The sequence below is a fragment of the Pseudomonas sp. GP01-A4 genome, assembly GCF_058780865.1.
Genome location: NZ_JBYSWF010000015.1, coordinates 54,827 through 105,089 on the forward strand (window position 1 = coordinate 54,827; position 50,263 = coordinate 105,089).

45 protein-coding genes and 4 pseudogenes (1 of these 49 only partly in view) are annotated in these 50,263 nt (G+C 53.6%); 22 read left to right on the forward strand and 27 right to left on the reverse strand.

The features are described 5' to 3' along the window. The 5 genes from copD to AC3WKX_RS11695 form a co-directional block, all read left to right on the forward strand. Positions 1–496 carry the 3' portion of a copper homeostasis membrane protein CopD gene (copD, locus tag AC3WKX_RS11675; RefSeq protein ID WP_008437423.1) on the forward strand. It extends 443 nt beyond the left edge of the window, so the window shows 496 of its 939 coding nt (coding positions 444–939); the start codon falls outside the window, past its left edge; its stop codon occupies positions 494–496. 74 nt (positions 497–570) lie between these two features. Then, positions 571–912 carry a hypothetical protein gene (locus AC3WKX_RS11680; RefSeq protein ID WP_073844967.1) on the forward strand — a complete coding sequence of 114 codons (342 nt, stop codon included), beginning with the start codon at positions 571–573 and terminating at the stop codon, positions 910–912. A 99-nt stretch (positions 913–1,011) separates the two neighbouring features. Then, on the forward strand, positions 1,012–2,268 hold the full coding sequence (locus AC3WKX_RS11685; protein ID WP_008437421.1) for a TolC family protein: 1,257 nt from the start codon (positions 1,012–1,014) through the stop codon (positions 2,266–2,268). Continuing rightward, on the forward strand, positions 2,265–3,749 hold the full coding sequence (locus AC3WKX_RS11690) for an efflux RND transporter periplasmic adaptor subunit (RefSeq protein WP_008437420.1): 1,485 nt from the start codon (positions 2,265–2,267) through the stop codon (positions 3,747–3,749). The genes AC3WKX_RS11685 and AC3WKX_RS11690 overlap by 4 nt, the downstream gene beginning before the upstream one ends. After that, the gene (locus AC3WKX_RS11695; protein ID WP_008437418.1) at positions 3,746–6,904 is read left to right on the forward strand and encodes an efflux RND transporter permease subunit; all 3,159 of its coding nucleotides are present in this window, start codon (positions 3,746–3,748) and stop codon (positions 6,902–6,904) included. Before AC3WKX_RS11690 ends, AC3WKX_RS11695 begins: the two co-directional genes overlap by 4 nt. A 105-nt stretch (positions 6,905–7,009) precedes the next feature. Here the strand turns inward: AC3WKX_RS11695 and AC3WKX_RS11700 are convergent, their stop codons facing one another. From AC3WKX_RS11700 to AC3WKX_RS11805, 22 genes and pseudogenes are all read right to left on the reverse strand, one after another. Next, complete coding sequence (locus tag AC3WKX_RS11700; RefSeq protein WP_008437415.1) at positions 7,010–7,693, reverse strand: DsbA family protein; 684 nt, start codon at positions 7,691–7,693, stop codon at positions 7,010–7,012. Then, positions 7,690–7,986, reverse strand: coding sequence for a hypothetical protein (locus tag AC3WKX_RS11705; RefSeq protein ID WP_008437414.1), 297 nt, complete (start codon positions 7,984–7,986; stop codon positions 7,690–7,692). The genes AC3WKX_RS11700 and AC3WKX_RS11705 overlap by 4 nt, the downstream gene beginning before the upstream one ends. After that, complete coding sequence (locus AC3WKX_RS11710; RefSeq protein ID WP_024073351.1) at positions 7,983–10,946, reverse strand: conjugative transfer ATPase; 2,964 nt, start codon at positions 10,944–10,946, stop codon at positions 7,983–7,985. The genes AC3WKX_RS11705 and AC3WKX_RS11710 overlap by 4 nt, the downstream gene beginning before the upstream one ends. Next, complete coding sequence (locus AC3WKX_RS11715; RefSeq protein ID WP_008437412.1) at positions 10,946–11,374, reverse strand: TIGR03751 family conjugal transfer lipoprotein; 429 nt, start codon at positions 11,372–11,374, stop codon at positions 10,946–10,948. The genes AC3WKX_RS11710 and AC3WKX_RS11715 overlap by 1 nt, the downstream gene beginning before the upstream one ends. Then, a complete protein-coding gene (locus AC3WKX_RS11720) occupies positions 11,352–12,842 on the reverse strand; it encodes a TIGR03752 family integrating conjugative element protein (RefSeq protein ID WP_024073352.1) in 1,491 nt (496 codons plus the stop codon). The genes AC3WKX_RS11715 and AC3WKX_RS11720 overlap by 23 nt, the downstream gene beginning before the upstream one ends. Further along, a complete protein-coding gene (locus tag AC3WKX_RS11725) occupies positions 12,832–13,734 on the reverse strand; it encodes a TIGR03749 family integrating conjugative element protein (RefSeq protein WP_008437410.1) in 903 nt (300 codons plus the stop codon). The genes AC3WKX_RS11720 and AC3WKX_RS11725 overlap by 11 nt, the downstream gene beginning before the upstream one ends. Then, positions 13,734–14,387 (reverse strand): PFL_4703 family integrating conjugative element protein, encoded by a 654-nt coding sequence (locus AC3WKX_RS11730; RefSeq protein ID WP_020302977.1) that lies wholly within the window; start codon positions 14,385–14,387, stop codon positions 13,734–13,736. The genes AC3WKX_RS11725 and AC3WKX_RS11730 overlap by 1 nt, the downstream gene beginning before the upstream one ends. Continuing rightward, positions 14,384–14,764, reverse strand: coding sequence for a TIGR03750 family conjugal transfer protein (locus AC3WKX_RS11735; protein WP_008437403.1), 381 nt, complete (start codon positions 14,762–14,764; stop codon positions 14,384–14,386). Before AC3WKX_RS11735 ends, AC3WKX_RS11730 begins: the two co-directional genes overlap by 4 nt. Positions 14,765–14,777: 13 nt before the next feature. Next, a complete protein-coding gene (locus tag AC3WKX_RS11740; protein ID WP_008437401.1) occupies positions 14,778–15,116 on the reverse strand; it encodes a TIGR03745 family integrating conjugative element membrane protein in 339 nt (112 codons plus the stop codon). An 18-nt stretch (positions 15,117–15,134) separates the two neighbouring features. After that, positions 15,135–15,374: a TIGR03758 family integrating conjugative element protein gene (locus AC3WKX_RS11745; RefSeq protein ID WP_008437400.1), complete on the reverse strand. Its 240-nt coding sequence runs from the start codon at positions 15,372–15,374 to the stop codon at positions 15,135–15,137. Then, positions 15,371–15,679 carry an integrative conjugative element protein, RAQPRD family gene (locus AC3WKX_RS11750; RefSeq protein WP_178110642.1) on the reverse strand — a complete coding sequence of 103 codons (309 nt, stop codon included), beginning with the start codon at positions 15,677–15,679 and terminating at the stop codon, positions 15,371–15,373. Before AC3WKX_RS11750 ends, AC3WKX_RS11745 begins: the two co-directional genes overlap by 4 nt. 157 nt (positions 15,680–15,836) lie before the next feature. Then, positions 15,837–16,148, reverse strand: a complete 312-nt coding sequence (locus tag AC3WKX_RS11755; protein WP_008437393.1) for a hypothetical protein — start codon at positions 16,146–16,148, stop codon at positions 15,837–15,839. 75 nt (positions 16,149–16,223) lie between these two features. Further along, positions 16,224–17,702, reverse strand: a complete 1,479-nt coding sequence (locus AC3WKX_RS11760) for a UvrD-helicase domain-containing protein (protein WP_008437391.1) — start codon at positions 17,700–17,702, stop codon at positions 16,224–16,226. A gap of 9 nt (positions 17,703–17,711) precedes the next feature. After that, positions 17,712–18,467, reverse strand: coding sequence for a TIGR03747 family integrating conjugative element membrane protein (locus AC3WKX_RS11765; RefSeq protein ID WP_008437388.1), 756 nt, complete (start codon positions 18,465–18,467; stop codon positions 17,712–17,714). Positions 18,468–18,485: 18 nt separating this feature from the next. Continuing rightward, entirely contained in the window at positions 18,486–20,702 is a 2,217-nt protein-coding gene (gene traD, locus AC3WKX_RS11770; RefSeq protein WP_102604873.1) for a type IV conjugative transfer system coupling protein TraD, read from the reverse strand. Between the two features lie 3 nt (positions 20,703–20,705). Beyond that, positions 20,706–21,116 carry a hypothetical protein gene (locus AC3WKX_RS11775; protein WP_008437384.1) on the reverse strand — a complete coding sequence of 137 codons (411 nt, stop codon included), beginning with the start codon at positions 21,114–21,116 and terminating at the stop codon, positions 20,706–20,708. Next, positions 21,076–21,360, reverse strand: a complete 285-nt coding sequence (locus AC3WKX_RS11780; RefSeq protein ID WP_024073354.1) for a hypothetical protein — start codon at positions 21,358–21,360, stop codon at positions 21,076–21,078. Before AC3WKX_RS11780 ends, AC3WKX_RS11775 begins: the two co-directional genes overlap by 41 nt. A 7-nt stretch (positions 21,361–21,367) precedes the next feature. Further along, positions 21,368–21,871 carry an integrating conjugative element protein gene (locus AC3WKX_RS11785; protein WP_008437383.1) on the reverse strand — a complete coding sequence of 168 codons (504 nt, stop codon included), beginning with the start codon at positions 21,869–21,871 and terminating at the stop codon, positions 21,368–21,370. After that, complete coding sequence (locus AC3WKX_RS11790; protein WP_008437382.1) at positions 21,868–22,425, reverse strand: lysozyme family protein; 558 nt, start codon at positions 22,423–22,425, stop codon at positions 21,868–21,870. The genes AC3WKX_RS11785 and AC3WKX_RS11790 overlap by 4 nt, the downstream gene beginning before the upstream one ends. Then, positions 22,410–23,162 carry a TIGR03759 family integrating conjugative element protein gene (locus AC3WKX_RS11795; RefSeq protein ID WP_024073355.1) on the reverse strand — a complete coding sequence of 251 codons (753 nt, stop codon included), beginning with the start codon at positions 23,160–23,162 and terminating at the stop codon, positions 22,410–22,412. The genes AC3WKX_RS11790 and AC3WKX_RS11795 overlap by 16 nt, the downstream gene beginning before the upstream one ends. Before the next feature lie 40 nt (positions 23,163–23,202). Further along, positions 23,203–23,919 carry a hypothetical protein gene (locus tag AC3WKX_RS11800; RefSeq protein WP_024073356.1) on the reverse strand — a complete coding sequence of 239 codons (717 nt, stop codon included), beginning with the start codon at positions 23,917–23,919 and terminating at the stop codon, positions 23,203–23,205. A 159-nt stretch (positions 23,920–24,078) separates the two neighbouring features. Beyond that, positions 24,079–24,310, reverse strand: a pseudogene (locus AC3WKX_RS11805) (DEAD/DEAH box helicase); the annotation flags it as partial. A gap of 191 nt (positions 24,311–24,501) precedes the next feature. Here AC3WKX_RS11805 and tnpA point away from each other — a divergent pair. The 5 genes and pseudogenes from tnpA to AC3WKX_RS11830 all read left to right on the forward strand — a co-directional run. Further along, complete coding sequence (tnpA, locus tag AC3WKX_RS11810; protein WP_073844970.1) at positions 24,502–24,834, forward strand: IS66-like element accessory protein TnpA; 333 nt, start codon at positions 24,502–24,504, stop codon at positions 24,832–24,834. Next, on the forward strand, positions 24,831–25,166 hold the full coding sequence (tnpB, locus tag AC3WKX_RS11815) for an IS66 family insertion sequence element accessory protein TnpB (protein WP_024073357.1): 336 nt from the start codon (positions 24,831–24,833) through the stop codon (positions 25,164–25,166). The genes tnpA and tnpB overlap by 4 nt, the downstream gene beginning before the upstream one ends. Positions 25,167–25,227: 61 nt before the next feature. Next, positions 25,228–26,535 (forward strand): annotated as a pseudogene (tnpC, locus tag AC3WKX_RS11820) (IS66 family transposase); the annotation flags it as partial. 578 nt (positions 26,536–27,113) lie between these two features. Then, positions 27,114–28,775, forward strand: a complete 1,662-nt coding sequence (ltrA, locus tag AC3WKX_RS11825) for a group II intron reverse transcriptase/maturase (RefSeq protein WP_024073359.1) — start codon at positions 27,114–27,116, stop codon at positions 28,773–28,775. Positions 28,776–28,879: 104 nt separating this feature from the next. Next, a pseudogene (locus AC3WKX_RS11830) lies at positions 28,880–29,101 on the forward strand (transposase domain-containing protein); the annotation flags it as partial. Positions 29,102–29,139: 38 nt separating this feature from the next. On the opposite strand, the gene AC3WKX_RS11835 reads toward AC3WKX_RS11830, so the two are convergent. Next, positions 29,140–30,102 (reverse strand): arsenic resistance protein, encoded by a 963-nt coding sequence (locus AC3WKX_RS11835; RefSeq protein ID WP_024073360.1) that lies wholly within the window; start codon positions 30,100–30,102, stop codon positions 29,140–29,142. 93 nt (positions 30,103–30,195) lie between these two features. Between AC3WKX_RS11835 and AC3WKX_RS11840 the strand changes: the two genes are divergently transcribed. The 4 genes from AC3WKX_RS11840 to AC3WKX_RS11855 all read left to right on the forward strand — a co-directional run bounded on the left by AC3WKX_RS11840 (position 30,196) and on the right by AC3WKX_RS11855 (position 34,446). Next, positions 30,196–30,630 carry a MerR family transcriptional regulator gene (locus AC3WKX_RS11840; protein WP_024073361.1) on the forward strand — a complete coding sequence of 145 codons (435 nt, stop codon included), beginning with the start codon at positions 30,196–30,198 and terminating at the stop codon, positions 30,628–30,630. A 265-nt stretch (positions 30,631–30,895) separates the two neighbouring features. Then, on the forward strand, positions 30,896–31,027 hold the full coding sequence (locus AC3WKX_RS11845) for a hypothetical protein (RefSeq protein WP_024073362.1): 132 nt from the start codon (positions 30,896–30,898) through the stop codon (positions 31,025–31,027). Positions 31,028–31,541: 514 nt separating this feature from the next. Next, positions 31,542–34,001 (forward strand): heavy metal translocating P-type ATPase, encoded by a 2,460-nt coding sequence (locus AC3WKX_RS11850; protein ID WP_024073364.1) that lies wholly within the window; start codon positions 31,542–31,544, stop codon positions 33,999–34,001. 46 nt (positions 34,002–34,047) lie between these two features. Continuing rightward, a complete protein-coding gene (locus AC3WKX_RS11855; protein ID WP_073844972.1) occupies positions 34,048–34,446 on the forward strand; it encodes a TFIIB-type zinc ribbon-containing protein in 399 nt (132 codons plus the stop codon). Positions 34,447–34,570: 124 nt separating this feature from the next. Here the strand turns inward: AC3WKX_RS11855 and AC3WKX_RS11860 are convergent, their stop codons facing one another. Beyond that, positions 34,571–34,852 carry a DUF411 domain-containing protein gene (locus AC3WKX_RS11860; RefSeq protein ID WP_181125140.1) on the reverse strand — a complete coding sequence of 94 codons (282 nt, stop codon included), beginning with the start codon at positions 34,850–34,852 and terminating at the stop codon, positions 34,571–34,573. Positions 34,853–35,085: 233 nt separating this feature from the next. On the opposite strand from AC3WKX_RS11860, the pseudogene tnpC (AC3WKX_RS11865) reads away from it, so the two are divergent. After that, positions 35,086–35,930: pseudogene (gene tnpC / locus AC3WKX_RS11865) on the forward strand (IS66 family transposase); the annotation flags it as partial. 761 nt (positions 35,931–36,691) lie between these two features. On the opposite strand, the gene AC3WKX_RS11870 reads toward tnpC (AC3WKX_RS11865), so the two are convergent. Both AC3WKX_RS11870 and AC3WKX_RS11875 read right to left on the reverse strand, forming a co-directional pair. Beyond that, entirely contained in the window at positions 36,692–37,366 is a 675-nt protein-coding gene (locus AC3WKX_RS11870; protein WP_019818115.1) for a heavy metal response regulator transcription factor, read from the reverse strand. A 495-nt stretch (positions 37,367–37,861) separates the two neighbouring features. Next, positions 37,862–39,205, reverse strand: coding sequence for an OprD family porin (locus AC3WKX_RS11875; RefSeq protein WP_024073368.1), 1,344 nt, complete (start codon positions 39,203–39,205; stop codon positions 37,862–37,864). 392 nt (positions 39,206–39,597) lie between these two features. On the opposite strand from AC3WKX_RS11875, the gene AC3WKX_RS11880 reads away from it, so the two are divergent. The 7 genes from AC3WKX_RS11880 to AC3WKX_RS11910 all read left to right on the forward strand — a co-directional run bounded on the left by AC3WKX_RS11880 (position 39,598) and on the right by AC3WKX_RS11910 (position 49,425). Continuing rightward, a complete protein-coding gene (locus tag AC3WKX_RS11880) occupies positions 39,598–40,869 on the forward strand; it encodes a TolC family protein (RefSeq protein ID WP_131672237.1) in 1,272 nt (423 codons plus the stop codon). Between the two features lie 67 nt (positions 40,870–40,936). After that, positions 40,937–42,181 carry an efflux RND transporter periplasmic adaptor subunit gene (locus AC3WKX_RS11885; RefSeq protein ID WP_024073370.1) on the forward strand — a complete coding sequence of 415 codons (1,245 nt, stop codon included), beginning with the start codon at positions 40,937–40,939 and terminating at the stop codon, positions 42,179–42,181. A gap of 24 nt (positions 42,182–42,205) precedes the next feature. Next, entirely contained in the window at positions 42,206–45,358 is a 3,153-nt protein-coding gene (locus tag AC3WKX_RS11890) for a CusA/CzcA family heavy metal efflux RND transporter (RefSeq protein ID WP_024073371.1), read from the forward strand. Positions 45,359–45,507: 149 nt separating this feature from the next. Further along, on the forward strand, positions 45,508–45,834 hold the full coding sequence (locus tag AC3WKX_RS11895) for a DUF2790 domain-containing protein (RefSeq protein ID WP_019818112.1): 327 nt from the start codon (positions 45,508–45,510) through the stop codon (positions 45,832–45,834). Positions 45,835–46,623: 789 nt separating this feature from the next. Then, complete coding sequence (locus AC3WKX_RS11900; protein ID WP_024073372.1) at positions 46,624–47,043, forward strand: GtrA family protein; 420 nt, start codon at positions 46,624–46,626, stop codon at positions 47,041–47,043. Then, on the forward strand, positions 47,009–47,992 hold the full coding sequence (locus AC3WKX_RS11905) for a glycosyltransferase family 2 protein (protein ID WP_024073373.1): 984 nt from the start codon (positions 47,009–47,011) through the stop codon (positions 47,990–47,992). Before AC3WKX_RS11900 ends, AC3WKX_RS11905 begins: the two co-directional genes overlap by 35 nt. Beyond that, entirely contained in the window at positions 47,986–49,425 is a 1,440-nt protein-coding gene (locus tag AC3WKX_RS11910; protein ID WP_019818109.1) for an ArnT family glycosyltransferase, read from the forward strand. The genes AC3WKX_RS11905 and AC3WKX_RS11910 overlap by 7 nt, the downstream gene beginning before the upstream one ends. A 187-nt stretch (positions 49,426–49,612) precedes the next feature. Here AC3WKX_RS11910 and AC3WKX_RS11915 read toward each other — a convergent pair whose 3' ends face one another. Further along, positions 49,613–49,843 carry a hypothetical protein gene (locus AC3WKX_RS11915; RefSeq protein WP_019818108.1) on the reverse strand — a complete coding sequence of 77 codons (231 nt, stop codon included), beginning with the start codon at positions 49,841–49,843 and terminating at the stop codon, positions 49,613–49,615. Between the last annotated feature and the right edge of the window lie 420 nt (positions 49,844–50,263).

The following is a 50,263-nucleotide window of genomic DNA, read 5'->3' on the forward strand; positions in this document are numbered from 1 at the left end:
CCGTCGCTACTGGCACTTTATTAGCGATATCTTCCATCTTTTGGCCGCAGGCGGTTGGTTGGGTGCGCTAGCGGCATTTGCCCTGCTGCTGCGTTTGAAATCACTGAAAGGTGAGCGAGAAGCACGAATTCTTGCTCGGGTACTGACAGGGTTTGAATCGGCCGGCGCGGTGATTGTAGTGATCATCAGCATTACGGGAGTGGCGAACTACCTATTTATCGTTGGGCCAAATCTCGATGAGGTGATGCTCAGCACTTATGGCGAGTTGCTATTTTTGAAGGTCCTGCTCTTTGCCGGGATGATCGTATTAGCGACGCTCAACCGTTTTCACCTAAGCCCGCTCTTGGAACGTTCTGTTCGAAATGGAGACTATGCTGTCGCGGTCAATGCCTTGCGCCGTAGCATGAAGCTCGAATTTTCAATGGCAGTCATCATTATTTGTCTAGTCGCATGGTTAGGTACTTTAAGCCCGGTCATGGAAATGAGCGCGGCATAGCGGTTGGTGATGGCCGACTAAGGAGTCTCAAGGGTGAATTGTAAGGGCCATTTGCACCGTCTACACTCCAGCTCATGAAACGCTACCTGCGGTTTTGCCTAATTTTCCTGATTAGCTTGGCGCTTCCCCTCAGCGGGATGGCGGGTGTTCAGACATCGATTGAACCATGCCCGATGAAAACCATGGGCATGGCGATGATGGATGGTATGGGGCAAGACTGCTGCCACGACATGAAAAGTCCCACCGAGCATGGCAAACCTTGTAAGCCCGGTCAGGAATGCAAAACTGGCGGCATGTTGCAAGTATCGATCATCAAGCCTCCTATCACCCTGTCCAGTCCTCTCATTCTATCATTCTCCAGCCATTTCCCGCTCGTACAAACCTCTTCAGGGGTATGGCGACCCCCACGTACTTGATTCCTGTACCACACTGAGCCTCATTCCGCGTTAGCGGGATGGCATATCTGCGCGCATGTCTTATGAAGCGCGCGGTGGATCATCACAGGAATCGTGAACATGAACTCCAAGTGCTGTTGCACAGGTTGGTCCTTCCTGGCCGGCCTGGCGGCAAGCGTACTTGCATTGCCGAGCTTCGCTAGCGCATTGACATTCGATGAAGCGCTGCGTCTGGCCGAAAACAATGCACCATCGTTGACCGCACAAGACGCCAAAATTCAAGCAGCCACTAGCGCGGCCATTCCCGCCGGCGAACTACCCGATCCCAAGCTACTGCTGGGCGTGCAGAACTACCCCATTGGTGGACCCGACAGATGGAGCATCGACCAGGACTTCATGACCATGCAAGTGGTCGGGATTAGGCAGGAGATGCCCAACAGCGACAAGCGCAAAGCACGTATCGAGGTCGCGGATGCGGCTGTTGATCGAGCGTCAGCCGAGCGTCGAGTGGCGCGTCTGAACGTCCGACAGTCCACGGCATTAGCCTGGATCAGAAGCTACTCGGTTGAGCGTAAAGATGCGTTGTTCCAGGACTTCTACAAAGAAAACCGTCTTCTGACCGATACCGTCAGAGCTCAGATTGCGGGTGGCCGAGCCCAACCCGCCGATGCGGTGACACCTAAACAGGAAGCTGCTCAACTGGCTGAGCAGCAGGATGATTTAGTTCGTCAACGTGCACAGGCCCGGGCCGCCCTCAAGCGCTGGATTGGCCCTGCCGCCGATGACAAACCGGTAGGCGGTTTGCCTGATTGGCCTATTGAGACCTCAGGTTACTCCCATAAGCTGCAACATCACCCCGAATTAGCGGCTTTTGTGCCGATGACCCGTGAAGCACAAGCCAAGATCCGTGAAGCTGAGGCGGAAAAGCAGTCTGACTGGAGCTGGGAATTCGATTATCAGCACCGAGGCCAACAATTCGGTGACATGGTCAGCGTGCAGTTTTCATGGGATCTCCCGCTGTTCCCTAACTCTCGGCAAAACCCCAAGATTGCGGCCAAGCACGCCGAACTAAACCAGCTTGAGGCTGAGCGCGAAGCCCTGTCACGCGAGCATACCCAGCAACTGGAGGATGAGTTGGCTGACTACGAGCGCCTCAATCGTGCAGTCAGCCGTAATCAGGAAAGCTTGTTGCCGTTGGCTAAAGAAAAGGTCGAACTCACGATGGCCAGCTACCGCTCCGGCAAGGGTGATTTGAACTCGGTTGTTGCCGCCCGACGCGAACTCATCGAAGCCCGTCTCAAGCAGGTTGACGTTGAAGAGCAACGTGCCCTGACCAGCGCTCGCCTGTATTTCTCTTACGGGGAGTCCGCTCAATGATTTTTAAATTATGGAAAGGGACTTTAATCATCGGCATCTCGATTGCCTTGGGTGTTGCCGGGGGTTACTGGTTAGCCCAACCGCGAATGAGCGGAGTAGCTGGTGTCGTACCGGATCATGAACCCAAAGCCTCTGCCGATCGAAAAGTTCTGTATTGGTATGATCCCATGTACCCACAACAGAAATTCGATAAACCGGGTAAGTCACCCTTCATGGACATGCAGATGATCCCTCAATACGCAGATACCAAGGGGGACAGCGCTGCCATTCGAATTGATCCAAGCCTGACTCAGAACCTTGGTGTGCGACTGGCTAGTGTCAGTCGAGGCGTATTTGCCTCGACACTGAACGTGGTAGGTGTGCTGGCCTTCAACGAACGGGACGTTGCAGTCATTCAGGCCCGTACAGCGGGTTTTGTCGAGCGTGTGTATGCCCACGCACCTGGTGATGTGCTGAAAGCGAATGCCGCCTTGGCAGATATCTTGGTGCCGGAGTGGGCAGCTGCTCAGGAGGAATTTCTCGCCCTCAAGCGTAGTGGCGATGCTGGCTTGCTGACAGCGGCCCGGCAGCGACTGCGGCTAACCGGAATGCCACTTACGTTAATTGCTCAAGTTGAGCGCACTGGCAAAGTTCAATCGAACCTGACGCTGACCAGCCCTATTGGTGGTGTGCTTCAAGAGCTGAGTGTGCGTGAAGGTATGACGGTGGCCGCAGGCGAGACGTTGGCTCGTGTTAATGGTTTGAGCAGTGTCTGGCTGGCCGTGGCTGTACCAGAGGCGGAAGCTGGGTCAATCGTAGTAGGGCAAGCAGCTGAAGCGCGTTTATCCGCATTCCCTGGAGTTGTGCTCAAGGGCGTCGTCAGTGCGATTCTTCCGGAAACCAGTTCGGACAGTCGCACACTTCGCGTTCGAGTTGAGTTACCCAATCCAGATGGCCGACTCAGACCAGGTTTGACCGCACAGGTAAGCCTCAATCGTTCAACGGAGCAAAGTGTTCTGTGGGTGCCGAGCGAGGCCGTCATTCGTACCGGTCGACGTGCGTTGGTCATGCTCTCTGAAGACGCTGGTCGATATCGCCCGGTGGAGGTGCAGCTAGGCCAGGATAACGATGGCAAGACGGCGATATTGAAAGGCTTGGAAGAGGGGCAGAAAGTGGTGACCTCTGGCCAGTTCCTGCTCGACTCGGAGGCCAGTCTCAAGGGCGTTGTCGCAAGCTCATTGGACGTTTCGCCATCTACTATGCCCGTTGGCGCTTTGCATGAGGCCGATGGTCAGATCGTTGAGATCAACGACAAAGAAGTCACGCTCGCCCACGGTCCCTTCAAGACATTGGGTATGCCAGGCATGACGATGACTTTCCCTCTCGCCACTCCTGCTCTGATGAAGGGCCTAAAAACGGGCGACAAGGTTCGGATCGCTGTTAGCCAGACGGACGATGGTCTGCGTGTTGAACGTCTGGAACGCTCTGGGGGCCAGCCATGATTGCGGCCCTTATTCGCTGGTCGGTGGCCAACCGCTTTCTTGTGTTGCTGGCGACGCTGTTCGTCACGGCATGGGGGATCTGGGCGGTTCAAAGTACGCCCATCGATGCATTGCCAGACCTGTCGGATGTTCAGGTAATTATCCGTACACCTTACCCAGGCCAAGCCCCACAGATCGTCGAAAACCAGGTGACCTATCCACTGGCAACCACCATGCTCTCGGTACCTGGGGCCAAGACTGTGCGCGGTTACTCCTTCTTTGGCGACAGCTTCGTTTATGTGCTGTTCGAAGACGGAACTGACTTGTACTGGGCCCGCTCGCGGGTGTTGGAATACCTGAGCCAGATACAAAGCCGCCTACCAGCCAGTGCTAAGCCAGCCTTAGGACCTGATGCCACTGGCGTTGGCTGGATTTTCCAGTACGCGTTGGTTGATCGCAGCGGTGGGCACGATCTGGCGCAACTGCGAGCCCTACAGGACTGGTTTCTCAAATTCGAGCTCAAGACGCTGCCGAACGTTGCGGAAGTTGCCACCGTAGGTGGCATGGTCAAACAGTATCAGGTCCAGCTCGATCCGCTAAAGTTGGCGAACTTGGGTATCACGCAGTCTGAGGTGACCGAGGCGATCGGCAAAGCCAATCAGGAAACCGGTGGAGCCGTGCTGGAAATGGCGGAGACAGAGTTCATCGTACGAGCTTCCGGCTACCTAAAGACGCTCAATGACTTTCGCGCCATCCCGCTCAAACTGGGCGCGGGCAGTGTGCCGGTCACGTTGGGCGATGTTGCCACGATTCAGTTAGGGCCTGAGATGCGTCGAGGCATTACCGAACTCGACGGTGAAGGTGAGACCGTCGGCGGCGTGGTGATTCTGCGCAGCGGGAAGAATGCTCGTGAAACCATTGCGGCGGTCAAAACCAAACTCGACGAGCTGAAAAGCAGTCTGCCGGCGGGGGTTGAAATCGTCACCACCTACGACCGCAGCAAGTTGATTGATCGTGCCGTGGAAAACCTCAGCCACAAGCTGATCGAAGAGTTCATCGTCGTCGCGTTGGTCTGCGGAATCTTTCTCTGGCACCTGCGTTCATCTCTGGTGGCAATCATTTCCCTGCCGGTTGGGGTGCTGATCGCCTTCATCGTGATGCGCTATCAGGGTATCAACGCCAACATCATGTCCCTTGGCGGGATTGCCATCGCCATCGGCGCTATGGTCGACGCTGCCGTGGTGATGATTGAAAATGCCCACAAGAAGGTCGAGGCTTGGCACGTGGCCAATCCTGGGGAGGAACTGAAAGGTGAACGTCATTGGCACGTGATGACTGAAGCGGCTGCCGAGGTAGGACCTGCATTGTTCTTCTGTCTGCTGATCATCACCCTGTCGTTCATTCCGGTGTTCACGCTGGAGGCTCAGGAAGGACGTCTATTCGGTCCATTGGCGTTCACCAAAACCTACGCTATGGCCGCAGCGGCTGGACTGTCGGTAACTCTCGTACCGGTGTTGATGGGGTATTGGATTCGTGGACGAATTCCCAATGAGCAGCAGAATCCGCTAAATCGCTGGTTGATCCGGATCTACGAACCCGCTCTGGACGCCGTATTACATCGACCTAAAATAACGCTGCTGGTTGCGTTGCTAGTCTTTGTCAGCGCGTTGTGGCCGATCTCTCGTCTGGGTGGTGAGTTTCTTCCCCCGCTGGACGAAGGGGACCTGCTCTATATGCCATCAGCTCTGCCTGGATTATCGGCGCAGAAGGCCGCGCAACTGCTTCAACAGACTGACCGTCTGATAAAGACAGTTCCAGAGGTCGAACACGTTTTCGGCAAAGCCGGCCGCGCTGAAACCGCGACTGACCCAGCACCTTTGGAAATGTTCGAAACCACCATCCAATTCAAACCACACGAACAGTGGCGCCCAGGCATGACCCAGGAAAAGCTCGTTGAGGAGCTAGACCAAGCGGTGCGTGTCCCAGGATTGACCAACATCTGGATACCGCCGATTCGTAACCGCATCGACATGCTGGCCACTGGCATAAAAAGCCCTATTGGTGTGAAGGTTGCCGGTACCAACCTGACGGAGATCGATGCCGTCACCCAAGCCATCGAACGTGTTGCCAAGGATGTCTCAGGTGTGAGTTCAGCGTTGGCCGAACGACTGACCGGTGGCCGCTATATTGATGTGGATATCGATCGTAAAGCTGCGGCCCGCTATGGGTTAAATATTGCCGATGTGCAATCGATCGTGGCCGGCGCAATCGGCGGTGAAAACGTCGGGGAGACGATTGAAGGGTTGGCTCGTTTCCCAATTAACGTACGTTACCCTCGTGAGTGGCGGGATTCACTCGGCGCTCTGGAGCAGTTACCTATCTATACCCCTCTAGGCAGCCAGATCACTCTTGGCACCGTTGCGAAGATCAAGGTCAGCGATGGTCCGCCGATGCTTAAGAGTGAGAACGCCCGACCTTCAGGCTGGGTGTATATCGACGTGCGGGGACGGGATATTGCTTCGGTAGTCGCCGATCTACGACGGGTCGTCAGCGAGCAGGTTAAGTTGCAGCCTGGTATGAGCCTGAGCTACGCAGGACAGTTCGAATTTCTCGAAAGGGCCAACGCACGACTCAAGCTGGTGGTGCCTGCCACGCTGTTGATCATCTTCGTGCTGCTTTATTTAACCTTTGCTCGCTTCGATGAGGCCTTGCTGATCATGGCCACTCTGCCATTCGCACTGACTGGTGGGGTATGGTTTCTCTATCTATTGGGATTCAACCTGTCGGTCGCCACTGGTGTCGGCTTTATCGCTTTGGCCGGTGTTTCTGCCGAATTTGGCGTAATTATGCTGCTTTATCTGAAGAACGCCTGGGCTGAGCGTGAAGACCTCGGCGATAGGACCGAGCACGGGCTGATGGCCGCGATTCGTGAAGGCGCTGTCCAGCGCGTTCGGCCCAAAGCCATGACTGTGGCTGTCATCATTGCTGGCTTGTTACCCATTTTGCTGGGCAGCGGGACCGGCAGCGAGGTGATGAGCCGAATTGCGGCACCCATGGTTGGAGGCATGATTACCGCGCCCTTGCTGTCGCTGTTTGTCATTCCGGCAGCCTATCGACTGATGCGTCGCCGGCACCTCTCAGTTGAGCCCATCAATCCTCAAGAAAAAGTCGTATGAAACTGACCCTGATTGCAGTTGCAAACACCGTATTTGCGCTGTCTCTTTCGGCCCACGCGTAGGACATGCCGGGCATGAAAATGTATGAATGGAATGCAAGCTCATTTAATGACAATGGCTAAGTGATTTAACGTTCGACTTTTGCAGAGCGTCGCAGCTCTTTTTTTGAGCCAGCCAATCACGAGCTGATAATAACAATACCCCGTCAGCTGGTCCCTCAAGCTTTACGGAGCTGCCAGTCGTGTTGTCTTTAATTATCACAGTAGGAGTTGCCGTAATGCCCGCTTTGAGGGCCTCCTCGACCTGTTGGCCAACATGCCGGGCGATCACTTTGTCGGTAGCTGCACAGGACAATAAGTCCTGGTAAGTAACATCAACGACGTTCAGATGCCCATTGAAACCCTCACCGTTGCTACGGGTCCGGTCAAAAATCTGGTCAATGGCTTGCCAGAAGGCAGGTGCGCCACCAAGCGCCCCCGCACATTCAGCGAGCTTGGCTTCGTGTAATGCGGTCGGACCGTGCACATCCAGTGGCAGATGATGCCACTGCAGGTTTACATCCTTCTGCTGCTGTATCCAGGTTTTCAACGCAGGTGTGTACGTCTTGCAGTAGGGGCACTCCAGATCCGCGAACTCAGTCACAGTCCAGCGTGCTTTGGAAGGACCAAACAACCACGGGCCTGTGTTGTGCGGGGATGGTATCTCACTTCGAGTGAGGGCTAAGCAGGCCATCGATGTGCCTGCCAAAACGCACCCCAGCATCAACCAATATTTGCGAAGGCCTATCATGCCCGAGCCTCTGCTGGCTTCGATGAAAGCAGCGCTTGTTTACGAAGGGCCTCAAGAAGAGCGTTCTCAGCATTCTCGGGTTGTGGGTGCTGTAGCAGCCAATTGGCTAACACCGCGTGAAGTTGGGACTCGATGTCACGACGATCCACCGCACGAACCAAAACCTGTTGCAGTTGCTCTATCAAAACGGGGGCACACACCTCAAGGGTTTGAAGGGCGTCTTCACCCGGTTGTTCAAGCAGCTGGGTCAGACTTTCTATAAGGTTCTGGGTCAGGGAATTCAATGCTCTCATGCTTGGCGCTCCAAGGCCGTGACTTGCTCGGGGAAAGTAATGATGTGAGGTTCGATACCGCGATAGCGGTCAAGCGTTGCAGCAACTTCAATGGCCGCATCCAGCTCGCTGCAGCCTTTGGCTTGCATGATGTCGAAGCGTTGCTTTTTCTCTTCCGGCTCGGTCATGGCCAGGGCCAGATACAAACTCGGTGGTACCGCCCGGAATAACATTTCCATGCTTTTGGACAACACGACGCCCTCGGTGAATTTGCCGCTTTCTTTACGCGCTGACAGCATCATCGACTTCTGTGCAGGAGTCAGTTCACGAAACCGCGCGATCTTCTCCACCTCATCAGGCGGCATGTTTAAGCACATCCACCACTCGATCATGTTGAGCAGGGCTGAGGCCTCTGGCGGCACGTCGTCAACGTTCTGGGTGGCCATCCAGAACCAGGCGCCGAGCTTTCGCCACATTTTGGTAATCTTGACGGAGTAGGGGGATAGGAGTGGGACCTTCAACTGGATGTGGCCTTCGTCGGTGAAGCAGATCAGCGGACGGCCTTTAAACTGGTCACGCTCGGCAATGTTGTTGACCGTGTTGAGCAGGGAAATATAAGCGATGGCCATCTGTGCGCTATAGCCTTCTCGCGCATAGGTGGCAAGGTCGACAATGGTAATGTCCGCTTCTGGCCATGGGGTGCCAGGACGGTTGAACATGTCGCCTTCGGTGCCCATACAGAACATGGACAAGGCTTCCGCCATCTCCAAGAATCGTGAGCTTCGGGCGTCTGGAATACCGGGCTCGAGTCCCATTTCTCGCAGCGCTTCACGGATATCTTCCGGCAGAACGATACGTTGCTCCGTCACGCATTTTTTCGCTGCATTCAGTATGCATTGGCGGATGGCGCTACGGTCGGCACGAGTAAGACGGGCATCCTCTTTTTCTTCACCACCGGTGATCATCAGCCTGGCCGCAATTTCCATCTCGCCCAGGATGTCGCGTTGTTCATCCTCGGTCTGGCTAGTCAGATGTTCGTCCGACGCCTCAAGATCATCAGCTTGGATAATCTTCACGTTTTGGCTGGGTTCGATGAGCTTCACGGCATCAGCGAATGGCGCGAGGCTGACACCCGATCCAGGTGCAAGTCGAACCCGGTTTACCGTCAAACCCAACTTTTTGGCGAAATCACCGAGTAAGCCGAAGCTGTTGCCAGCCTCCACAATGAATAGACGTGGCCGATAGATGGCGATGATTTGGCTAAGGATGTTTGTCGCGCTGGCCGATTTACCTGAACCCGTAGGCCCGAAAATGAACAAATGCGCGTTCATCTGCCGGTCCAGCTTGTTCAGCGGGTCGAAGGTTATCGGCGCTCCCCCACGGTTAAACAGGGTAATACCCGGGTGCCCGGTTCCGGTCGACCTACCCCAGACGGGGGCCAGGTTCGCAATGTGTTGGGCGAACATCAGTTGTGCGTACCACTCCAGTGCTTTGCGCGCATTGGGGTCGAAGTTGCCGGGTAGCCATCTAAGGTAGGAGTTCAGCGGTGCCACTTCATCCCGAGGTTCCACCGGCTCCATGCCCGCACCCAGCAATGCGCTGCTGAGTTGCAAACTGCGTTCGTGCAGCTGGGCATCATCTTTACCCCGCAGGTAAAACGCTACGCTACCTCTGTACAGCTTGTGCTTGCGCCCGAGCAACTGACGGGCGGTGGCGACGTCTTCGCGTGTCAGGATCGAGGCCTGAGTGTCTCCAACTGCCTTGCGTGAAAGCTGTTCCAGATGCCCTTCGAGAATGTCCTGCGGGGTGATCACGAGAGTGATACAGAGAATGGTGTCCTCTGGCATTTTGTCGAACAGTGCGTTGAGCGCATCACCGCCCTTTCGGGTTTCACCGGTTAAGTGCCCGGTCTTGGGAGCATCCCTCAAGCGGTCAAGCATCACCACCTGATGGGGAAGGCCGTCGAAATACCACAGACCTTTCTCTATATCTGACAGTGGTTCGCGATAAAACAGGTTTTGCGAGAAGTCAGTGCCGCTGGCGAGCGGCAGCTCGCCCTCTGCAGCACCAGGTGCTTGCTTGCACACCAATTCGTAGAAGCGGCGAATATCTGCATCGGCAGGGCCAAGATGATCGGGACGTGGATTGAACCAATGAATCAGCCAATGGCGAATGGCGTGGCCATCCATGCGATGGGTTTTAATGCCGGCGTTCGCCAAGCCGCCCACCAAGCGATCGCAGATGATTTTCAGGTAAGGACCTGGTGCCTGGCCTCGCACATCCGCTTGCGCGCCTTGGGTACGGCGGTAGACAACAACACGGACGCGGCGCTGTTGGCCCCTCCAGGGCAGTTGGCTGACCTTGGTGTCTTCAAACAGCCCGCCTGGTTTGGAGATGGATTCCAGGTGTTGCTTCATCAGCTTCAAATAAAGCTCGGTGAATGCACTGCCTTGTGCGCGTGGTTGAACGTAGTCATGCAGTTGCTGAAGGTAATCGTCCCAGCTGGTTTCGTCCTGGGCATAGAGCTGAACCACCCAGGGTGAGGTTTCAAGCTCGTCGAAGGAGTCCTGGAGGGCGTTTTCCAGGGCGTCGCGGGCCTTGCGTAACCATTCGGGATCCCGACCTTCAGTACCAATCGGTGTCAGCTCAAAAAAGGCAGCACGAGACACGCCGTCTTCCAATAGCATGGCTTTTTCTGCAGGCAGGTAATCTACCCACGGCAGTAGGTCTACGAAGGAGGGGTTGACGTGGTATAGACGGTCAGCATCAGCGGTTGTGGCTGGCTTTTTCTTTGGGTTACGCCAATCGCTCGGCGAGGGAATACCCATGGCAGCAAGGCGTTCGTAGTAACGCTCTGTAGCAGCCTCAAACGTCTCGGTTGCTGGTCCCTGCACATCGTCAGATAACGGCGAACCTGGTGTTACGCCAGGTTCCACACGCTCTGTCGCCCGTCGCGTTTTGAATCGTTCAAAAAAACCCATCAATATGCCTCCGTGCGTTCGCCAGGCATGGCGTATTGCACCCGCTGATACAGCGGAAACACCGTGGTGTAGCCTGGGATCGGTGCCGGGTCTGAACCCGCTAAATGAGGAAAGACGTACATCACCAGGTCGGGATTGGGTAGGCGTTTAAATTGGCTGTAGATCTCGTTTTGTGCGGTACGTGTGAACATGGTGTTGTCTGTTTCCCTCGTCTCCAGAGGCCGACGAAGATCTTGGCGTGCATCGAGCAATTGGCGGCTGCTCGAGCTGCTTGAGCCGCTGGAGCCTTGATCCCAAACGTCCATCATTGTGCGGTCCCCATGGGGGAGCAATTCGTCTTTGTTGGTGGAACAGGCCGAGGCGAGTAGGGCGATGGCCAGGTATGCACCTAGTTTTAAGCCATGATTAGTCAAGCGCAGTCGAAACATGACGGGCTCCTGAGCGATAGTTGACCTTGCGGCCATTGAGTTCGTAATCGATGGTCAGTTGCTGGTCCAGGTGCACAGCTATCTTTGCCCCGGGTTGTACATACACCGCTGCGAAGGCTTGCCCGTAGAGTTTGTTGACCCAGCTGGAGACGTCATTGACGCCCTGGCCAATAATTTTGCCCATGGCTTCACTGCCCGAGCCGCCGACAGAACCGATGGTCCCGGACTGAGGGTTTATAAAAGAGCCGCTGTTTCCATCTGACTTGATGAGGGAGGCAGCACCTGCGCCGGCGGCGGTAATCAGTACCTGCGAGCCAATGTATTGCGAGGCGTTGCTTTTGCGGTCGCCACTGATACAAGGAATGCCATAGGCATCGCTTATCCAGCCCAGGCCACCCTGAATGGTGGTTTGGTTGCCATTGTTCTGATTGTTACTATTTTGACTGCTATTCGTTTCTTCCTGAGGTTGTGGCAGCGTGCGCACAGTGCCGTCATTGAAGACGAACGTCAGGCTTTTGATCTGACCGCGTACGCAAGACAGGGTCCAATCGCCGGAAGCCGTTCCGCTGGCCACCGCGCCGGCGACGTCGGGCAAGTCGATGCCGTTGGCCGTGAGATTGTCCGGCCCGATCAATACCTTGAACGGGTAGGGGTCGTTGACAGTGCCGTCAATGGGCACCCGGCCGATCAGCGCGGACATGGCCACCGAACCCATCAATGTCGAGTTCTGCGGCAAGGTGTAGACCTTGCGCACCTGTTTGCGGGCCTCCTGTGGCGAGATTTCATTCGCAACACTTTGAGCGCCCGTGCGCAGTGCATTTTGTCCTCGGTCCACGGACTCGCCAAAAGAGGTCGGGAAGTTGAAGCCGCTTGCCGTTTGATTTGTCCCTGCAGCGATGGGCTTGCCGTTGACATCGACCGGCGTTGCGTCCTGCGGCTCTATCCAAACAACGTCCGCGCCAGGTCCGCCTTTGAAGCCTTGACCGTCACCTGGCTGAACGCCGAAGCCGATCGGCAAATCAGATCCAGACTCATTGCCACTGCCCGATTTGCTGCTCAGGGTATTGTACTGCTGCTGCAGTGTGTCCAAGAGGGTTTGGCTCTGTTGTTGCGCCTCCTGCTTCATCGTTTGCTGAACGTTCTGCAGTTTGTTATCGACGTTGAGGTCGATGTTCTGCAGGCGTTTTTGCAGCTCGATGTTCTGTTGCTTTAGTTCGTCATTGTTCTTCAAAGCATTGGAGACTTGGTCCTTGAGTTGTCTGCTTTCCACGACAATGGTGCGCAATGTGTCGCTGGGTGTATCTCCGTCAACCCCAAGCTTTTTAGCCTCCTTCGTACTAAGTACAACCGTTTCCGGCGCATGAACCTGTTGGTCGGCACTTTCGCGATTGAATAATTTGACCACTACGTATATCGCCAGGATCGCGAACGGTATGACCAGGTATTTAACAAGTGGATTACTCTTCACGACGGCCTCCCTTCGGATCGATCTGGCTGATGGCGGCCGGCAATAACGATTCGGCTAGACCATGACCACGGGTCACCAAGTAGACCGTCGAGGTGTCGCTGGAATCACCTTTGGCGCCAAGGTAGGGATGCTGAAAAGTCGCGGTGACAAAGTCACCCATCAGGTCACGCGGATCCAATGTGAGGTTTTGGGCGCTTGTGTTACGTAGCTTCACCGCCGTGACCCAATACTCGTCTAACCGCCACGACCCCAACGCAGAGGCTTCGACCGGCAATATCGGCATTAGGGTGGTGAGGTCCAAACCGCGCTTCAGATTGATCTGAGCAATCCCCTCCACGGGCTCAACGGTGCGTAGGGGCGCGTAAAGCATCTGTGCGGCATAGCGCGTCATGACCACCGGAAGAGGGGTCTCACGACGCGGTTTCGGCGCGTCCTCATCCTCCTCGGCTTGAGCGCTGGCTTGGGCCGTGGAAGAAGTTGAATGGTTGCTTGTAGGTTTGGCGTTGACTTGGCCGTAACGCGGGGCGGGACTGTCCCCGGCTACAATTTTAGCCGGCTCGGATGCGACCTGATTTGGTTTCCCTACCGTTGCGATGATATCCACGAGCATGATCTCACCGGAGTTCATGTTCTGCAGCTGTAAGCGAGTCGGTTCAATCGGCTCTTTCGCCAACAGGTAGAGGGCACCACCGGTGCTCTGCACGCGCAGTTTGTCGACGAGGTTACGAGGCAGACCCACCCGTACGTTTTGGTCCACAAAGACAATACGCTCCTGACCCACGATCAAGGGCAGTGCTATAGGGATACGATCCCAGCGCAGGATTTCGACGGCGTTGGCCAACCCGCAGAAGTGAAGGGCTACGAGCCCGATGATCAGTAGGCGGCGTGTCATCATTTGCCTCCTGCTCTGGTCGTTTCTGCGGAGACTTCGATGCGTTGTGGATTACTGCTATAACAGTCCCAGGCCAAGCCGAATGGGTTTTTTTCGGGATCGACGTCGAATCGGATAATTCTTAACGGATAGCGAGCAAATGCCCGCTTTACGCGCTCCCCGCCGTAGTGCTCGTCAGCGGTGATGTCCAGGTTGACGGTCCAGTCATTGATGCTGTGCTGTTCAATATGTTGCTCAGACTTATCGTCGATGCCTCTGCCTGGAATTTCAAATACACCCCGCTCACGTTTGCGCAGTTCCCCGCTATTGCGGCGTAGCTCGAAATCTTTCTGCAAGTAGGCTTTGCAGCTGGGAGTCAGGTAGCTTTCCAAGCGGGTAATGTTGTCCTCGTAGTCGGTTTCACCGTCAACGGGCCAACGGTTCATCTGCTGAAAAATGTACAGACCGAAGGCGTATACCGACTCCGGTGGAATATCCCACCACTTACGGGTGCTACCTGAACGTAGATCTGGAGGTACATGAACAGTTAGGTCACGCGGTGCGCTCTGCCAGCCATAAGCCATGTACAGACCCAGGGCAATGAGAAAACCAATGACCATGCGCAGGCTGTTAATGTGGGCCAGTTGGGCGTCTACTTTTTTACGGTAAGTCATTGAACCTCCGTTCGATGACAGGTCCACGCACCTGTACGAGTAATCAGCAGGGCTTTATTCCAGGTAGGAAAGAACCGCGCGATGTTCAATTGCATCTGGCGGTATAGCCATGTATCAGGTCGGCCGCGTTTCCACCGACGCAAGAAACGACTGGCAAGAAACAGCCCTAGGACAGCACAGAGCATGGCGGCGCCGATGATAAGTGCCCAAATCTGGGTCAATATCGCGGCCGGAATACCGATAACCAGCCCTGCGCCGGTGCTCAACGCCAAGGTGGCCCACATTTCGTCAGCGGTAAGGCCGCCCATGATGACTGGCTGATTGTTCAATCGCACAGGGAGGAAAATCAGGGTCCCATCGTCTGAGAGTTCTGTCATGGCCACGGCTCTTTTAAAGAATATTTGAAGCCTTGGTGACCAGAAAAATGGCGACACCGAGGATGGCGACGCCAACGGCGGCTGTCGCCCCCAGATCTCCCCATTTTTTCTTGCCAAGTTGAATTTCGTGGTAGGTGCCGAAGGCATGCCAAGCAACGCCACTGAAAATGACTGCGCAGATGATGAGGCCAAGCAAAGTAAAACCGTCAAAGGCGTAGTTCTGCATGGTTTGCATCAGGTTAGAGCCTTCCCCCCGGGTAGGAGGCTGAGACTGCGGAAGAGCCGCCATGGCCAGTTGGGGGAGAGCAAGCAACCCGATCAGCATGCGGCCCGGTTTTAAGAATGAAGTCATGGTGTATCTCCCATAGGGTCAACTAAGAACAAATGTGGTGAGGATCATGCAAAGCAGTAGGATGCGGACGAGCGAGGTCGAGGCAATCGTTCGATCAAGGTTGCCAGTGGCCCATCCTCGGTAGCAGCTCCAGATAGCCCAGGCGCCCCACATAAAGATGATGGCTACAGCGACGCCGACGAAAAACAGGTAGCTCGTCGAGGCAGGAAATCCTCCTGCCGCTTGAAACGCAGCAGCCTGAGCGCCGCTCATGCTCATGGCTTGCGTCCTTCGGTCGTGTATTGGCCTGACAGCTCAACAGGATCACGAGGCTGGGCTCGGGTTGGGGTTAGATAGCCCTCCAACCCATGACGAATTCGAGCGATATCACCTGCTAGACGCTGGTAATCGAAGAAGTAACGCTTGCCAGGTTCGTCGGCCACTTGAGCGCTACGACGTGCGGTGTCCTCTAAGGCATTCAACTGGCGGATCATCACGTCCAGGTTGGCCTGTTCGGAGGCTGAAGCAGCGGTCGCATGAGAGACAGGCAGGCCGCATCCAAAAAGTGCGATGAGGCCTGGCAAGGCAAGTCGGCAAGTGAGTGCAGTGAGACGCGGGTACTGGATCACGGCTGGGCTCTAGTCATTCCTGATGCCGTCAGCTTGCCGTGATCAAGCTATGGTCGCCGCAAGAAAACCATATTCAGGACTGTAAGGATTTCTTCTGACGGTACTGACACCATCAATCACAGTGGATAGGGCGTTTGAAGAACAGCAGATACCCGATGGGCAAGGCGAATCCGTAAGCCCAGCCTTGGGCGTTTTGATTGCCAACCTTGACTTCTCCTTTGACCACGGGCTGCACGCTGACCAGCTCCCAGCCTTCGCTGCCTAATTGAGCAAGGCGGTTTTGACGTTCAGAATCTTCCAGAAAACCCTGGGTGTCGGGTTCAGTGGTGGGCTCTTCGGACTTGAACATGAAGAGCTTTTTGGTTCTGACAACGTACTGAAAGGGAGAGAACTCAGTGTGGTATTCAAATTTCTGACGGCCCATGGCGACGTCCTCAATGTGCAGAGCTACCAGGGTTTCAATAATAAGCGCGTGCCAGCAATCTGAAATAGTTTGTTGCTAAGCGCGTGATTTCTGAGGTTGGAGTGCAGAGGTCCGAGCATCGACATAGCGCTGCATGATAGAAAGCACCATTGAGTTCAACGCTAGGATCTTCATCCCTCGCGTCACCGCCACGTACAGCAAATTCAACTCGTCATCTTTACGACCTTGATCGATATCGGGTGAAAGCGGATCAGCGCTAAAGTCGTCATACAGGCTGACAAAGTCCCACTCCAGCCCCTTGGCCTTGTGCCCAGTCGTGAGTGTCACGGTGGCGTCGAGCTCGTTATCTACAGAGCGGGAACGTAGGGTTTGGATCCGCTGGGGCAGGTCCGGATAGGCTGTAATGATCTTGATCGATCGCAACATCTCCGTATCCTGGCTTACCTCGGCTATTTCCACGTACTGTGAAAAGTCCCGGTAATCTCTCAACAGCCTGCGGTTCTGCACCTCATGGTTACGGTTGCGGCTGAATAGGTATAAATCTTCCAGATCGCGTAGCGAGTAGCTGTCGATACCGCCGACCCAGAAAATCTTGGGGTTGCTTGCGACCAGCTGCAGGGCGTTCTCGATGACGCCGGTCACGGTACGATGGATAAACGTGCGATGCGGTAGCTCTTCAGGCAGAGCCCGTTTAACCAGGGTATTGCAACCTAACCCCTGCAGCTTTCGTGTCTCACCCTTGTAAAAAAGAATGATGTTGGCCACATGCGCGACGGCAGGGCCGAAGCGAAAGCTTTGGGTCAGGTAGTGACGTTCGGCGTCGGCCATCCAGTCGCTGTTGAGCGCATCTTCTGCGCCGCGGAAGCGATAGATCTGCTGGTGGGGATCGCCGACTGCCACCTTGCGGACCCGTTGTATTTTTACTATGTCGGCAATAACTGGGTTCACGTCTTGACCTTCGTCGAGCAGAATGGCGTTAAATCGTTCGCTCAGGTCGGGCTTGCTTAGCTGATACAGCTTCAAGTAAGCGTCATGGGTGATCGACATTGCTGTGTCCTGCAGATCGATCATCCGGTTCCAGATGGTTTTAGCCACGTTTAAAGCATTGTTCAGGAAACGTTCCTGGGCACTTGTGAGCATTCGTTGCCCCTGGAATCTGGGAAAATGCACACGGCCCAACTCGTCATCGGCGCTGGCCATGAAGTTGTTAAGCGTGCTGAGGACATCCCGCACGAGCTCCCAGTCCTGGGTGTTGATGGCCCTTGCGATGTCCGTCAGGCGTAAGTTATTGGTCTGCTTGGTGGCGTACTGACTGCCATAGACTGCATATGCGAGGCCATGCGCCGTCTTACACACCACGTTTCTGCGTGGAAAGCGGCCCCTGGCAGCGAGCTCGACGGATTTGTTGTAGCAGAGGTAGAGCATTTTCACCGAGGCGTGTTGTGTGGCGTAGCCCACCAGTGTGGTGGTTTTGCCGGTACCGGCAAAAGCCTGAACCAGTAGCTTGTCAGCCGTGGAATGGATGATGGGCTGCTGTTCTTGTGTCCACTGCATGGGCAGCTCCTAAAGGTATTTTTTGAAGCTTGAAACGGTGATGTAAACGGACACACCCAACAGCACGGCGCAGGGCAACAGAATCAAAAGGGGGCTGATGCTGATGGGGATGGCCAGGTAGACCGTCCAGGGCACGATGGTCAGCGGAATGATCGTCCCCCGGGCTTTGTGATACAGGTAACTTGACTCGCGGCCGGAGCCGAATTTTCGTAGATCACGCCGCACCAGGCCATCGACCAAGCCAGTGAACGCCGCCAGTGCGAACAGCGGAATCGTCAACGTCAGAATGACCATTCGCACACAGAAGGTCAGGACTGTGTATAACGCGGCTAAGCCATAGTCCTGGAATTTGATCATCGCCCGACCGAGTTCGTAGCGAAGGTTCAAGGTTCCCGTTTGTTGTGGTGATGTTGAGCGAGCGTACTGTGTCAGTGCATTTATATTGTCCTGCATGCCGGTTTTCACCATCAGCCAGTCATAGACCGTTTGTGCCAGCCAGGTTGCCGTACGCCCCGGTTCTTTGATGACAACGCTGTGCAGCAGATCCTGGGACAGCCAGCCCAGTTCATGTTGGAACATCTGCTGAGCATGTTTCCAGCCGGCATCCGGCCAGAACGTGTACATGCAAAGCCATTCAACGACGATGGCGCCGAGCAAGGAGCCGAACATCACCCCCAAGAAATGAAAAGGGGTAGAGAACAGCATGCCCAGGAAGTTTTTTTGACCTTCCTGCTGTTGCTGGGCTTTTTCCGCGATATCGGCCATGGCTCTGTTCCTTCAAGCCTATGCGGCTTTTCCGTTATTGGCCATCTGGCGGAAGTCGTCTACCAAGTCATCAGGAAGCGACTCACTTAGTGCGTCATATCCCGGTGCTTGCCACCAGTCGCTGCTGGTTCCGGATCCTTTACGCATGCCCTCAACCAAGGCCTGAAGATCCTTGGGCATCACTTCATCGGGATCGCTTGCCGGCAACGGCATACGAATCTTCCACAAATTCCCGCCCTCTATCAGGGCAAAGCATTGCCCCTTGGGTAGGGCAACCACATGCGCCGGTTCGATCATCGGTACGCTGACACTTTGGATCTGATCGTGAGTGTTAGAGGTGAAAGCGGTGTTGCCGTTAATAGCGTCGTTTGCACTGCTTGCTGGTGTACTGGTAAACCCCTGGACCTTTGGCAACTGGTTGGTCAGCAGCTCGGCGGTTGCAGTCTCACGTACACGTAACATGAACAGGTTGTTGAAGTTACCGATGACTTGGCCAGCTTTAGCCCGGTTACCGATTTTTGCCTCAATATCGCTCATGGTTTGGGTATAGGCCGTGACCTGCATGCCGGCACCACCGCCTTTGTTGATCATCGGTATGAATTCATCGCCCATCAGTTCGTTGAATTCGTCCGCATGTACGTTAATTGCTACCTTGCCGCCGGTGGCCCCGGGCAAGCCATCATCGATGCCAAACTTATAGATGTGACCCGCAACTGACACCAGGTCGCTGAACATCGAGTTGCCCACCGCTGCAGCTACCTCTGTATCAGATAAAGCGTCCAGGCCGACATAGACCACTGCCCGTTTGCGGATGATCTGCATCCAGTCAAAGATTGGTCGTGGGTCCTCAAGATCCATGTAGTCGGGAGATAGCAGCTCTGCAATCCGGCCTGTGGTCAGTTTTTCCAGCAATGGCAGAAGGCTGGCCACGATCTTGTCGAAATAGGTTTTGTCATAGCGTACGGCTGATCGCAGACCCTCCATCACTGGGTCGGAGATGCGTTGCTGAGTGAGGTACATGTCCAGGGCCACCACGCGTAGCGGTCGATCCTTCATGGCGAAACTGAGGTTCTTACGATCGATCTTTCCTTCCAGCTCAACGATGGTTTGCCAGGCTTTGGGATCATTTTCAGCAAAGTGCTTCTGCGCATACTCAATAAACAGCGCGTCAATGTTTGTCACATGCTTGAGGATCTGTTCATAGTCCGGCCGACGTCCCAGTGCCACGAGGGCGCGCGCGATGATGTTGACGAAACGCCAGGCGAATTCCCGGAATGCCGCGGAATTGCCTTCCCCCGAAAGTTGGCCGGCAATGCGGGTGGCAACCTCCGAGATCCGACCAAACCGGCCGACGGCGTTGTAGCGAGCGGAGTGATCGGGCCAGCCTAGGTGGAACACGTAGAATTCCTCCAGTCGGTTTGCGCGCTTGCATTCGATGTACATGCGCTTCAGGAGGTCTGCGTCGCCTTTAGGATCGAAGACAATCACCACTTCGCGGTCCAGGTCCATTTCTACATTGCGCTGGCTTCGATGAACGGGTTGCACGCGGCGCCCCATATGAACGCGGCGCCGGGGGCTACGGCGGGTACGCCTGATGTCTTGGGTGATAAACAACTCTGCCAAGCGGGTTTTTCCAACACGAGTAGTCCCCAATACAAGGGAGTGTCCAACCCGCTCACCCAGTGGCAGGCTGACATCCGCTTCGTTCGGCTCTATACCGTGTAAGCGCGGTAGCCCCCCGACTGGAGGAAGTGGACGCGCCGGGTTAAATGGCACATCCCACGAGGTAGCCTTTGACAGCAATTTGAGTGGAAAGGGTGCGAACTCCAGACGCTCCTCAATTCTGCGAGCAAAGGTATAGATAGACGTGGGCTCGACATACTCGGCGTACTTTGGGAGGTAAGTCTCCATCAACCGCTGAGTATGTTTTTGGGTCCAGCGAAAGCCTTTACCGATGAATAGCCGCTCATTGCTGACCGGCATGTCTTTGCTGGTCATGGTGTAGTGGGGTAGGCGCCGAATATTGCGCCGGTAACGCAGCACTACCAACGCTTGTTTGAGGCGGACGAACCCTAGACCCAGAAAGCCTGTACCGGCAACCATGCCGAATAAAGGCGTCAGAGCAACCGCCCAGGGCGCGAAAATACAGAGCAACGCCGCAGCGGCACATACGCAAACTGTGTACAGCTCAACAGCAGGGCGTAGTAACGACTCAATGGTGTAGGAGGTGGTCATGGATCACTTCCTATGAGTGAAAGGGGACAATGGCCCCACTGTTTCGAAATGGAAAACGACTGGCTTGCCTGTCTCAGCGATCAGCCCATAGGACTTGGCCAGGCGGTATATGGGGTGGTAGCTGTTAAGGGAGTTGACGTGTCCAGCAATGCGCTCTCGCCAGACTTCTAGTGGCATCGCTGCCTTGCTCAAATTACACGGCACGCACGCGGGCATCATGTTGCTGATGGCGTGGTTCTCTGGCCGCCCCAAAATGATGGCACCGGAGTACTTGCCGTCCACCCTCTCTGGTTCTCGCCATACTGCTTCCATGTGGTCCGCATGCCACCGGTCACCCAACAGCACACCGCAGTATGCGCAATGGCCCGCGAATTTAGCGTGAAGCTCGCAGCGTTGCTTCTTGGTCAGCTTCATGGGGCCGGGATCCTCCTTTCATGCGTGATGATGAATTGGCCAACTCTTGCCTCGCTTGCTCAACTGCCTCGGGCAGTCGTTCTTTTAGCCGCTGACATAGCTCCACCTCGTCACCAGGTACGCGGGCGATGACGGTGCCGCCATAGAGCTTGGCGACATAGGTGACCTGTTCAAAAAGCAGTTGGCCTGCTCGTGGGTCATCTGGTTGCTTGATGACCAAGGTGATGTGCGTAAGAGAGGCCATACCCTGGTTACTGCTGGATCGTTGTGGCAGTGATCAACAGCGGGTAATGCTGGACTCCCAAGCGCTGTGCCAGATCATTTGATGGAGCCGGGACCAACTGTAGATTTCCTGCCCATCGTTGGATTTCGGCAAACCGCTCGGCGCTGGCCACGTTAACCACAAGGCCCACTGCCTGCAGTTGCTGTAACTGATCGCGGCGCTGTGATAACCACTTTCTGGAGCTTTCATCGTCGCCTACAAGAAACAATGGTTGCAGGCCAGGTGCATTGATTACCCGGCCCTGTACCTGCCCGGGTGTCAGTTGGTCAGAGCGCACTGGAAACGAGCCTTGCCCACGCACACCAATATTCTCTGACTGTGCTGACTGCTCAGTAGGTTCTGGAGCCAAGTACTGGTAGTAGGGCAGAGCGGAAACACCCCCTCGGTCTTCAACAACAATCAGCGAGGTGGCATGCACTGCCATGGGGGAGGCCAAAGACAGCAAAACAGGCAGATGCAGCAATCTATTCATGGATTATTCGCCATCAGGTTGATACCGGTGACCCGGCTGAGGTGTTTGGCAAAAGCTCGTCGGTATCGGGCAGCGGGTTCGCCTCCGGCAGGGCGGTGGTACCGACCAGCAGCGGTGATCCAGTCGCCTCCTTTGGCTTTTTGCTCAGCCAGGATCTGGGCCGTAACCGAGAGGTTTTTGTACGGATCCAGCCCTTCGCAGGGATAGCTATAACGGTGGCCGTTGGCACCGATGTTGGTTTGTCCAAGCCCGACGTCGACTCTATTTGGGCCTGCGGTCTGAAGGGCGATCATCAACGCTCTGCAAGCATCGCTGCGTGTCGCAAAGCGATATCCGGCGCCGGCGACATTCAACGTCCAGGGCCAGGGGACGATCTGGCCGCGAAGTCGGGTGCCACTCTCTTGCAGTGCAACGGAGTACAGCACCTCGGACGGAACGCCGGCAGGCAGGGCAATCAACTGATAGGCCGGTGGCGGAACCTCGGCACCGTTAGCAAATGCCGCGGTGAGCAGTAGCCCCCCCGTTAAAGCCGCGCGAATTACAGACGCTGCCATTGTCCATTCACCTCGCGTACCACGGCCGGCAGCTCACCGCCGAGTCCAAGGCCAAGCCATCGACCGGCATCGTGATTCAATGTGATCTGTCGGCTTCTCACGCTGGCCGGTTCGACTCCAGCCAAGATGGCCCAGCGGCGAATTATTTCGTCATCACCTTGACTACCAACGAAGTACAGATCAAAGGACTGTTTCTGGTTTTGTAAGTCTTTGACGCGGTCAATACATGCGTTGCAACTGTCTTGAACAAAAACGGCTAGTCGTCCAGTGCCTTTCACAGCAGTTAACGCTCCCGAGCCAGGAGCAGATGCAGGGTTGGACGATAGTTGGATGACTTTTTCATTGGGGTAAAGACGTGCGAAGGCTTGGTCATAGGCCCTTTGGTACGCCAGTTCCTTATCGATACGCTGTCGCTCGGCTCGCACCTGCAGCTCTGCATAGCGTCGCCGCTCCTCCTCCGACTTCGCTTCGATGCCAAGTGCTGTCAGAGGATCCAGGCCTGGCGAATAGATTCCGCGAGGACCCTCCATCACAGTTTGAAAACGGGACCATTCTTGGGGGGTCAATCCCCACTCGCGGGCGAGTTCTGTCTGACTTGCTCCTTGAGAAGAGTTGTGAACTTCACTGTTCTGAGTGTTCGAGATCGACGTTGATTGCCCCGAAGCCGCATGACAGCCGTATGCAAACGCGAAGGTGGCCAAGCCTGCAATGAAACCCAAAATGTTCCTGGGCTTCATTGTTTTCGAGGAAGTGGTAGGGGAGTGCATAAAGGAGGTCCTATTGCGCGACGGTTACGGTTTGAGGTGTTCCGGCCACGTCAAAGCGTGCGGATCTTCCGTCCAGCGCGTTGAGTCGCCAGGCGGTGCCCGCCACAGCGTCACCAGGTCGGATAAGGTAAATTTGATTCAACTGCGTGCTGCCAGGCGGTGCTACGGACAAAAAGCGTTCACCGCCGCGATACTCGATACCGACAACGGTAAAAGGGGGTGTTTGCGGTGTGACAGTGGCGGTAGCGGGCGGTTTTGGCCGCTTTGGTTGGCGGGCAACGGGCTTAGGCTTGGGCTTGAGGGGCACAGCAGTGGTTTGTTTGATGCGTGACTGACTGAGTTCTTGAAGACGGCTATCGAGTGTTTCGACGCTGGCTTTGAGGACTAGCAATTCACCAGCAGACGCAGCATTTTGAGAGATTTCTTGCGCTGACTCCGTCGCTTGCTTTGCATACGCTTGTGCGGCATCAATTCGATTCGATAAAGCCTGCTGCCCGGCTCGGAAGTCCTCGTTGGTCACCAGGTGGTTGCCGGCTACCGTGCCCAGTCGCTCATCGACTTTGCCAAGCCGCGTCAACAACGCATCGAGCGACTCTTTGTCTGCAGTCGCAGCCAAGCTGGTGCGGAGTTGGGAGAGTTGATGATGCTCATAACACAGAATGCCTGCCAATAATGCAAGGCACAGACTGAGTATCGCTGTGGTTCGAGTAGGGCGTGGTAGGTTCATGGGCGTCCTCGCGCAAAAGCGAATACACCCTCTCAAACCAGTCTCTTAGGTGCATCAGGAAATAGGTTTTCCAGGACGCATGGTTTTTGAAGTGTCGAGTTGGCCGCTGGTAAATTGGGATCGTTATAAAAAAATGGCCACCCGAAGGTGGCCGTCAAACTATGAAGCAATGAGCTGCCTTGCAAGTGTCATTTCAACTGAATCACCATCTTGGTTCAGCGAGTCGAGACCAGAATCTGGCACATCTCCCGACGTGCTTTGAATCACGGCGATTTTCTTGGCCATCAACTGCAGGCAAGTAATCTGAGAGCTGCCGGCATAGCCAAAAAAACACCCTCACTGGCTGCTTTTGCCCAATCCGCCATCACCGTCGAAATGCCTGTTGCAAGGTGTTGGGTAAAGCCATATACCGTAGCCCCACTGCGCGGAGTAAAGTCTTAAAAACCCGTGATAATGATCTGCGGAGTCAGAATAAAGTGGGTAACCGTCCGGCCAGGTCATCTACCCAGCTCTGCAAAGCGAAGACATGGTGTGCATTTAAATTAAGTGGACACCAATTCTAGCCTTTCAAGCGGGTATTTCATGCAGCCAACACGCCGTTCCTATTCCAAATCCTTCAAAGCCCAGATCATTCAAGAGTGCGCCCAACCAGGCGCTTCGATTGCCAGCGTCGCGCTCGGCCATAGCCTCAACGCAAACCTCGTCCACAAATGGATTCGGCTGCAAACGCAGAAAATTCCGGCACACCCACCTGCATTTATTCCGTTAGCCATGCCGCTGGCGGGGGCGAACTCCCATCCAGCATCATCGAATATCTGCGTTGAAATACAGCACCCGCGCGCCATCATCAAAGTGGACTGGCCCACTGAAAGTGCTGCCGCCTGCGCGACTTTTCTTCGAGATATTCTGCGATGATTCACATCGACTCCATCTGGCTCGCCACCGAACCGATGGCCATGCGCGCAGGCACCGAAACGGCGCTAGCCAAGGTGATCGCGGTGTTCGGTGCGGCGCAGCCGCACTGCGCTTATCTGTTCGCCAACCGCCGCGCCAATCGCATGAAAGTGCTGGTGCATGACGGCTTCGGAATATGGCTGGCGGCGCGCCGGTTAAACCAAGGCAAGTTCCACTGGCCTGGCATCCGCCATGGTCCTGAGATGGAACTGGATGCCGAGCAACTTCAAACGTTGTTGCTGGGGCTGCCATGGCAACGCGCAGGTTCTGGAGGCTCGATCACACTGCTTTAACGGCAGCCATTAGCCTATCGGTCTATCGTCGCGAAACGCCCGCTCTGGCAAAGTCCGGCGTATGACTTCTTCGCCCAATCTCGACCAACTGTCTCCCAATCAACTGCGCGTCCTCGCAGCGCAGTTGCTCTCGCAAGTCGACACTATGGGCAAGAAAATCAACCGTGATCAAACAGTCATTGAGAAACAGACCCACGAGATCGCCCAGCTCAAGCGTTTGAAGTTTGCCAAGCGCAGCGAGCAGATGAATCCTGAACAGGCCAGCCTGCTAGATGACCTGATCGATACTGATATCGCGGCGATTGAGGCCGAGCTTCAGGCGTTGCAAATAGCACCAGAGGCGACCGAGGAAAAGCTAAGGCCCAAGCGCACGGCATTGCCGGCAGAATTTCCGCGAACGTTGATCCATCACGAACCGGACAACACTCACCGCCCATGCGGCTGCGCCCTGAAGCGCATCGGTGAGGACGTTAGCGAGAAGCTGGACTACACGCCCGGCGTGTTCACCGTCGAACGCCATGTCCGTGGCAAGTGGGTCTGCGATAACTGCGAAACGCTGATCCAGGCACCGGTTCCGCCGCAGGTCATTGATAAGGGCATCCCGACTTCGGGCCTGCTCGCACACGTCATGATCGCCAAGTTTGCTGACCATCTGCCGCTTTACCGTCAGGAATCGATCTTAGGTCGAGCGGGCTTGGCGATTCCACGTTCAACCTTGGCTCAATGGGTTGGCGTGACCGGAGTTCAGTTGCAGCCGCTGGTCGATGCGCTGCGCGAAGTAGTGCTTGGGCAACAAATCATCCACGCAGATGAAACACCGGTGCAGATGCTCATGCCGGGAACAAAGAAAACCCACCGCTCCTATGTGTGGTCCTACGCTACCAGCCAGTTCTCGGATGTGGCAGCGGTGGTTTATGACTTCAGCCCCAGTCGCGCCGGAGAGCATGCTCGCGACTTCCTTCAGGACTGGAATGGCAAGTTGGTCTGCGACGATTTTGGCGGCTACAAGGCCAGCTTTGAACTCGGCGTGACCGAGATCGGCTGCATGGCCCATGCACGGCGCAAGTTCTTTGAACTGCACGCTACGAATAAAAGCACGCTCGCCGAGCAAGCCCTGCGCTATATCCAGTTGTTGTACGAAATCGAAAGAGAAGTCAGAGACCTGGAGCCGGATTTACGGCGCCGAATACGGCAAGAAAAAGCCGTACCGGTGAAGGATAGGCTGCATGCCTGGATGAACGCGCAGCGTGATCTTGTGCCCGAAGGTTCGGCCATCAGCAGAGCGCTCGATTACAGCCTTAAACGCTGGGCAGCGCTGTCGCGCTACCTCGATGACGGGGCGGTTCCCATTGATAATAATTGGGCGGAGGTGCGACACGAAGTCGCTTAATGAAGTTGTTCCCCCTTGGTGGGAACCACCCGTGTCACCGGGTGAATCTAGAAGGCTGAATCAAGAGCGCCTTCGACAATGTTACGAGGCGCCGCAAGGTGCGGGGTACCAATCGTGAGAGGCGTACCCTTCTGGCAGCCATGGCCGGACAAGTGCTAGATAGTTGGTATGGTGAACACACGTGAATCTGCGCAACGATCGTTAAATTAAGCGAGCGGAAATGGCTTACACGCTCGAACCAAAATGGTAATGGAGGTGGGAACTGCGTCTTTCTACTACGCATTCGTGACCCACATGCCTCCCGGTCGATAGCAGGCACCTAACCCGACGCACTTCAGTAAGCGGAACGTGGAAATCCCGTATCGCTCCCGTCAGGGAAAGCCGTTTGTAAAAATTGCCCATGGCGGTGCGGGCGAAGGAACGAGGAAAAAGCGAACGCCGTCCTGTAATGGGTTGGATAGAGGTTGAAACATCACTTCACGCGAAAGCGGGCAGACGTCCTCATGGTCTCTCTTCACACGAGAGTAGGTAGAACCCTTTCAACGGAAGGAGAGCAAATGAACGCAGCAGCATTGGCGTGTGCACCTTCCGGCACGTCGTGGGACAGCATCGATTGGATCGCCGTACAACGTCGTGTCAGAGGGCTGCAAGCGCGTATTGTGAAGGCTGTACAAGATGGCAGACATAACAAGGTGAAAGCCCTGCAATGGCTGCTGACTCACTCGTTCAGTGGCAAGGCATTTGCTGTGAAACGGGTGTCTGAAAACAAAGGCAAAAATACCCCCGGCGTGGACAAGGTTACTTGGAATACGCCTAGGGCCAAGCTCGGCGCGATAGAGTCGTTGACGCGGCGAGGTTACTCGCCGCTCCCGCTTCGGAGAGTGCTTATTCCGAAGAAAAACGGCAAAACGAGACCTCTTGGAATTCCCGCGATGAAATGCCGGGCCATGCAGGCGCTTCATCTGCTGGCTCTGGAACCGATAGCGGAAACTACCGGCGACCCGAACTCTTATGGGTTCAGGCCGGAACGCTCAACTGCGGATGCCGTCGCACAGTGCTTTGGTGTGCTGTCACGAAAAGCAAACGCGGAATGGGTGTTAGAGGGCGACATTCAAGGCTGTTTCGACAATATCAGCCATGACTGGTTGATCGCCAACATTCCCATGGACAAGGCGATTTTGCAGAAATGGCTCCGGGCTGGTTATGTCTACCAAAAGCAGCTATTCCCCAGCCACGCCGGAACCCCGCAGGGAGGCATCATATCCCCGGGGTTGGCGAACATGACGCTGGATGGGTTGGAAGCGATGCTGGCGAAGAGATTTCCCAACGCGAAGTGGACAGCCCGAAAAATGCGCGTGGTGCGTTATGCAGATGATTTCATCATCACTGGTTGTTCGAAAGAATGGCTGGAGAATGAAGTCAGGCCCGCCGTGGTTGAATTTCTGGCAGAGCGTGGACTTGTCCTCTCTCCGGAAAAAACCAAGATAACGCACATAGGGGACGGGTTCGACTTCCTCGGATGGAACCTGCGCAAGTACAACGGCAAGCTCCTGATCAAGCCGTCCAAGGCGAACATCGGGGCTCTACTTGCCAAGCTGCGAGAGTTGATCAAGACCAACAAAACGATACGACAGGCTAACTTGATAGGTTTGCTCAACCCGGTTCTACGGGGCTGGGCGAACTATCACAGTCATGTCGTCGCCAAGAAGGTCTTCAACCAGGTGGACAGCGCAGTGTGGGAAATGCTCTGGCGATGGGCGGTACGTCGCCACCCTCGCAAGACACGCCGATGGGTGAAGGATCGGTATTTCAAAGTACAAGGGGCGCGCCGTTGGGTGTTCTCGTGTACTGAAAAATCCGCCGATGGTCGGAAGCGTCAGTACACGCTAGTAGACGCCTCAGACACACCGATTGTGCGACATATCAAGATTAAGGCTGCTGCCAACCCTCACGACCCTGCATGGGATGAGTACTTCGAGTCCCGCTGGGGCAAGAAGATGCTCACTTCCGTTAAAGGTCGAGCCAAGCTGTATCGGGTATGGGTGCAACAGGGCGGCAGGTGCTGCGCCTGCTTCAAGCCGGTGACCAAAGACACACCGTGGCACAGTCGCCATATTGTGAAGCTAGGTCATGGCGGGACGGACGCTGCGGCTAATCTTGAGATTTACCACCTGCGTTGCCCACGAGATGTGCAATTTGCCAATGTCGACGATGTATAACCGGGTGCCCAATGGCGCCTTAGCAGAGGCTTGAGCCGTGTGCTGGGAAACTCGCATGCACGGTTCTTAGGGGGTTGGACGCGGGCAACCGCGTCTGACTACCCGACAACCAGATCCGGCCATGGGCTCTTGGGCGCAAGAACTGGCTCTTCGCCGGGTCGCTACGCAGCGGAAAACGGGCTGCGGCGATCATGAGCTTGATCCAGTCAGCGCGGCTGAATGGCCATGATCCGTACGCCTATCTAAAGGATGTTCTCACGCGCCTGCCGACGCGGCGCGCGAGTGAGATTAACAAGCTGCTGCCGCACAGGTGGGCACCTGTTTAATCGCGCAGGGTGTTTTGTGCTTATGTCTTCCCTGGCATCTACATTTTGCGCCACACCAAAGCAGGAATTGCTCGGATGTAAATTAGTTCGCTGACCAACTCAATCAGCGTTTGAGTAATCACTGCTGCCGCAGCGAGCCCTCTGATTTCCTCGGGCAAGGCCAATGCCAATGGTAGAACTACCAATGAGTTTCGTGTCGAACTGCTGAAAGCGACAGATCTTGCCGTGCTAGCCGGTAACTTAAACGCCCGAGCCACCAGCGCACCCACCACGGGTGCCAAGAGCATGAAACCAATGTAGACGGGAATAACAGGCAGCAGCTTGTCCATGTCTCTGACCACCGTTGAAATCTGAGAGCCGATCACTACGACCAATACAGCCGCCATAGCTGGCACAGGCATCCAAGCCCATACATTGTTCCAGCCCTCAACGATGCGTGACCCCTTTGCCCCGGCAGCTGTTGCTACTGCCAAGACCAAGGGTAAAGCGATCAGCACTACGAAGGCCTCAACAAATGGGCCGACCGATATAACCACCGCCGAGTCATCACTCACCATGAAGGCTAGATAGAGGGGTAGTAGCACAAGCTGAAGCACGAGTAGTAATGGTGTTGCCGCCAGAGTCAGTTTGGAGTCGCCCTTACCGATATGGGTAAACACAACAACATAATCGATACAAGGCGTCAGCAAGACCAATAGTGCGCCCACCAAAATCGCCGGGTGGTCGGCTAGGCCCATCGTCAACGCCCAAACCAACAGGGGGATGGCGACGAAATTGGCGGTCAGCAGCGCGGTCATGAAACGCTTGTTTGCAAGCCCTTTGCGAAGATCCAAGAATGGGATCTGCAGAAACATGGCGTACATCAGCACAGCGATGGCTGGTGTCACCAACGCACCTAACGCTTGAGAGGCATCAGGTGCGAGCAGGCCCCCGATAGCCGCGACAATGACCGCGACGAAGTAAACGGGAATCTGGTTCTTCTCTAGCTGTTCTCTGTCCACGGAATGCCCTTAAAACGCGTGAAATCATTTTTCGATTGAGCAGGTTAATATCTGTAGCTACTACAGGTTCAAGAAAATGCTTGGGGAGTTTGGATGTCAGGAATCGGAGCGCTGTCGAAATCAACGGGTTGCCACATTGAAACGATTCGCTACTACGAGAAAATAGGCCTTCTCCCTCCGGCCCTACGGTCGACAGGGCGGCATCGAATCTATACCGAAAAGCATCGGTCACGACTCATCTTCATCAGGCAGAATCGTGAACTGGGCTTTCCACTCGACGATATCCGCGAACTCATTGCGCTCGCGGCAGATGCTGATCGTCCGTGTGCTGATGCGTTGTCGGTGGTCAAGAAGCACTTGGCAGAAGTGGAATCTAAGGTAGCTAAGCTCCTGCAGATCCGGATAGAGCTGCTCTCAATGGCAGGCACGTGTGAGTCAAGATGCCTAGGCTCGAACACTCCAGACTGTACGATTATTGAGTCACTGTTCGAACCCGCTGCTGGGGCTCGCTCTGGTTGCTGCTCCTAGACGAGTCAAGAGCATAGGGGAGCAAGCTGCCATTGAAACCGAATAGCGCGATAGTCTCGACAGGGTCTTTCGAGCGTCCGTCTACACCAAACGGGCTGGTGCAAGATGTGTTCGGCAGACGCTTACTAAAGTGGTGCGCCACTGCTGGCATAAAAATATCAAGCTATAGTGTTTGGGGCCCTCAATCTCGTGACCGTACTGAGCGAACGCTTACACGGCAGACGTTTGCCAGGGCATATACCTATCAACTGAAGGAGCAAGTTCTATGGCCATCAAACCTGGGCCCAAGCCAATTGCCGAATCAACCGGCAAGACAGACCAGCGTCGCCGTGTAACCCCCGAGAACAAGCCTAAGCATCCCGACCTGGACGTGCATAAGCACAAGAAGGGTGATTGATGAGACCCCGCCAGACATGGCGGGGTTTTATTCTCGGTTAGCAGGTGTCACCGGATTTCCAGTGGGCATCTCCTAATTAATGCCGAAAAGCTTGTAGTAGGGTTGTTGAGGAGGACATGCTGGTGCGACTGTGTCGAGGAGCTTTCTGGATATTTCTACCCTTAACCCTGTCGGCTACCGATGGTAATGAGCGCTTAGAGAGGTCTACAGCCGACACATGCCAATGGCGTCGAAAACCATCATGGCGGATTTCTCCAAACGTTTACTCGTAGGCTTCACAACGCGATTGACGACTTGCTCGATATGCATGACTCCCAGGGTGAAAGCTGAGTGGGCATTTGAGGTACTGACCAACCTGGCTGATGCATCGCAGCATGCAGCTATCAGGCGCTCGCACTGAGGGACGTAGACTCGAGCGGCGCCCTCGGCCCAGTCGAAATTTCAAACTCATTGCTTGACACTGTAGCTACTACAGGCTGTTCAATGACGCCATATCCTTATTGGTAGATGCGTCATGAGCCAGGAAAACCCGTCGAAAGCCAAATTGCACCTCGTGCCGAAGTCGGACGATTGCTGTTCTGCTGACCCCCGCGAGACCTTCGCCAAACAGGTTCATTCTCGTGCACATCATGTTGAGCATGGGCCTGATCACGCCGAGAGCTTGGGCAGAACGGGATCGCATGCGTGCGGTTCGAAGGATTCTCAGCCTTGTGGAGCCAAGTCCACCGACCATAATCAAGACCATAGCGCACACGATCATGGCACTTCAGCTCAAGCCCATTCCGATGCCGACCATTGCTGTTTGAGCAAAGTGGATTCCGCAGGGGCGGTGACTTCACATTCGGCCATGGCTGAGCCAGAAGGCACGACCCTGGTTCGGTATCGCATTGATAAGATGGATTGCCCTACCGAAGAGCGGCTAATTCGTAATCGCTTAGAGCCGATGCCTGGCATCGCACGACTTGATTTCAATCTGTTGGATCGTGAGCTGACAGTGCATCATCGCTTGGATGATCCGAAGGCGATAGTCATCGCTTTGACCGCGCTGGATATGGGGCCCAATCTCATCGAGGCCGGCGCAACCCCGAATGCCATTTCACCTGCTCTGACGACGCGCTTGAAAGGGCTGCTGGCGGTCAGCGGTCTAGCTGCCATCGCCGCTGAAGTGATCGCTTGGACGACCGGACAGGAGGGTTCTTTGCCTGTAATGTCCTTGGCTGCGCTGTCCATTCTTACTGCTGGTCTACCAACTCTGAAGAAGGGGTGGATCGCTGTAAAGAACTTCACATTGAACATCTACTTCTTGATGTCTTTGGCTGTCTTGGGTGCCATGGTGATTGGCAAGTGGCCGGAAGCCGCGATGGTGGTTTTCCTTTTCGCTATTGCCGAAGCCATCGAAGCACTCTCACTTGAGCGAGCGCGTAACGCGATTAAATCGCTGACTGCATTAGCTCCTGAGACTGCGGAAGTCATGACCGAAGCTGGCTGGAAAGAACACCCGGTTGAGAATGTCGTTCTCGGCAGCCGTATTCGTGTTCGCACAGGGTCGCGGGTACCGCTGGATGCGAGGGTGGAATCTGGTCGTGCTGCTCTCGACCAAGCCCCTATCACTGGTGAAAGCTTGCCAGTAGATAAGGCAGAGGGGGATCCGCTATATGCTGGCAGTATCGTGACAGACGGCGTCGTGGAGGCGACTGTCACGGCAGTCGCTGGCGAAAGTACGCTCGCTCGTATTGCTGCCGCGATTCAGGATGCGCAGTCTCAGCGGGCGCCGACGCAGAGGTTCGTTGACCAGTTCGCACGGTATTACACCCCAGCCGTAGTGGCGGTGGCATTTCTTGTTGCCGTTTTAGGCCCAGTGCTGCTTGGTGGTACGTGGGGTGAATGGTTGTATGAGGCCCTGGTGTTGTTGGTCATCGCGTGTCCTTGTGCCTTGGTCGTCTCAACGCCTGTCACTGTTGTGAGTGGTCTTGCCGCAGCCGCACGGCATGGAATCTTGATCAAGGGTGGTGCCTACCTGGAAAGCGGGCGCCTGCTGAAGGTGGTTGCTCTGGATAAAACAGGCACGTTGACTCAGGGCAAGCCAGTTCTGACTGACTCAGATATATTCAGTGACTTGTCTATCGAGAAGGCAACTTTGATTGCTGCGAGTCTTGATGAGCAAAGTACCCACCCAGTAGCGAAAGCATTGGTCAATGGGTGGAAATCGCAGCAGCCTGGCGCTGTGGCTCTGCCTGTCAGTGACTTCAGTGTGCTAAATGGCCGAGGCGTGAAAGGCACGATCGACGGTCATCTTTGGCATCTAGGCAACCATCGTTTGGTTGAGGAGTTGGGCGTGTGTTCTTCGGAGCTGGAGGCCAGACTTTCACGGCTTGAGGAAACTGGCAAAACGGTGATCGTGCTATGCGGCAATAGCGGCCCCGCCGCGATATTCGCGGTCGCAGACACAGTCCGACCGGAGAGTGTTGAAGCTGTGGCTGCTTTGAAGGCTTTGAACGTGGTTCCAGTAATGCTGACTGGGGATAATCCTGCGACGGCGAGGTCGATCGCTGAGCAATTGGGCATCGAGGATGCCCGTGGAAATCTGATGCCAGAGGACAAGCAGACTGCAGTCGCTGAACTCAAACGCAGATATGGCGCCGTTGGGATGGTTGGTGACGGCGTTAATGACGCCCCCGCCTTAGCGCAATCCGATATAGGTTTCGCAATGGGAGCCGCAGGGACAGCGACAGCTCTCGAAACAGCTGACGTTGCGATCATGGACGACGACCCTCGAAAAATCGCGTACTTTATCAGCCTGAGTCGCCGATCCGCTTCGGTTCTAAAGCAAAACATCATTTTGGCTCTGGGCATAAAAGTTGTCTTCTTGGCGTTGGCTCTCTCTGGTTTCGCGACATTGTGGATGGCCGTTTTCGCCGACATGGGGGCGAGCTTGCTCGTCGTATTCAATGGCTTGCGGCTGCTGCGTCGGTGAAATGGCTGCTGCGTTTTATATAGCTCATTCGCTGGAGGAGAGAACCATGCACTGCCCAGTTTGCAAAGAAGTACTGTTGGTAATGTCGGAACGTCAAAACGTTGAAATCGACTATTGCCCGCAATGTCGAGGTGTTTGGCTTGACCGGGGAGAACTCGACAAGATCATCGAGCGTAGCCAGCAGGAAGAACAAGAAGCTCGTTTTCTTCCACAGAGCGTATCTCAGTCGCTGCAAGGTACACCTCCGTCTGAACCTGTGTATGCCCAGCCGTCTTCTGGCCACCATGACAACAAACGCGGCACTAAGCACGGCCACTCCGCGCCGCAGCCTGGTCACGGTGGTGGTTGGCGGGACGGATATCAGAACGGCCATCAGAATCAGTCGAGGCATCAGGAAGAGCAGGTTTATCATAAGAAATCGTTTTTACGGGAAATTTTCGACTAATATTTGCTTGGATACAGCGATCCGCTAATCAGACTCCAGCCGGAAGATTTGATCAGCCGGCTGTAGCTTTTTCGAAACCCGGTATCCGGTATTCAACCAGTTTAGTAGAGCGGTTCCTCAGCCACTAGCGGGCCCGAAAATCCTGTAAAACCGTCTCTCCCCTTGACTTGCTCATCCCAATTACCGGGTAGGCGCTGCGTCGGTCACCTGACTCCATTCCGAGCGATCCCACGGGCATACCGAAGGCAGCTATTCCGTCCAGATTGGCTCGTCGACTTAGTTCAGCAATTTGTGTGACCGGAACATGGCCTTCGACGAATTTCCCACTTACAACTCCCGTGTGGCACGACGCCAGATTTACGGGTACGCCGAGCTTCTCGTTCATATCGCTAATGTTGTTTTCCATATAGTCGACCACTCCTTCAGATAAGCGATCCACCTGGTCCAGCAGCCACAGTTAGGGGCTTTGTAGACGGCAATTGATTACGCTGCCTGTAACAATGAGGCTGCATTTAGCGTTGCAACGAGTGCAATGACTTGAACGGTCTTTTTGAATGAATTCATGGCTGATGCTACTTAACGAAGAGAAAGAGAGGAGGAGTTAGCGTGCATAGCCTCACCGACGGTGGCCAGATGGCCGTGACTGGGGTTCAGTTCCAGCCGCTGGTTGATGCGCTGCGCGACGTGGTTCTCGGGCAGCAGATTATTCAAGCCGATGAGACACCTGTGCAAATGCTCATGCCGGGAACTAAGAAAACCCACAGTTCTTATATTTGGTCCTATGCCACCAGCCAGTTCTCGGACGCGGCAGCGGTGGTTCACGACTTCAGCCCTAGCCGCGCCGGAGAACACGCTCGCAACTTCCTGAATGACTGGAAGGACAAGCTGGTCTGCGATGATTGTGTCGGTTACAAAGCCAGCTTCGAACTAGACGTGACCGAGATCGGGTGAATGGCTCATGCGCAACGTAATTTCTTTGAGCTGCACGCTAAGAATAAAAGCACGCTTGCGGAGCAAGCTCTGCGTTATATCCAGTTGTTGTACGAAATTGAAAGCGAAGTCGCGATCTGGGGCCGGATTTACGACTCCGAATACGGCAAGAAAAAGCTGTACGGGTGATGAATATGCTGCACGCCAGGTTGATTGCCTAGCGTGACCTCGTGCCTGAAGTCTCAGCCATCAGCAGAGCACTCGATTACAGTCTCGAACGCTGGGCAGCGCTGTCGCGCTACCTCGATGACGGGGCTGTACCCATAGACAATAACTGGGCAGAGAACCAGATCCGATCATAGGGCCTTGGGCGCAAGAACTGGCTCTTTGCAGGGGCCTTACGCAGCGGAAAACGTGCGGCAGCGATCATGAGTCTGATCCAGTCTGCGCGCCTGAATGGTCATGATCCGTATGCATATCTGAAGGATGCTCTCACGCGGCTGCCGACGCAGCGGGCGAGTGAAATCGATCAGTTGCTGCCGCAATCTTTTTAATCACGCAAGGCGTGATGCCCGGACGCTTATGGCGATACTCAAGCTAATGCAAAAGTTCTGACGATTGAGCAAGTGTGACGGCTTAACCCGACGGCAAGGGGAGGTGTCGAATATCGTCAACCATCAACGCAAAACGCCGTAATCGTTTCAATATGTAGCTTTCACTGTAGAGTTTAAAAGCGTTATGCAATGAGCTTGCAAGGTATCTAGAGAGCCGGAGTGATTCACTTGCTCGCCTTCAGAGATCATAGAGTATGCGACCTTTAAGTCACGACCGTATTGTCCACTCCATGGCATGCTTAGGCTTCATGCCCCGGTAGATTTATCATATCCACACGCAACTACATGGATATGTGCGCCGTGGCACCGTCACGTAGTTCGTCTCACCAGATTATGAGAGTATCAACTGATAAAAATCCACGTTCCTTGAACTACACTTTATCATCGGCAACTACGTTACTCACAAATACCTAAAGTGAAAGCGGGTCTGAACGCTTCCACATACATTGGACACTGAAATCCAGCTTGTGGATAAGCATTATCGAGCGCTGTTTCGGGGGGGTATGGTGTTTTTTCGCACCACGGTTTTGGACCGGTAGGCGAGTTGAAAGCTTCGATTAGCAAGTTTTTTGCGCGCCGAAATGTATATCCGACGCGGTAGGCCAGAAGCGCCAAGTGAAAGACAAACTTGGATGAAACCTGAAGTGCCCGTGAGTCGGCGAAATCACAGGAGCGTATGTGATTGCTTCAAGAACAGCACGCTAGCGTTTTTCTAGAACATATCCTACGCCTCTGAGTGTATGTATCAGTTTGTTTTCAAAAGGATCATCCATCTTGGCTCTTAATCTTCTAATTGAAACTTCTACAACATTTGTATCGCAGTCGAAATTCATGTCCCATACCTGAGATATGATCTGTGTACGACTCAGGACAATTCCCGTATTTCTCATTAAATAGTGCAGAAGTGCGAATTCCTTCGTTGTTAAGTCGATACGCTGACCGTCTCTAAACGCCCTATGACGGCTTTGATCCAGCTCCAGATCGGCTACGCGAATGATCTCAACAGATGCTGGATTATCAGACCTGCGCATCAGTGCGCGAACTCGAGCAAGCAGTTCCGGGAATTCAAAAGGCTTAATTAGGTAATCATCTGCACCATTCTCTAGTCCTCTGATTTTATCAACCAAGCGACTTCGAGCAGTAAGCATCATAATTCTACAAAGACAATTGTTTCTTCGCAACAATTCAAGTACCTGCCACCCATCCATCTCCGGCAGGTTGATATCTAGGATGATTAACTCGTACATATGTTGTTTGGCCAGAAAAAGCCCGTCGTATCCGGTATGTACGCAATCCACGATATAACCGCTCTCCGTAAGGCCTTGGCGCACATATTCGGCAGTTTTTACTTCGTCCTCAATTACCAGAATTCGCATTGGATTTTGTCTCGATATGACTGAGCTGTTTTAACTACGCGAATGCGCTGTCATCATTGGCAGGAATGATAATTCAAAACCACTTGGGTGGGGGCTAAATAACGTACTTGTAATCAGTGAGCAATACACTTGATAACATCGCGATATATTATATCGTGGCTCGGACCAACCAGTTGCGGGTTATTTCTCTACTGCTGAATTGACCTTATGAAATGTTGGGTTGTTTTTTTTATTATGGCCATTTTATTCCGTGCAGATGAGGGCGATTTTTCTCATGCTGAAGAAGGCGGTCACTGGTGCAGTCATGAACTCCATCGGGACGCGGTGCGCGTACTCGAAGATTTACTCGAATTTTAGGTAAAAAAAAGCGCCCCAGGGGGGCGCAAAATATTCACCTTTTACCAAAGGAGCATTTAAGCAACTCAAGGTGAATTCTTTAAGCTCGCTATTTTTGTTTTAGGCGAGTCACATGAATAAATCGATCTTGTTTAGGGCTCACAGTATCGAAAGTGGATATTCAACGATCAGGCGTACTTCATCCAAGTCCGATTCGAATGCAGTGGCACGAGTATTTGCTTGACGTAATCGCAAGGAAAGATCTTTCGCCGCACCTGTTTGTACGACGTATTTGACTTCAATATCACGCTCCCAACGTTTTTGATTCGTGAGCGGATCGCCGTTACCATCAGTGCGCATATAGAATTGATTGGCGTTCGAATAGTCTGCACCAGAACCTCTGGCATAACGAGTCATGAACGATAGCCCCGGAATACCGTAGCTGGTCATGTTCAAGTCGTAGCGCAGCATCCAAGAGCGTTCCTTCGGTGAGTTGAAGTCGCTGTACTGTATTGAGTTGTCAACGAAGATTGAGTCTGATTGACGAAGGTAGTCGAAGTCGTCATCGCCATTGTTTCGCTGATGAGACAGTGCAAGAGTATGCGCACCGTACCGGACGCCGAGCTTGGCGCTCCATATATTGTTGTCGAATTCGCCCAGGCGCTTCTTGCCTTCATCTACAGCTTTGTAGTAGTTGAATCCGCCGATAAGCGTCAAATCATCGCTGAGTGGGTAAGTGAGGCTGCTACCGGCATAGTATTGATTCCAAACATCCTTCAATTGGCTGGCGTAAAGGCTCACCGTGATGTTGTCGTTGACTTGGTAATCACCGCCGCCGTACCCAATCCAAGGCGAGTTGACCGGGCCGGCATAAAATGTGGCAAAGTTATCGTTCAAGTTGCTGGAACCAGGCTGGCTCATCGCATGCAGTCGACCACCCTGCAAGGTTAGGCCTTGAATGCTACTATTTTCGACCGTCACGCCGCGGAAACTTTCAGGGAGTAAGCGAGAATCTCCCGATGCCACGACGGGTGTTGCGGGGAAAACATCTCCAACCTTTACGACAGTATCAAACAGCCGAAACTTCGCTGCTCCACCCACCTTAGTGTATTCATCACGTGCTTCGCCGTCACCGTTAACAGGCAGCACGTCAAAGCTGCTACGGCCACCGTTGCGCCCGCCACCAGTATCAAGCTTGATGCCAATCATTGCAAACGCATCTATACCAAAGCCCACAGTGCCCTGCGTAAAACCAGAGTTGAATTTAGTGATTATCGCATGTGCCCAAGCTTCGGAATAACCGTTGGTATTGCCTTTGCCGCTGTTGAAAGTCGGCGCAGATGCATCACGATTATCACGATTGAAATAGAAGTTGCGGTTTAGAACAGTAAGGCTGCTACCTTCAATAAAACCTTCTGGTTTACCTTCCGCTTGTGCCGTGAGGGCATAGCTTCCAGAAAAAGCTGAAACCGCAGCCAAATACAAAGTTACTTTGTGTCTCATGCGATGCTCCTTTGATTACGGCAGTTTTTATTATGATTTACCTACGCGGGTATAGTCTGTTGTTTTGGCCCGGTGGAGCACTTAGAATAGCGCCTGGGTCATATTTGCAGATCAAAGATAACGAGTCGGTGACGGGGTGATTACAATTCTGTTATCAGGTATTTCCACCGTTGCAGGGCTTCCAGAATCTTTTTCACTAAATCCCTGCGTTTCGCCTGAAAGCTTTCTATTTCGACTATCCCCCCAGGGTTTCTAACGAAATTGTAATTTTATAGCCACCCCTCTGATAGTGATCGCTGATTAGAGTGCCATCACCTGATCCAGAGGAGCTTGGCAGCTGTTTAGGCGTTCTCGCCAAGCTTTATCAAAGTTTGTGCATGAGGACTATCAAAGTGCCCTGGTATAATCACATTGCTTTATCTAAAACCCCCATCTTTCCTTTGAAAGTCTTTGTGTTCTGTATGGTCTTGTCTGGATTGTGGGTGCCTGCCGCATTTGCCCAGAGTCTCAGTCTGGCTGAAGCGCTTTCGACGGCAATAGACGCTAACCCCGATCTTGCAGCAGCACGTCAAGAGATCGGAATCTCTGAAGGAGTGCGCAAGCAGGCTGGACTCATCCCCAATCCTGAAATTTCTTATCAAGTAGAAGACACCCGTCGTAATACCAGCACGACGACTGTCGCGCTTAGTCAGCCGTTAGAGTTGGGTGGCAAGCGACGTGCTCGTGTCGAGGTTGCAACCTACGGTCAAAGCGTCGCGCAGTTAGAGCTGGACCGTCGAGTCAATAGCCTTCGTGCAGATGTTGTTCAATCTTACTACGCTGCTTTGAGAGCTCAGACCGGCTTGAATCTGGCAAAACAATCATTGGAGCTCACCGAACGCGGTCTGCGCATCGTCGATGGACGGGTGCGTGCCGGTAAGTCCTCGCCGGTGGAAGCCACGCGCGCTCAGGTGCAACTGGCTGAAGCCAAGTTACAGGTAAGGCGCGCTGAAACCTTGAAGTCAACGGCTTACCAGCAATTGGCCCAGTTAATAGGCAGTTCGGTCACTGCATTTGATCGTCTTGACTCGCCAGACCTATCTCCCGGCAAGCCGCCGCAAGCTACAGAATTACTGGCGAAGCTCGATCAAACCGCAGATATGCGTCAAGCGCTTGCTCAAATAGATAAGAGCGATGCCTCACTAGGCGCGGAAAAGGCGCAGCGCATCCCGAATCTCACCGTGAGTGTTGGTAGCCAATACGACCGCTCTATTCGCGAGAGGGTCAATGTCGTGGGGCTGTCGATGCCTTTACCGCTGTTTGATCGCAATCAGGGCAACATTCTTTCCGCTTCTCGCCGCGCAGATCAGGCCCGAGACCAGCGAAACGCTGTTGAGCTCAGGCTACGTTCCGAAACTCAAACCGCAGTGAATCAGTGGGCTACCGCCATGCAGGAGGTCGAGTCCTATGACAAGACGATCCTGCCTTCAGCTCAACAGGCCGTGGATACCGCAACTCGTGGATTTGAGATGGGCAAATTCGGTTTCATCGAAGTGCTGGATGCTCAGCGCACCTTGATAGTTGCTCGTGGCCAGTACCTCGACTCTTTGGCGGCTGCGACCAATGCGCGTGCTCAAGTGGAAAGGGTGTATGGCGACGTCGGCTTGACTGCCAATACGCGCTGAACAGGCCAGGCATTTTCCTTGTATGCGTCTTTGAATAAGCCGGTACCTAAGATCAGCAGGAGTAGCAATGGATAACAAACGCAAGATCGCGCTCGCGGTAATCGCTGTGGCAGTCCTCGGATTTGGCAGTTTCGCCTGGAACTCCAGTTCCGAGCAGCCTCCAGTCAGTAAGGCCGAACATGGCACTGAAGATGGCCATGAGAGAACTGCTGTAGCACCTGCTAAAGACGGGGGGGATGAAGGTCACGGTGAGGAAGGCCACAGCGAAAATGCCAATGAGGAAGAGGGCAAGATGACGCTTAGCGCCGAGCAGATTGAGGCTGCGGGCGTCGTTCTGGAAGCAGCTGCTCCCCGTGAGATTAGCACTATTGTGACTTTTCCTGGCGAAATACGGTTTGATGAGGACCACACCGCACATGTGGTACCTCGCGTTCCTGGAGTTGTTGAAAGCGTTCAGGCGAACCTGGGCGAGTCGGTCAAGAAGGGCCAAGTCCTTGCGGTGATTGCCAGTCAACAGATCTCGGATATGCGCAGTGAGCAACAAGCTGCACAGCGACGTGTTGAGTTGGCACGCTTGACTTTTGACCGCGAGAAGCAGTTGTGGCAGGACAAAATCTCCGCCGAGCAAGATTACCTTCAGGCGCGACAAGCTTTGCAAGAAGCTGAAATATCACTGGCCAACGCTAAGCAAAAGGTCGGAGCAATCGGCGCTTCGGTCAATTCTGCAGGCGGTAACCGCTATGAACTGCGTGCGCCTTTCGACGCAGTTGTAGTGGAAAAGCACCTGACCGTCGGTGAGGTGGTCAGCGAGGCAACCAATGCTTTCATCCTGTCCGATCTTAATCAGGTGTGGGCAACTTTCGCGGTTCCTCCTGGCGATCTCGGAAAGGTCGTGACTGGCCGCTCGGTAAAGGTTTCTTCTCCTGACATGAAGGCTGAGGTCGAGGGCAAGGTGGGTTACGTAGGCAGCCTTTTGGGCGAGCAGAATCGTGCAGCGCCCGTCCGTGTCACTCTGACCAATCCCAATGGGGCCTGGCGACCGGGGCTGTTCGTGAGCATCGCAGTCACGTCACAAACTGATCAAGTTGCTGTAGCTGTTCCAGAGTCAGCGGTGCAGACCGTCGAGGAAAAAACTGCAGTTTTCGTGAGGACCACTGAGGGCTTCGACACTCGCAGGGTAACTCTAGGTCGCCGTGCCGGTGGCTATGTGGAAATAACCGAAGGCCTCCAATCGGGTGCCCAAGTGGCAACCAGTGGCAGCTTCACGCTCAAGTCTGAGCTTGGCAAAGCGTCTGCCGAGCATGGCCACTGATGCGAATTTACAGGATGATTTCTTATGTTTGAACGTATCATCAGATTCGCCATTGAGCAGCGCATCGTAGTAATGATCGCAGTTCTAATCATGGCCGGTATAGGTATCTACAGCTACCAAAAACTGCCCATTGATGCGGTGCCTGATATCACAAACGTCCAGGTGCAGATTAACACTGGCGCCCCTGGTTACTCGCCGTTGGAAACCGAACAGCGGATCACGTTTCCAGTTGAAACGGCCATGGCCGGTCTTCCGGGCCTTCAGCAAACCCGATCCCTATCTCGCTCCGGCTTGTCACAGGTCACCGTGATCTTCAAAGACGGTACTGACATCTTTTTTGCCCGCCAACTCATTAACGAGCGTTTGCAGGTTGCAAAGGAACAGTTGCCAGATGGGGTCGAGGCCGTCATGGGGCCTGTATCCACCGGGCTTGGTGAAATCTTCCTGTGGACCGTTGAAGCGGAAGATGGCGCACTCAAAGAAGATGGTACTCCTTACACTCCCACCGACCTGCGAGTGATCCAGGATTGGATTATCAAGCCGCAGCTGCGCAACGTCCCTGGTGTTGCCGAGATCAACACCATCGGTGGCTTCGCCAAGCAGTTTCTGATTGCGCCGGACCCGAAGCGGTTGGCTACCTACAAGCTGACACTTAATGACCTGGTAGTTGCATTGGAAAGCAACAACGCCAACGTGGGCGCCGGTTACATCGAGCGTAATGGTGAGCAGTTGCTCATTCGTGCGCCGGGTCAGGTAAGCAATATCGAAGATATTGCCAACATCGTAATTACCAGTGTAGATGGCACGCCGATTCGCATCAGCAACGTTGCTGAAGTCAGCATCGGTAAAGAACTGCGAACGGGGGCTGCTACTGAGAATGGTCGCGAAGTAGTACTCGGTACCGTATTTATGCTGATTGGTGAAAATAGTCGTACAGTGTCCCAAGCTGTGGCCACCAAATTGACCGACATCAACCGCACCCTGCCGAAGGGCGTGGTTGCTGTGACCGTTTATGACCGTACCAACTTGGTTGAAAAAGCCATTGCGACGGTGAAGAAGAACTTGGTGGAAGGCGCGATTCTGGTAATTGCTATTCTCTTCTTGTTCCTCGGCAACATCCGCGCAGCACTGATCACCGCAATGGTGATCCCGCTGTCCATGCTATTTACCTTCACAGGTATGTTCAACAACAAGGTTAGTGCAAACCTAATGAGTTTGGGAGCACTCGACTTTGGCATTATTGTAGATGGTGCCGTGGTTATAGTAGAAAACGCGATCCGCCGACTGGCTCATGCGCAACACAAGCATGGTCGCATACTCACCAAAGCAGAACGCTTCCATGAAGTCTTTGCCGCTGCAGGTGAAGCTCGCCGGCCACTGATATTTGGCCAGTTGATCATCATGGTAGTGTATCTGCCGATCTTCGCCCTAACCGGCGTCGAAGGAAAAATGTTCCACCCCATGGCATTCACTGTCGTAATGGCGCTGCTGGGGGCAATGATTCTTTCCGTAACCTTTGTTCCTGCTGCTATCGCCATGTTCATCACTGGCAAGGTCAAGGAAGAGGAGGGCGTGGTAATGCGCACCGCCCGACAGCGCTATGAGCCGATACTGCAATGGGTTCTTGGGCACCGGAACATTGCGTTCTCGGCTGCAGTAGCTCTGGTCGTACTTAGCGGTATACTTGCAAGTCGTATGGGTAGCGAGTTCATTCCCAGCCTTAGTGAGGGCGACTTTGCGATGCAGGCTATGCGAGTGCCCGGAACGAGCCTTACTCAGTCCGTCGAGATGCAACAGCGCCTGGAGAAAGCGGTAATAGCGCAGGTCCCAGAAGTAGAGCGGATGTTCGCACGCTCGGGTACTGCAGAAATCGCATCTGATCCAATGCCGCCTAACGCCTCTGACGCCTACATAATGCTTAAGCCTCAGGATCAGTGGCCAAATCCCAATAAGCCTCGTGATGAGCTGATCGCTGAGGTGCAGAAAGCCGCAGCAGGTGTCCCGGGAAGCAACTATGAGTTGTCCCAGCCGATCCAGTTGCGTTTCAACGAGCTGATTTCGGGCGTGCGTAGTGACGTTGCGGTGAAAGTTTTTGGCGATGACATGGACGCGCTCAACAGCACCGCCAACAAAATCGCGGCATCGCTTAAAGCGGTACCGGGCTCATCGGAGGTCAAGGTTGAGCAGACTTCCGGCCTTCCTGTGTTAACCATCAACATCGACCGCGAAAAAGCAGCACGCTACGGTTTGAACATCGCGGATGTGCAAAACTCAATTGCTATTGCTGTGGGTGGCCGCCAGGCAGGTACATTGTATGAGGGCGATCGTCGGTTCGATATGGTGGTGCGACTGCCTGAGACCGTGCGCACTGACGTAGCGGGTATGTCCAGCTTGCTGATTCCTGTGCCTGCTAATGTTGCTCAGGATGCTAATCAGATAGGGTTCATTCCTCTGTCCCAAGTCGCTAATCTTGACTTGCAGTTGGGCCCGAACCAGATCAGCCGCGAAAATGGGAAACGGCTGGTAGTAGTTAGTGCAAACGTTCGAGGCCGTGACCTAGGCTCGTTCGTTGAAGAAGCGACTAAGTCGCTGGCTACTGTGCAGATCCCAGCAGGCTACTGGACTACCTGGGGTGGCCAGTTTGAGCAGTTGCAATCAGCAGCCAAGCGTCTGCAGATCGTTGTTCCAGTCGCATTGCTTCTGGTCATGACACTGCTGTTCCTGATGTTCAACAACTTGAAGGATGGCATGCTGGTCTTCACCGGAATTCCATTCGCACTCACCGGCGGTGTAGTTGCACTGTGGTTGCGGGATATCCCGCTGTCTATCTCGGCGGGAGTTGGCTTCATTGCGCTGTCCGGTGTGGCAGTTCTAAACGGCCTGGTTATGATTTCTTTTATCCGCGGGCTGCGGGAGGAAGGACGTACCCTCCGGCAAGCGGTAGATGAAGGCGCGTTGACACGGTTAAGGCCCGTTCTGATGACAGCCCTAGTCGCATCCCTCGGATTTATCCCGATGGCTCTCGCAACAGGTACCGGTGCTGAAGTTCAGCGGCCACTGGCGACAGTGGTGATTGGCGGGATTCTTTCGTCTACCGTGCTTACTCTGTTGGTGCTTCCTGCTCTGTATCAATGGGCACACCGCAAAGATGATGATGGTGATGAAGCGGGTAGCTGATAGCCCATAACAGAAGCCCACAGCAACGTTGTGGGCTTTTCATTCTGGATATTGTTGTCACCTTTCAAAATTGTAAGTTTACCGTCATGCCGGTGATGCCTGTGAGTTGATAAGGTTACTCCCAATAAGATTGATATTGAGAGGACCTTATGAAAAAGCTTATCATTGCGGCAGCCCTAGCTGTTTTGCCTATAGTTTCACAAGCTACTACGTTTTCCGAAAAGAAGCAGTTGCAATATATTCAGGAACATCAGAACGCCGTGGCTAGCTATGCGGCGAAAAATAATAAGCCAATACCAGAGATTCAGGACTACAAGTATGGAATGAAGATTGATGTTGCAAAATTTGTGCGTCAGTCCCAGGATCCCCGTACTTGCGAGGTGTATCAACGGTTGATGACCTACGAAGACTCGCGGGGTGAGCTTAATACGATTCGTTATTCTTTGTTTTCCCAATGTGTCAACAACAAAAATTGAATGCATCGATAGGATTTTTAGAGGCCATAGAAAAACGCCAGGCGATGCCTGGCGTTTTCTATGGTCCTTGACATGTTTTAACCAAAGATTGTCAGTCCTTGCCCCCCTCCCCAAAAGTAAGTCAAGTCCAGCTAAAAAATTTAGGCCGGCGAATTTGCACTCAGAAGCAGCGAATTTTGAAAAAAACTGATTTCTGTGACATCCAGGCAAAGCATGAGCACTGACTCAGTCGAAGTGCGGCTTGATAAGGGTGTTTATTGGAAAGTTTATAATTGGCTCGGGGCTTAGGCTTACTTAAAGACTTAACTCCGGATAATTGCTTTAGGTGAGTCCTCAGGCTTTGAACGAAAAACGAAAGTCGATGGTGTGGCAGCAAGTTCTGGGTCGTACTAGCTTGCTACCCAACCAAAAATAAACACTGAATATATGGGCTTAGCTCGACGACACGTACGTTTAGCAGGTTGCTTCTTGTTTAAACTGATGGGCGCTCGTGAGAAAATGGATCACTGGTTGGTAAGTTGATACTTAATTGGTGTAATTATTGGTGTCGTTACTGGTTTTCATGTTTTGAGAAAGTGCTTAATTGTCCAAGATCTAAAGTGCCATCATGTATATGCTCTTATCAGAATTGTAATCTCTGGATCATGCTAGAGTTATTTGTTCAGTTTATTATTAGGGTTTTTTGGTGTTTGTTGGGTGGCACAGCTATTGTCGAGGTGCTGCATCATTTAGTTCTGAAATTACATGCAGTTCACTTTTTTTTCACTTCGGGTTGTTTAGTCTTTGTAGATGGAAAATACAAGCATGTCGATCATAGCTTTGCTTATTCGTTATCTAGGCATTGGATTCGTAGCAACCGGGGGGCACTATTTTGTATTTCTCCTGCTTATTGTAAATGGAGTTACTGATCCAGTGTTAGCCAGCGTTGGCGGAGGCGTGATAGGCGCTATTATTAGCTATATTGGTAATAGAAGGCTCAGTTTCGTGGCGACGGGAATTTATAAGCTTCAACCTATCAGGTTTGTACTTGTCTCGTTGGCAACTAATATCGGTAATGGTGTAGGTATGTGGGTTCTGATTAAATTCAATCTCTCACCGCTTGTCTCTCAGATTTTAGTGACTTTAACCCTAACTGCGCTCGGATTCACTGCGCATCGTTTCTGGACATTCAATCATGCGGACATCACATCGGCTTTCCGAACGCGCTGACCCCTTGTTAACAATAGTGGTTCCTTGCTTTCAAGAAGAGCAAACCATTCCGGAATTTCACAAGCGCATCACCAGAGTTGTAAAGCGCCTGCCTGTTTCGTGCGAGATTCTCTATGTCGACGATGGTAGTAGCGATCAAACTGCAGACCTACTTCGACACTATCAAGATGGATCAAATGTACGATGCCTGTTCCTAAGTCGGAACTTCGGAAAAGAGGCTGCGTTAAGTGCAGGGATCGACCATGCACGCGGTAGCGCATTGATCTTCATTGATGTCGACCTTCAGGATCCACCTGAACTCATCTCGAGTATGGTATATCATTGGCAGATGGGTTACGACGTTGTGAACATGCAACGCGACTTGCGAACTGGCGACTCCTGGCTAAAACGCACGAGTGCACGTAGCTATTACTGGATCATGCAGCGCCTGGTGGAGAAAGTTGATCTTCCGGTGGATGTCAGTGACTTCCGTCTGATTGGTCCTGCTCCATTGGCCGCCTTAAGAGCGCTGGACGAACGCTCCAGAATTCTTAAGGGTTTGATCGGCTGGGTAGGCTTTCGCACCATTGAGTTACCCTACAATCGCACTTCCCGTCATGCCGGCAATACCAAGTGGAACGCCGCTAGCCTGCTGGACCTAGCCATCGAAAGTATTCTCAGCTTCTCCCGCAAGCCGCTTCGTATATTCAGTCTCATTAGCTTCAGTTTCTTTGTCTCCAGCATCTGCTACCTGCTCGCAGTACTGGTAGCAGGCTCCTTTGACATCCATCACCTGCTTGTCGGAATTGCTTCATTCATGTGCGTGGGTGTTGCACTGGTGGGCGAGTACGTAGGCGTAACGCTCGCGGAGGTCAAACGCCGCCCCCTTTATTTTCTAAATAGTAATAATGAAGCGCGACCCATGACTATTCATCCTCCGGCTTCCTCACTCGAGGGTAAGAAATGCTGAATTTGAAAAGCGAGCGAACATTGTGGTTCATCCTGAGTTCGATTCTGCTTTTGCGTCTCCTGGGGCTGGGCGTATATCCCCTGATGGATACCTCTGAAGCACGCTACGCTGAAATGGCACGCAAGATGGTTGAACTGAGTGACTGGGTGACTCCGATGTTCGATTACGGAGTTCCATTTTGGGGCAAGCCACCGCTGTCTTTCTGGACCCAAGCGGCGAGCATGACGGTATTCGGCACCAATGAGTTTGCTGCTCGATTCCCAGCCTGGTTTCTCCACTTGGCAAGCTGCTTCATCATCATCAGGCTCGCGACACAGGAGGTATCGCGCAAGGCGGGCATTTGGGCAGCCATCATCTTTTCCGGCACGGCGCTGGGCTTGGTGTCCAGTGGTGTTGTGCTGACTGACCCCGTTTTATCGTTCTCGATCCTGTTGGCCAGCTATGGTTTCTGGCGTTGGATGAAGTGCGCAGGCAAAGGGGATGCCTACCTTATGTTCTTAGCTCTCGGCTTGGGCCTGCTTGCTAAAGGGCCACTGACCTTGGTACTGATGGGCGCGCCAGCATTTTTTTGGATCGTCATCTACAAGCAATGGAATCGGGTATTGAGGCTTCCTTGGGTAACGGGGATTGCTCTCATGTTAGGTATATCAGTGCCTTGGTACATTGCAGCCGAAATGAAGACGCCGGGTTTCCTTGAGTATTTTTTTGTCGGCGAGCACTGGAGCCGATATGTTGTAAGTGATTGGGCCGGGGATCTCTACGGGAGTGCTCACGCCAAGCCCTACGGCACCATATGGATTCAGCTTGGCTTAGCGTTGCTTCCTTGGACTTTCTTTCTACCCCTCGTTATTAGCAGGCGTGGGACGATGCAGCGCTTCGATGTATACCTTTGGCTTTGGGCATTGGCGACACCTGTTTTCTTTACTTTCTCTGGTAACATTCTCTGGACCTATCTTCTTCCTGCTCTGCCTGCATGGACGCTACTCCTTGCCGAATGTATCAGCGAAGTGGGCAGAAAGACTGCTTGGGCTGCTGCAGCGAGCGCTCTGATGCTGCCAGTCGCGGGCGCCGGTATTATCTATAACGGTGTGCTTGAGGATCGTCCTCAGAACCAGCGAGATTTAGTGCAGGCCTGGCTGGATGTGCAGTCGTCTCAATCGGGCCCCCTGATTTATCCTGGCCGCCGCTCGTATTCGTCGGAGTTTTATAGCCGGGGAATGTCCAAAAGCATCAAAGATCCTGACAAGTGGCCTCGCGACAGATCGTTCTACCTTTCCAGGCGTTTGCGCGACAGCGATTCTGATCTACCTGTAGACGTTGGTTGCAAAATAATCACTGAAACGAACGCGAGCCAACTGCTTCTATGCCGCTGGAAGGACACTGCACAGGATGGTGAAAATATTCTAGGAGATAGTGCTACTGGCTCCCGTTGAAAGTAAGAGCCCGGCGAAGAGAGTATTTAAATTTCTAGCTGCTTTTCAGTTTAAAGTGAATAATCCATCTCAGGATTTATCTTTGATGCTGAAAAATTATTTAATAAGTACAATTAGGGAGAGGTTGCTAAAAAGCCAGATATTAATCTGGCTTTTTGTCGATGGCTTTGATCGTGTTAATTGTTTTTTACTGTCTCTTAGTTGTCGACTTGCTGCTAATGCCCTTAGGTTCTTTCTGTTTTTCTTGAGCAATTTTCTGCTTACTTTTCTCCGATACATCAGGACCCCATAGACGAGCTTGCTCGGCTCGGAAGTTATCTTTGAAATTTTTGGTTCGCTCGAAACCGTCTTCAGCAAAAGCGGAACTCATAAATCCAGTCAGTACGATACCAATAGAGAGGAGTTTTATGAATTTCATTGTGCCCTCGATGTTTACTAGGTCTGCTTAACTAGCAGCCTTTGTGGTTTGATAGTTTAGGATTTTGAAGCTAACAGCAGGGTGAGGGAATCATTACAATTTCGTAATTTATGCGTTTGGTGAAACGGTATAAATTTTGTGTTTGTGAAAGCTCCGAAGCAGGCTATTTTTCTTTCATAACCTTTAATGTGATATCTAAGCCATTGATGTTTTTGGATTTTTTGCCACTAGTGGAAGCTAGCCATAAACGATCTAAAGACTGTGTAGCAGCGATTGGATATTTTTGTTTACGCATCGAAGCTAACGGCTAGATTAGCTGGCATCTCAAATGCGGCGCCGTTGGCGGTTAGTCAAACTGGCTGTCGAATTTTTTTGACTCCGTCTGTGGTTCACTCAGAGGGGCGTGAAAGAGTTTAAGGC

Bases quoted from the DNA above. Each gene is read 5' to 3' on its own strand.
- AC3WKX_RS11790 (WP_008437382.1), bottom strand. From the start codon at position 22,425: ATGGCAGCGTCTGTAATTCGCGCGGCTTTAACGGGGGGGCTACTGCTC.
- AC3WKX_RS11685 (WP_008437421.1), top strand. From the start codon at position 1,012: ATGAACTCCAAGTGCTGTTGCACAGGTTGGTCCTTCCTGGCCGGCCTG.
- AC3WKX_RS11710 (WP_024073351.1), bottom strand. From the start codon at position 10,946: ATGGGTTTTTTTGAACGATTCAAAACGCGACGGGCGACAGAGCGTGTG.
- AC3WKX_RS11855 (WP_073844972.1), top strand. From the start codon at position 34,048: ATGCACTGCCCAGTTTGCAAAGAAGTACTGTTGGTAATGTCGGAACGT.
- AC3WKX_RS11895 (WP_019818112.1), top strand. From the start codon at position 45,508: ATGAAAAAGCTTATCATTGCGGCAGCCCTAGCTGTTTTGCCTATAGTT.
- traD (WP_102604873.1), bottom strand. From the start codon at position 20,702: ATGACCACCTCCTACACCATTGAGTCGTTACTACGCCCTGCTGTTGAG.
- tnpB (WP_024073357.1), top strand. From the start codon at position 24,831: ATGATTCACATCGACTCCATCTGGCTCGCCACCGAACCGATGGCCATG.
- AC3WKX_RS11885 (WP_024073370.1), top strand. From the start codon at position 40,937: ATGGATAACAAACGCAAGATCGCGCTCGCGGTAATCGCTGTGGCAGTC.
- AC3WKX_RS11690 (WP_008437420.1), top strand. From the start codon at position 2,265: ATGATTTTTAAATTATGGAAAGGGACTTTAATCATCGGCATCTCGATT.
- AC3WKX_RS11775 (WP_008437384.1), bottom strand. From the start codon at position 21,116: ATGAAGCTGACCAAGAAGCAACGCTGCGAGCTTCACGCTAAATTCGCG.
- AC3WKX_RS11905 (WP_024073373.1), top strand. From the start codon at position 47,009: ATGCGGACATCACATCGGCTTTCCGAACGCGCTGACCCCTTGTTAACA.
- AC3WKX_RS11780 (WP_024073354.1), bottom strand. From the start codon at position 21,360: ATGGCCTCTCTTACGCACATCACCTTGGTCATCAAGCAACCAGATGAC.
- AC3WKX_RS11870 (WP_019818115.1), bottom strand. From the start codon at position 37,366: ATGCGAATTCTGGTAATTGAGGACGAAGTAAAAACTGCCGAATATGTG.
- AC3WKX_RS11795 (WP_024073355.1), bottom strand. From the start codon at position 23,162: ATGAAGCCCAGGAACATTTTGGGTTTCATTGCAGGCTTGGCCACCTTC.
- AC3WKX_RS11755 (WP_008437393.1), bottom strand. From the start codon at position 16,148: ATGGGCCGTCAGAAATTTGAATACCACACTGAGTTCTCTCCCTTTCAG.
- AC3WKX_RS11715 (WP_008437412.1), bottom strand. From the start codon at position 11,374: ATGTTTCGACTGCGCTTGACTAATCATGGCTTAAAACTAGGTGCATAC.
- AC3WKX_RS11680 (WP_073844967.1), top strand. From the start codon at position 571: ATGAAACGCTACCTGCGGTTTTGCCTAATTTTCCTGATTAGCTTGGCG.
- AC3WKX_RS11890 (WP_024073371.1), top strand. From the start codon at position 42,206: ATGTTTGAACGTATCATCAGATTCGCCATTGAGCAGCGCATCGTAGTA.
- AC3WKX_RS11910 (WP_019818109.1), top strand. From the start codon at position 47,986: ATGCTGAATTTGAAAAGCGAGCGAACATTGTGGTTCATCCTGAGTTCG.
- AC3WKX_RS11850 (WP_024073364.1), top strand. From the start codon at position 31,542: ATGAGCCAGGAAAACCCGTCGAAAGCCAAATTGCACCTCGTGCCGAAG.
- AC3WKX_RS11705 (WP_008437414.1), bottom strand. From the start codon at position 7,986: ATGAGAGCATTGAATTCCCTGACCCAGAACCTTATAGAAAGTCTGACC.
- AC3WKX_RS11915 (WP_019818108.1), bottom strand. From the start codon at position 49,843: ATGAAATTCATAAAACTCCTCTCTATTGGTATCGTACTGACTGGATTT.
- AC3WKX_RS11725 (WP_008437410.1), bottom strand. From the start codon at position 13,734: ATGACACGCCGCCTACTGATCATCGGGCTCGTAGCCCTTCACTTCTGC.
- AC3WKX_RS11875 (WP_024073368.1), bottom strand. From the start codon at position 39,205: ATGAGACACAAAGTAACTTTGTATTTGGCTGCGGTTTCAGCTTTTTCT.
- AC3WKX_RS11695 (WP_008437418.1), top strand. From the start codon at position 3,746: ATGATTGCGGCCCTTATTCGCTGGTCGGTGGCCAACCGCTTTCTTGTG.
- AC3WKX_RS11765 (WP_008437388.1), bottom strand. From the start codon at position 18,467: ATGGCCGATATCGCGGAAAAAGCCCAGCAACAGCAGGAAGGTCAAAAA.
- tnpA (WP_073844970.1), top strand. From the start codon at position 24,502: ATGCAGCCAACACGCCGTTCCTATTCCAAATCCTTCAAAGCCCAGATC.
- AC3WKX_RS11900 (WP_024073372.1), top strand. From the start codon at position 46,624: ATGGAAAATACAAGCATGTCGATCATAGCTTTGCTTATTCGTTATCTA.
- AC3WKX_RS11700 (WP_008437415.1), bottom strand. From the start codon at position 7,693: ATGATAGGCCTTCGCAAATATTGGTTGATGCTGGGGTGCGTTTTGGCA.
- AC3WKX_RS11735 (WP_008437403.1), bottom strand. From the start codon at position 14,764: ATGACAGAACTCTCAGACGATGGGACCCTGATTTTCCTCCCTGTGCGA.
- AC3WKX_RS11800 (WP_024073356.1), bottom strand. From the start codon at position 23,919: ATGAACCTACCACGCCCTACTCGAACCACAGCGATACTCAGTCTGTGC.
- AC3WKX_RS11730 (WP_020302977.1), bottom strand. From the start codon at position 14,387: ATGACTTACCGTAAAAAAGTAGACGCCCAACTGGCCCACATTAACAGC.
- AC3WKX_RS11860 (WP_181125140.1), bottom strand. From the start codon at position 34,852: ATGGAAAACAACATTAGCGATATGAACGAGAAGCTCGGCGTACCCGTA.
- AC3WKX_RS11840 (WP_024073361.1), top strand. From the start codon at position 30,196: ATGTCAGGAATCGGAGCGCTGTCGAAATCAACGGGTTGCCACATTGAA.
- AC3WKX_RS11785 (WP_008437383.1), bottom strand. From the start codon at position 21,871: ATGAATAGATTGCTGCATCTGCCTGTTTTGCTGTCTTTGGCCTCCCCC.
- ltrA (WP_024073359.1), top strand. From the start codon at position 27,114: ATGAACGCAGCAGCATTGGCGTGTGCACCTTCCGGCACGTCGTGGGAC.
- AC3WKX_RS11760 (WP_008437391.1), bottom strand. From the start codon at position 17,702: ATGCAGTGGACACAAGAACAGCAGCCCATCATCCATTCCACGGCTGAC.
- AC3WKX_RS11745 (WP_008437400.1), bottom strand. From the start codon at position 15,374: ATGAGCATGAGCGGCGCTCAGGCTGCTGCGTTTCAAGCGGCAGGAGGA.
- AC3WKX_RS11845 (WP_024073362.1), top strand. From the start codon at position 30,896: ATGGCCATCAAACCTGGGCCCAAGCCAATTGCCGAATCAACCGGCAAG.
- AC3WKX_RS11740 (WP_008437401.1), bottom strand. From the start codon at position 15,116: ATGACTTCATTCTTAAAACCGGGCCGCATGCTGATCGGGTTGCTTGCT.